The following is a 57671-nucleotide window of genomic DNA, read 5'->3' as shown; positions in this document are numbered from 1 at the left end:
AAAATTTTACATTGGTGACGTACGTGATTTAGCTAGTTTTAAAAACGCCATTTATGGAGTTGACTATATCTTTCATGCTGCTGCTCTTAAACAGGTACCTTCTTGCGAATTCTTCCCAATGGAAGCAGTTAAAACGAATGTTATAGGTACAGATAATGTTCTTACTGCTGCTATTGAAGGTGGAGTGAAAAAAGTAATATGTTTATCTACTGATAAAGCCGCTTATCCAATAAATGCAATGGGAATATCTAAAGCTATGATGGAAAAGGTTTTTGTGGCGAAGTCGAAAATTGTGGATCCAAACAGGACATTGATATGCGGTACTAGATATGGAAATGTCATGGCATCCAGAGGATCTGTAATACCGTTATTTGTTGAACAGATAAAAAAAGGTCAGCCTATAACTGTTACTGATCCTAATATGACTAGATTTTTAATGAGCCTTGAAGAAGCCGTAGAACTTGTAGTATTTGCTTTTCAAAATGCTGAAGCTGGAGATATCATGGTTCAAAAATCCCCAGCATCAACGGTTGGTGTATTAGCTCAAGCTATAAAAGAAGTGTTTGAAGTTGATAACCCAATAAAAGTAATTGGTACACGACATGGTGAGAAACTCTATGAAACATTGCTAACTAGAGAAGAGACTGTAGTAGCTCATGACATGGGGAATTTTTATAGAGTTCCTGCAGACAAAAGAGATTTAAACTATGATAAATATTTTATAGAAGGTGATAAAAAACTATCAGTGGAAGAGGAGTACAACTCACATAACACAAATAGGCTTAATGTAGAACAAGTAAAAAGGAAGTTATTGGAATTGGAGTATATTGTTAATGAATTAAAGGATTGGAGGTATTAAAAGAATGAAGATCCTTATAACTGGCTCAAAGGGGTTTATTGGTAGAAACTTAGTTGCTGAGCTTAAAAACCAAGGATATTACGATATATTTGAATATGAAAAGGAAACAGGGAAAGAGTTGTTGGAAAAGTATACGAGTGAATGCGATTTTGTATTTCATCTTGCTGGCGTTAATAGGATTGAAAATGATAATGAGTATATGGAAGGGAATTACGGATTTACTTCAGAGCTTTTAGAGAAACTCAAAAGTAATAATAATAAAAGCCCAGTGGTCATAACTTCCTCTATACAAGCGATTTTAGACAATCCATATGGTAAAAGTAAAAAGGCAGGAGAAGATCTGCTTTTTAATTATAGTAAAGAAACAGGGGTTCCTTCATATATCTATAGGCTCACTAACGTATTTGGAAAGTGGAGCAGACCTAACTATAATACTGTGGTTGCAACGTATTGCTACAATGTAGCTAGAAATTTAGAGATAATAATTAATGATCCAAATGCGGATCTGAATCTTTGTTATATTGATGATTTATTAGAAGAATTCATGAAAGCATTAAAAGGGCGACCTACAAGAACAGGTGAGTATTGCAAAGTACCAGTAACTCATCATATAAAGTTAGGTGAACTAGCAGAACAAATTAAAAAATTTAAAAGTTCTCGAAAGAATTTAAGCATTAGTAATATGAATAATAGTTTGACAAAAAAATTATACAGTACATATTTGAGTTTTTTACCTGAAGATGAGTTTTCATATGATCTTAAAATGAATGTGGATGATAGAGGATCATTCACTGAATTTATTAAAACGCCAGATAGAGGACAAGTATCAGTGAATATTTCAAAACCTGGTATTACTAAAGGTAATCACTGGCATCATACAAAAAATGAAAAGTTCTTAGTTGTAAGTGGTCATGGAATTATTAGTTTCAGAAAAATAGATGAAGATGAGGTAATAGAATACAGAGTGAGCGGAGAAAAATTGCAAGTTTTGGATATACCAACCGGATATACTCATTCCATTTCAAATATTGGAAAAACAGATCTCGTAACGATTATGTGGGCGAACGAATTTTTTGATCCTGAGAAACCGGATACTTACTATTTGGAGGTTTGACATGGTTAAACTTAAAGTTATGACAGTTGTTGGAACTCGACCGGAAATCATCAGGTTATCGGCTGTGATAAACAAATTGGATAATTCTGAGGCGATTGATCATATACTTGTTCACACTGGTCAAAATTACGATTATGAATTAAATGAAGTCTTTTTTAATGATTTTAATTTAAGAAAACCAGACTTCTTCCTAAATGCTGCTACTGAAAAAGTTATGGAAACAATAGGAAACATATTTATTAAAATTGATCCTGTTATGGAAGAAATTAAGCCTGACGCTCTTTTGGTACTTGGAGATACTAACAGTTGCCTTTGTGCCATAGTTGCCAAAAGAAAGCATATACCGATATTTCACATGGAAGCAGGAAATAGATGTTTTGATCAGAGCGTTCCAGAGGAAACTAATAGAAAAATTGTAGATCATACAGCGGATATAAATCTAACTTATAGTGATATAGCAAGGGAGTATTTACTAAAAGAAGGGCTACCTGCTGACAGAATTATCAAAACAGGAAGCCCAATGTTTGAGGTTATTAATTCAAGAAAGGACGATATTGAAAAATCTAATATACTATATAGATTAGATTTAGAGGAACAAAGATATTTTGTTATTTCGGCACATAGAGAGGAAAACATAAGTTCGCAAATTAATTTTATGAATTTAGTGAAAAGTTTAAATGCTGTGGCTGATGAATACAAAATCCCTTTAATAGTAAGCACTCATCCTAGAACCAGAAATATGATTAAAGCAAAAAAAGTAGAGTTTAATCCACTAATAAAACTTATGAAGCCTCTTGGTTTTAATGATTATGTTAAACTTCAAATTAAAGCAAAAGCAGTTCTCAGCGATAGTGGAACCATTAACGAAGAATCCTCAATCCTTGGTTTTAGAGCACTTAATTTACGGACAGCTCATGAAAGACCGGAAGCAATGGAAGAAGCATCAGTTATGATGGTTGGTTTACAGAGTGAGAGAATACTGCAAGGATTAGCTGTACTTGAAACTCAAGATAAAAATACCCTTAGACATGTAGATGACTATAGTGTGCATAATGTATCTGATAAGGTACTTAGAATTATATTATCCTATACTGATTATGTTAACAAAGTAGTTTGGGGAAAATGAAAAAGACATTATTAAATGCTAACAAATTTTAAAAAATAACTATTGATTGTATTTATAGCCTTGCATTCTACGAGAGGTAATTTATTTTTAATGAAAAATAATCTTACTATAAATTATCCTTCAATTCGAAAAATAAGAATGATACCTTTATACGTTATTACTTTATTCCTTCTTGTTATTTTCTTTATAGCAGGCCATTTCCTTCCCGTATTCCAGTCCCCCCAACAAGCCGACGTAATCATCGTCCTCAGCGGTGGAGCGGGAAGGGTTGAGAAGGGAGTAGAGTTATATAAGGAAGGTTATGCCCCTTATATTCTTCTCTCTAACGCGAAGGAATCAACCAGCGCCACAGGCGACATGCTCCAAACTGCCCTTGCTCTTGGCATCCCCAAGGATGCCATCCTGACCGAAAATGCTGCGCTAAGCACCTACCAGAACGCCGAGCTGACGCTTCCGATCATGAAGCAGCACGGCTTTACTTCTGCTATTGTGGTTTCTTCTGAATTTCATATGCGGCGGGTTAAGTTGCTGTTTGATCATGTCTATAAGAAATCAGGCATTGAGCTGACGTATATCGGTGCAGATTCAGGCTACAACGCTAAGTATTGGTGGAGTGACCGCTACAGCCGGGAAACAACGTTCAACGAGTATACTAAAATGATTGGCAACTTTTTCGGTTATAACGGCCCCGAAGCCAAAGATGCCCTGGATCAAATTAAGCGCTGGTTTCGCTGAAGCCAAGCTAATGTGAAACAATATCGTTTATTCTTCCTAATCTATTCAATTATTTTCCTCCAACTTACACAAACCGACATACAAAATAGGCATCCCGGTCTATAATTAGGGACAAATCTATTTTGTGATGTAGGAGAGAAGTCCCTTGCCAAACTATTATTTTAAGGAAGTGTGGACACCTTTGCGGTGGATACATATCTGGTTCTATCGGGATGATCAGGATCGGCTGTGGGTGAAGGTGGGAGCGAAGCGGCGGAGGCTGGTGGGTAAGCAGGGAATTGAAGCGGAAAGAGAGACGGAAACGGATGCCTAATGGTCGTGTCAGATTGTAGAGAAACCCAGGTCATTTAGAGGACTTGGGTTTCTCTACGTTTTTATATCATAACGGTGGTGCTCGGTGTCGTTGATTCTATTCCGGGAACTATTACCTTTTACATTGATGATGTATAATTATTCCTGAAAGTCTAGCAGGCTGTGCTCTTATACTTGGGAGTAGGGAAAGCGGCGGCGAGGAATGTTTAATATTTTTCTGGGGGCGATTGATAGTGCGGGGAAGAGGGTTTAAGATGCTGGCAGTGTGGCTGATGCTGCTGAGTTTGCTGTTTGGGGGAGTTGCTAACGCGGCTACAGTGGTGCAGCAGACCTCATCTTATGTATTTGTGGATGTTAAGACAACCTATTGGGCCAATGAAGCCATTCAGAGCATGGCGAATCAGGGGATTATTACTGGTAATCCAGACGGCTCTTTTAAGCCGGAAGCGGCGATTACGCGTGAACAGCTTGCTAAGCTGATTACACTTACTTTTGGACTGGATCTGGTATCGGACGGAACGCAGACCTTCTCGGATGTGAATCCATCCTCCTGGGCTTACAAATATGTGGAGACCGCCAAGGAATACCTTACGGGGTATTTTCCTGTGAAGGGGAAACCTTTTTTTGATCCGCAGGCGAATGCTACCCGTGAAGATGTTGCGGTAGCGCTGGTGCGCGCGATGGGGCTGGACACTGAAAATGTGGATGCCGACAGTGTGCTGGGCTATAAATTCAGTGATTATGAGGATGTTACACCACAGCTTGCTAATGAAGTGGCTGTAGCGGTGGACAAGAAGTTGATCCAGGGATTTCCGGATGGCACCTTCAGACCGAATAGCGCGATTAATCGTGCTTCTGTCGCTACGCTTTTGTACCGGGTGTTGAAATCGTCGTATACCACAGCTACACAGGATGTGAAGCTGGACGTACAGGTTCCGCAGCAGGTATCTGACAAAACGGTTAAGGTTACGGGTAAAGTGAACGCAGATGCGAAGGTCTATATCAATGATGAAGAAGTAGAGAATACGGATGGAACTTTTGCGGAGGCCTATGATCTGGATGGGGGAGAGAAGGTCTACGAATTTGTGTTCAAGGCCGTTCTGCCGAATGGACGCTCCAAGACAGTCAAAAAGCAGGTAACTTATCAGACTTCAGGACCCAAGCTGACGGTGCAGGCTCCGGAAACGGCGAATCAGCTTACGGTTAAGATCACCGGGAAGGTTACGGACAGTGGCGATAACAATCCGGAGGTTACGATCAATGACGAGTCGGCCTATATTTCTTACAATGGGGAGTTCAGCGAAGAACTGACCTTGAAGGAAGGCCTGAATAAAATTGTGGTAACTGCAGTCAATAAATATGATAAGAAGGCGGTAGTAGAAAAGCAGATTATGGTTAGCTTGGGCGGTCCTGTGCTGACGCTGGATCCGATTCCCGACACGAGCAGCAGCAAGACCGTAACGTTTAGCGGAAAAGCTACCGACAAAAACGACAGCTACCCGAAAATCTATATGAATGATGAGTTGGTGAGCAGCTTTGGTTCCTTCAATAAAACAGTAACCCTTAAGGAAGGCGATAATGTATTCACCTTCAAGGCAACGAACAGCCTGGGTAAAACCTCGGCCGTGATCACCAAAACGATTAACTTCAGTGTAGGCGGGCCTGTGCTGACGCTGGATCTGATCCCGGAAACGAGCAGCAGCAAGAGCGTGACCCTAAGCGGAACAGCTACCGATAAGAATGACAGCTATCCGAAAATCTATATGAATGATGAATTGGTAAGCAGCTATGGTTCCTTCAATAAAACGGTAACTCTTAAGGAAGGCGCCAATGTGTTCACCTTCAAGGCAACGAATAACCTGGGCAAAAGCTCGGCAGTGATCACCAAGACCATAACCTTCAATGTGGGCGGCCCGGTGCTGACGCTGGATCTGATCCCGGAGACGAGCAGCAGCAAGAGCGTGACCCTAAGCGGAACAGCTACCGATAAGAACGACAGCTATCCGAAGATCTATATGAACGACGAACTGGTGGGCAGCTATGGTTCTTTCAATAAAACGGTAACCCTTAAGGAAGGCGCCAATGTCTTTACCTTCAAGGCGACCAACAGTTTAGGCAAAAGCTCAGAGGTCATTACGAAGACGATTACCTTTACCGTGGGTGGACCGGAGCTGATGCTGGACTACATCCCGGAAACTACAACCAGTAAGCAGATCACGCTTAGCGGTAATGTCAAGGATGCAAACGACAGCTATCCGAAGATCTATCTGAACGATGAGCTCGTGGGCAGCTTTGGCAGCTTCAGTAAATCGGTCACACTGAAAGAAGGCAGCAATACCTTTGTATTCAAAGTCACCAACAGCTTCGGTAAGGTGACTACGATTGAAAAGACGGTAGTTTACACACCTGCACCTATATAAGTTAAACTAAAGAAAATATAAAAAGGGCAGAAGTGACGGAGGGGAAGTTTGGAATTGGAGGAGCGGTAGCGTCCGCCTTTGTCTGCGGATTTCTACCGCGAAGAGCGGTAACAATCAAGAAATCTGCAGATGGGCAGCGGCCGGAAGTCCAAACATTCCCCGCAGTTACGACCAGACCTAATATGAAAATCTATAGTTCAACTAATATAGCAAAGAGTAGCACCGCACACATCTGCACAAAATAGAACGCCGAAACGGCGGAACAGAGAAACTCTCTGCTCCGCCGTTTTTTTTGACCCCGCACCTGCCGTGCCCTAGGAATCTTACACTATTGAGGGATGGAAAGTAGGCAGCAAACCTCTATACTTTAAGAGAATTTTTAAATTTAATGAAAGGAAAGTGAAGAAAATGAAGGAATACGACAATTCACTAGATGCGATCAAAGGCATTAGCTGTATTTTGATGATTATTGCCCATATTCCTATTTATTTTAACGGTAATGAGCGTCTGTTTCAGATTATTGCCAGTCTGGCTCCTGTCCTTTTCTTTGCTGTCTCGGGAGTTACTACCACCTTTCAGGTGCAAAGGAAGAGCTTCAGATCGCTTGCAGGCTTTTATGTGCTCTTCGCCGTCATTGGATTCTCTTATAATCTCATGTGGAGACCGGATGTGCAGGCCTTTTCTGTAATGGACGTTCCCCAGATTATTGCACTCGGTGTTCTCAGTGTTTTTCTGCTTGAAAAATACGTTAAGCCTCCGTTCTACCTGTATCTCCTGCTGGCGCTAGTAGTTTTTGCAGTGCATTATTTCATTGGGAGTGAGCTGCCGGACTTTCCGCTGAAATCCATACTGTTTACAGAAACGATTGGGTTTACCTATTTCCCTTGGATGTTTGCTTTTGCAGCAGGGATATTCGCTTACAGATGCAAAAACATCATGAACCTCATTGTCGCTCTGGCGGCTGCGCTGTTCTTGTCCATTACTTTGTCGGGAGGGGTGCATGAAGAGGATTTCATTAAATACAATATGTCGATGAAATATCTGCTGCTGTCCTTGGTAATCTTATTTGGGACCTTTTATGTCTTCAGAAGGAAAACAAGCTATTCCCCATCGAACCTGATTTTATATCTCGGAAAGCACTCGTTTTTATTTCTGTTCACCCATTTGTTCTTTATATTGGCTTTTGACCGGCTTGGGTTCGGTAGTTTATATATTGTGCTCATGTGGTGTCTGGTCTTTGCTTGCACGTATGTATCAATGCGGATTCTGCTGTGGCTTAACCGATACATAGAACGCTACCTGGAACACCCGGTGCCCTGGGTTCTTATAGTCATTGCAACTGTAGCGATTCCTTTAGTGATCTCCAATCGGGACTTAGTCATTATCTCGGAAGCTGCAATCGGCATTATCTTTTCCCTGAATTACAAAAAACTGTCTAGGTTGATAACTTTAGGCCCATCCCCTCGCGACAAGCTGGCACATAAGGAGGGTATCCATGAAAAAGCTGAATTACAAGCTGATTAGTACGTATCGTACCCAGCTCATGGGACTAGCCATGCTGTGGGTTGTATTGTATCACTCGACGATTAATCTATCCTCTGTTCCAGTTCTGGGCACATTGAAAGCTTATGGATACGGGGGTGTAGATATCTTTCTGTTGCTGTCGGGTTTAGGCTTGTACTATGCGTACCGGAAAAATATTGATAGTCTCACTTTTTACAAGCGGCGGCTGCGGCGGATTCTTCCAACGTATCTTCCGGTGGTGCTTATCTTTTGTCTCCTGTACTGGGGAATAGGGAAAATGTCCTTTACGGATCTCATTTTGAATTTGACTACACTTAGCTTTTGGCTTGGTCTGGAGAGCAGGTTCGATTGGTATGTCCCGGCGCTGCTCATTCTATATTTGCTTACACCTGTGTTCATGAAATTTTTCGGAGCCAAAAATAAGTATATAACCGTTGCTGCTGCGGGCCTCATTGGATTACTGCTTAGCGTGGTTCTTTCGGGAACCCCGTTTTCCTATTTGCTGATTTTTACGATAAGAATACCTATATTTTTTGTTGGGGTGCTTGTTGGTTATTTTATCGAAAAGAAACCGGAGATTTCGCGGCTGAATTTGATCGTGTACTTTGGAATGCTGCTGATAGGTGCGCTGTCTCTAATAGCGGCCCAAAAATATTTAAGTGAATATATATGGAGCTATGGGCTTTGGTGGTATCCCTTTATTCTGATTACTCTGCCTTTATGTATCTTTGTTGCCGGCCTGTTGCAATGGATCGCAGCGCGTGGGTGGTCTAAATTTAAGTTCATTACTTTCTGTGGCACGCACAGCCTGGAGATCTATCTGATCCATGAGCGGATGCTTATTATAGCGGAGGATATCCGGCAGAGCTTGGAACTTCCTATGAATGATCCTGTGCTGAATCTCATTTGTGTCCTGCTTACCTTGGGGTTGACGGCGGCATTGAAACAAGCAGTTAATGGGATCAGGGACCGGATCAAGCCCGGCACACCATTGACTGGACAGGAGCAGGCCTGAACTAATGGAGACGGCTTGGCCATTCATGCCTGGACTGTTTCTTGCTCAATCCATTTGTCACGCTTTCGCCTTGTCCATGAGAGTGACGGCTCAATTATAATGGTGAAAGGAATAGGAGGATGAATAGAAGATGCAGAAAAAACTATGGGTAACTGCCGGAGTGGTTCTTATCGCTGTTGCAGGGACATATTTGTTTACGGGAAACACTGAAAAGAAAGAGACTGCTGCACTAGACACGCAAAGTATCAAACAAATGGTGTCTGATTTCAGCAGCCGCAGCAACACAGCGGAGTCTGCTTCCATTTCATCAACACAGCTCATTGTGGAGAATGCGGGGAATTCATCGACCTACGACCTGCCCGCAGACGAATTTTTTGTTTCCATTGCTCCATACCTTGATAAGACCCATCCTTGTGCGACCCATAACCTGGTTGGCTGCCAGGGAGAGATGGTAGGGCAAGAGTTCAGCGTAACTATCGAAGACTCGGAAGGCAATTCCGTATTGGACAAAAAGACTATGAAATCCCAGCCTAACGGGTTCATTGATCTATGGCTCCCGCGTGATAAAACATACCACGTGACTATTGAGCAGGACGGGAAAAAGGCGGAATCCGAGCTTTCCACGTTTGAGGACAATGATACTTGTGTTACGACGATGCAGTTGGGATGATAGGTTTAGGGGAAACACAGAAATAACAAAACCAGGCCGATAGGATGGAGACGGCCCGGTTTTGTTGCGTTTCGCTTATTATTCCCCTGTCTCCACAATCCACACTTCCGGCAGGTTGCGGAACTGCTCGGCATAGTCCAGGCCGTAGCCGACGACGAACTCGTCGGGTATTTCGATGCCGCAGTAGTCGATGGGGACATTGACGAGGCGGCGCGAAGGCTTGCTGAGGATGGTGCAGATGCGGACGCTGGCGGCCTCGCGCATGAGGAACAGCTCACGTAGATGCTGCAGGGTCAGGCCGGTGTCGATCAGATCCTCGACGAGCAGGACATGCTTGCCGCGGATGTCGGTGTCTATGTCTTTTTTGATCGTGATGACTCCTGAAGAGGTAGCGCTGGCCCCGTAGCTGGACACCGCCATATAATCAATCCCGATGGGAAGGGTGATTTCGCGCATCAGGTCGGCCATGAACACGGCTCCGCCTTTGAGGATGCCGATAAGCACCAATTCCTGCCCCTCATAGTCCTGCGATATAGTTGCGCTAAGCTCCTTGACTTTATCCTGCAGCTCGGCTCTGCTTACCAGAATTTCCTTGATTCCTTTCATCATGTCGACTCCTTATGGATCAGGATGATCTGTCCTTGTCCTTCAGCATAACATCATGGGCGCCGCCTTCAAAGATCGTTGTCGAGGAGACAACGGTGATTCTGGCCTGCTGCTGCAGTTGCGGGATCGAAAGTGCGCCACAGTTGCACATGGTTGATTTGATTTTGCTGATGCTGAGATCCAGGTTGTCTTTTAGCCGCCCGGCGTAAGGGATGAAGGAATCGACGCCTTCCTCGAATTCCAGCTTGCTCTCTTTGTCGGCATTGCCGAAGTCGTACCGCTGCCAGTTGCGGGCCCGGCTGGAGCCTTCGCCCCAATATTCTTTGACGAAATTCCCCCCTACCAGCAGCTTGCGGCCCGGGCTTTCGTCGAATCTGGCAAAATAGCGGCCCAGCATCACAAAGTCGGCTCCCATCGCCAGGGCGAGAACGATATGGTAGTCGTGCACAATGCCGCCGTCGGAGCAGATGGGGACGTAAATGCCGGTCTGCTCGTAATATTCCTGCCGTGCCGCCGCCACTTCAATGACGGAGGAGGCCTGGCCGCGTCCGATACCCTTTTGCTCACGGGTGATGCAGATGGAGCCGCCGCCGATGCCGACCTTGATGAAATCCGCCCCCGCATGAACCAGATAGAGGAAGCCCTCCTTGTCCACGACATTGCCCGCGCCAACCTTCACGCTCTCGCCAAAAGTCTCCTTAATATAGTGGATGGTCTCCGCCTGCCATTCCGAATAGCCGTCCGAGGAGTCGATGCAGAGCACATCTGCGCCAGCCTCAACAAGCGCCGGAACGCGCTCCTTATAATCTCTGGAGTTGATGCCCGCGCCGACGATCAATTGCTTGTTGCTGTCATGCAGCTCCAGCGGGTATTCTTGATGGCTGTCATAATCCTTGCGGAAGACCAGATGCACCAGATGGCCGCTGCTACTGACGATTGGCAGACAGTTGAGCTTGTGATCCCAGATCATATCATTGGCTTCGGTTAAGGTAATGCCTTCCTGGGCGTAGATCAGTGAGGAGAGGGGAGTCATGAACTCGGTAATCGCGCAATCCGGGGAAAGACGGTTCTCGCGGTAATCGCGGCTCGTAACGATGCCCATCAGCTTGCCTGTAGGCTCACCGTTGTCTGTAATGGCGATGGTGGAGTGCCCGCTGCGTTCCTTCAGGGCCAGCACATCCTGAAGCGTATCCTCCGGGCGCAGATTGGAGTCGCTGAGCACGAAGCCGGCCTTGAACTTCTTGACCCTGCGGACCATTTCAACCTGCTGCTCGACGGATTGCGAGCCATAGATGAAGGAGATCCCGCCGCTTTTGGCCAAGGCAATCGCCATATTGTGGTCGGATACGGCCTGCATCACGGCAGAGGTGACAGGAAGATTCATAGTAAGCGCAGGCGTCTCGCCCTTGCGGAATTTGGTGACAGGGGTTCTGAGATCTACATTCCCCGGGATGCATTCTTTGGTCGTCAGATTCGGAACCAGCAGGAATTCGCTGAACGTTCTGGACGGCTGATCATAATAGTAGGCCATTTGGTTATCACTCCCCTGTTGGTTTTGTATGTCCTATACTTTGGATAAGAATCGTACCGGCACGCCAATGTCTGTCTCCAACTGCTTGTAATGCTCGCCTTTGGCCAGGATAGCCTGCACGCCAACCAGCTCAATTCCCATGTCAGCCATTTGTTGCGCGATGCAGCGGATGGTGGCGCCTGAGCTGATTACATCGTCCAGAAGGAGCACCCGGTCTCCGGCAGTGAAGCTGTCAAAATAAATATAGTTCTCATTATACGCCGTTTCGCGCTTGATGCTAACTTCGAAGTTATCATAGAGCTCGGTGCTGAGGCGCAGAATGTTCATCGGCTTCATTAGCTTGTAGGCCGCCAGCATGCCCCACGTATGCCCGCCCGGTTCGGGTGAGACGATATAATCGAAGGCAGGGAACTGCGCGGTGATGTTCTCCGCAAGATTGTCTGTAATTTCACTGATCAGCTCGGGGCTGATATACGTGCCGCGTTCGCCGAAAGGATATAGCTTGAAATCATAGGCTGTATCCTTATTTTTATAAATTCTCACATTCTTGGCCTTGCTGATGGACTCGCTTAACCGGGCATAGGATGCGCTCATGGTCTTCACTCCTTAAAGTTATTATATATAAAAAACCCAGGCACAAGAGGCACGATGAAGACAAAGGGCATCACGCGGGAGCGCAAAAAAAGCTATGCGGGTTCGCGCTGTGAATATCCTTAAGCCTTGCGGTGCCTCTTGTAGCCTGGGGCAATTTACGGTTGCCTGTAGAAACGCTCAAACCAAATTAATGAGCTTATACAAGAGGTATGAGATTAGATGCTGTTTACATGTTAAAATGACATAGGGAACCTTCTATTTCATGCCGAAATGGATACAGTCCTGTGCAAAACACGTCACAGTCGTTGCTGTTTGAATTTCGTGTCAGGAATAGTGACTTCAATCATTTGTTATATGCTATCATTCGCAATAATGTGTGTCAATCCTTGATTTTTATGTTAGATTTAATGACAACAACTGCGGACTGGGGAGTGCAAAAGAGATGCCGGATATTTCGCAATGGAGAATGGATGCTTATTCGCTTAAGGGACATGGAGAGTGGAATGAGGATGCGCTGGTCATCAATGAGGCAGCGTCTGTGTATGGCGTTGTGGACGGAGCGACCTCGTTTTCGCCTTACCGGAATCAGGACGGGTGGACAGGGGGCTATATCGCCTCGCAGCTTGCAGCCACACATTTTATGAATATGGACCAGCAGCAGGCGCTTGAGCAGATTGCAGCCGAGGCGAACCGGGCATTGCGTGAGAAAATGGCGGCGGAGGGCATCGGCATCAGCGATTCCTCCAGTTTGTGGTCGGCGGCTTTTGTAGCGGTTCAGGTCCATGCATACAGTGTTGATTATGTACAGGCCGGGGATTGTATGCTGCTTGCCAAGTACAAGGATGGGACGGTCAGGGTGCTTACACATTCCCAGCTCGCACATATAGATCAGAAGACGCTTGGCGCAATGGCGGAGCTGCGTGCCGAAGGGGTGAGTGACCCGATTGAATTGCGTACAAGGCTCACTCCGCTGCTGCTGGACAACCGTACCAAAGCCAACACGCTCGCAGGCTACGGGGTGCTGAACGGCAGTCCTGATTTCCCGCTGTTCCTGGAGAAAGGGACGTTCAACCGGGCGAATCTGGAAAGCCTGTACATGGTGAGCGACGGCCTGTACACCGAAGGAACGGACTGGAATGAGCTGGTGGGCGGTCTGGACCGCCTAGGGGCGGAGGGCTACGCCCGGGCTTTATATAATAAGGAACAAGAGGATCAGCTGCTGGTGGCGGTGCCGCGGCTGAAGGTCTCTGACGACAAGACATGTGTCGTGCTTCATTTGGATAAGAATGAGTGAACGTGAGCATGGATAGTAATAAAATTCCGTAGAATAACCGATGCTAACCATGGTGCTATATAAGTTGAACTAAAGAAAATACAAAAAGGGCAGAGGTGACGGAGGGGAAGTTTGGATACTTACGGAGCGGTAGCGACCGCCTGAGAGCTTTCCGTAGGAAAGCTGGCCGGATGATTAGGCTGTCTGCGGATTTCCACCGCGAAGAGCGGTTTAAATCGAGAAATCTGCAGGTGGGCAGCGGCCGGAAGTCCAAACATTCCCCGTAGTTACGACCAGGCCCCAAATAAAAATCTATAGTTTAACTTATATATCTTGTTGGAGAAACGGACGCCGACTCATTCAGAGGACGACAGAGCCGTTTCTTCTTGTTTATAATAATTATTATCTGGATTTCATAAATAGTTCAAAGGTTTTGTAAAAAGCCGCAATTTGATGTGATATACTTAACACAGCGATTGAGGAACTTGTGAAAGTAACATGAATAATGAACGAATGAGCGGCAACAGTGCCTGCACCAATGAATAGAGATTAGGATGGTGAACACACGATGCATATTGTCGTCGTTGGCCTGAATTACCGTACAGCGCCTATAGAGGTCAGGGAACAGTTCGCTTTTGCGGAACAGGATCTGCCTGCAGCGCTCCATCTATTGATGGAGACCAAAAGCGTTCTGGAAGGGGTCATTGTCGCCACCTGCAACCGGACGGAAATTTATGTAGTTGTGGACCGTCTTCATATGTGCGGTTATTTCATCCGCAGCTATATGGAGCAATGGTTCGGTGTGAAAAGCGATGTATTTACACAGCATATGTATATATATGAAGATGAGCAGGCGATTGCCCACCTGTTCCGCGTGACCTGCGGCCTGGATTCGATGGTGATCGGCGAGACGCAGATTCTGGGACAGGTGCGCAATGCTTTTTTGACTGCCCAAGCTGAAGGCGTAACGGGAACCTGGTTCAACCGGCTGTTCAAGCAGGCAGTAACGCTAGGCAAACGTGCGCACAGCGAGACTTCGATTGGCGAGAGCGCAGTTTCGGTCAGCTATGCGGCTGTGGAGCTGGGGAAACGGATATTTGGCATGTTCACCGGTAAAAAAGTGCTGATCCTCGGCGCCGGCAAAATGAGCGAGCTGACGGTGAAGCATCTGTATAGCAGCGGAGCGGCAGAGGTTATTGTTGCCAACCGCACGCTGGAGCGGGCTGTCCAGCTCGCTGAGAAATTCTCGGGCAAGCCAAGCACGATTGAAGAAGCGCTGAAGCATCTGGATGAGGTTGATATTGTGATCAGCTCAACGGGAGCAGAGGGTTATGTGCTGACGGCGGATCAGGTGGCCGAAGGCATGAAGCGCCGTCCTTCGCGGCCGCTGTTCATGATTGACATCGCCGTTCCGCGCGACATTGATCCGGCGGCGGCAAATGTTCCAGATGTCTTCCTGTACGATATTGACGATCTGGAAGGCATTGTGGAGACCAATCTGGAAATGCGCCGTACTGAAGCGGCCAAGATTGAAATAATGATCGAAGAGGAACTGGAGGAGTTCCAGATGTGGCTGAAGACGCTTGGTGTCAGACCGGTGATCCGCGCCCTTCAGGATAAATCGAACGGAATTTATGAAGATACGATAGACAGCCTCTTCAATAAGCTGCCGGAGCTGGACGAGCACCAGCGCAAGGTGATCCGCCGGCTTACGAAGAGCATTGTGAATCAGATGATGCATGATCCGATCAATGTGATCAAAGAGCTGTCCGGCGGCAAGAAGGGCAATGAAGCGCTGGAGTACTTCACGCTAATATTTGCGCTTCAGGAGCAGCTTGGCGAACCGGACGGCGACAGCCCTGCGCAGCCGCAGCGGGAGGAAGCTGAACGCTCCTCCGCCAGCGAGTTCACGCTGCCAAAGACAGTGCTCGCTCCGGCAGGCCTGCTGGGCGGGTGAACAAGATGCAACTGCTGAACGGAATATATGACGCCGCTCTGCTGCTATATGCCCTGAGCCTGCTGTTTGTTTTCTCGGATTGCCTTCGGCGTAATCCGGGTGGAAAGCGGCTGGGCACAGGGCTTCTTGTTGTTGTGGGGATTTTGCAGGCCGCAGGTCTGGCGATCCGGTTCACCCAGGAGAAGGGCTTGCCGATTTTTACGACTTACGACTTCCTCTTCTGGTTTTCTTTCATTATTGTGCTGACCTCGCTTGCGGTGGCGTACACGCGCGGCGGAGAATTTACAATTCTGCTGCTGAGCATGGCGGGCTTCAGTGTTTTTCTGCTGAACCGGGTCTGGCTGACCGCTGTGGATCATACACTTCAGAGCTGGAGTGCGGTGCACGGCTGGCTGGCGCTGCATATTATTTTGGCCAATTTGAGCTTTGGCGCACTGACACTGGGGACGGTATTTGCCATAATGTATCTGTTCCTGCATACGCGGCTGAAGCATAAAAAATGGGATGACCGTATCCGCCGCCTGCCCAGCCTGGAGACGATGGACAAATATTCGCATACAGCCATCCTGGCAGGTGTCCCTCTGCTGCTGGCTTCACTTGTACTGGCCGGCATGTCAATTGTCGCCGAGGGCCGGACTCCGCTGTTCAAGGATTCGAAGGTGCTGACGACGCTTATTGGGCTTGCCGTGTACATCACTAACTCTTCCTCAAGCGCTCCGCCCGCCGCAGCGGGACTTCTATGGCCCGCTGGGCCATTGCCGGCTACGGATTTATTATCCTGAACTTCCTGCTGAATTCCTGGTCCGAGTTTCATGGCTGGGGCGGGTGAAGGGCGGGAGTGATGAATGAGGCGTGAAGGTGTGGAGACTTGAATAGTTATGAGAGTAGAATGTTTCTGGAAAAGAGCGGCTGACTGACTATAGGGGCAAGTTCGCAGGTGTATGAGATGGAGTGAGAAGTTGTTGGGCTGGCTGCCTGGTCGCTGGAATCGGGATGAAGTAAGGTATAAGAAAGAGTGATACTTGAAAGGGTTCACTTCGGGCTTTGCAGTAGTAAAATTGAGATTAGAATGACGACAGGTGCAAAGAGACTGAGATGACGGTGCTTTCGGTTAAGCGGGTGCAAAGAGACTGAGATGACGGTGTTTTCGGCTGGAGTGGGTGCAGGGAGCTTGGGATGACAGTGATTCCGGCTGGAGCGGGTGCAGAGAGCTTGGGATGACAGTGATTCCGGCTGGAGCAGGTGCAGAGAGCTTGAGTAGATGCGCTCGGGTTCTTGCGGTCCAGATCGGTGGAGGCGTTACTATAGCTGGAGTGGGAGTGGGGCTTCATGGTGAAGTATTTCCCCGTCATGCTGGATCTGAAAGACCAGCGTGTGGTGGTCATCGGCGGCGGCGCGGTGGCGGAGCGCAAGGTGGGCGTGCTTTTGGAGGCCGGAGCGGCAGTAGTTCTGGTCAGCCCTACGCTGACCGGGACGTTAGCCGCACTGGCTGAGGCGGGGCGGCTGAGCTGGATCAGCCGCCGCTATACCCCCGGAGACATGACGGGGGCGTTCCTGGTATACGCCGCCACTAATGAGGCGGCGGTTAATGAAGCGGTGGCCCGGGAAGCGCGAAGCCTGGGCCTTCCGGTGAATGTAGCCAGCCGGGCAGAGGCTGGCAGCTTCATTACCCCCGGCGTGCTCCGCCGGGGGCGGCTGACGGTCGCCGTGTCGACCTCCGGCGCAGGACCGTCAGCTGCTGCGAAGATTACTGAGCAGCTGGCCGAGGTGTTCGGCGAAGAATATGAGCCGTATTTGGATTTTTTGCATGATCTGCGGACCGAGATTAAGCGTAGGGAGCAGTCTCCAGAGGCGCGCGGACGGCTTCTGCGGAGGCTGGGAAATCTCGACGTGTTGAATGAGATGAGACAGGGCACCTTTATAGAGTGGAGCGCGGAGAAGATTGCCGACTGGATTGCCAGCAACCGGGAGGGTTAGCGTACTGCTCTGCTGGCAGCTTGGCGGGAAGACCGGAGGCAGGCTGGCAATCTGGGAAATAAGCGGAAAGTTGCTAACTTGGTGAGTCAGAGAAGAGCCGATGGTCAGAAGGAAAGCTGGTAATCGGAAGAAATCAAGATAAAGGCCGATAACTACGAGGACGGCTAATAATTGATGAGAGATCAAGAGTAGAGCCGGAGATCTGGAGAAAACGGTACTGGAGTAATGGGGACTGGTGCAGAATAACGGCAGAAATGCCGTTGTTGGAGCCAGAACTGGCCAGCGCGTACGGAATATCGGCAGAAATGCTGTTAATGGAGCCAGAACTGGCAAGCGGGTGCAGAATAACGGCAGAAATGCCGTTAATGGAGCCAGAAACGGCTACCAGGTGGGTAATAACGGCAGAAACGCCGTTGTTGAAGTCGAAACCGGCCAGCGCGTACGTAATAACGGTAGAAATGCCGTTAATGGAGCCAGAACTGGCCAGCGTGTGCGGAATAACGGCAGAAATGCCGTTAATTGTGCCGGAATCGGCCAGCGTGTGCGGAATAATGGCAGAAATGCCGTTAATTGTGCCGGAATCGGCCGGTGTATGCGGAATAATGGCAGAGGCAGGTTACCAGGAGGGGTGGAGTATGCGGAAGATTATTGTAGGCAGCAGACAAAGTGCCTTGGCGCTCACGCAGACGGGGCAGGTGATTGCGGATCTGGAGCGGCTGAGCGGGGAGCATGGCTTTGGATTTACCTTTGAGGTGCATAAAATCGTCACCAAAGGGGACCGCATTCTCGATGTTACTTTGTCCAAGGTAGGCGGCAAGGGGCTGTTTGTGAAGGAAATCGAGCAGGCGTTGCTCGCTAAAGAGATTGACATGGCTGTACATAGTATGAAGGATATGCCTTCTGAATTGCCCGAAGGTCTAATGAACGGCGCGGTGCCGCAGCGTGTTGATCCGCGCGACTGCCTGATCTCGAACGGCGGCCTGGCGCTGGCTGATTTGCCTCAAGGCGCACGCGTGGGCACAAGCAGCCTGCGCCGCTCCAGCCAGCTTGCCGCATTGCGGCCCGATCTGAAAATTGAGCCGGTGCGCGGCAATATCGACTCGCGGCTGCGGAAGCTGGAGAGCGGTGAATATGACGCAATCCTGCTGGCTGCGGCGGGTCTGACGCGGATGGGCTGGCAGGACCGGATAACGGCTTTTTTGCCGCCGGAGGTCTGTCTGCCCGCTGTGGGTCAAGGCGCACTCGGAATCGAGTGCCGGACGGAAGACGCCGGGCTGCGGGAGCTGCTGGCGTTGTACAATGATGAGCAGACGGCGCTGACGGTGGCGGCGGAGCGGACTTTTCTGGGGGCGCTGAATGGCGGCTGCCAGGTGCCTATTGGCGCTTATGCAGTGCTGGGAGCTGAAGTTGGAGCATCCGCTCCGCTGATCACCTTGACAGGAATGGTGGGAACGCCGGACGGATCATTGATTTTGAAGGAGACTTGCACTGGAGAAGATCCGGTACGGCTTGGTGAAGAGGTTGCGAGAAAGCTTATCGCCAGGGGAGCGGAACAGATTTTGGCGGACACAAGGGGATGATGGAAATGGCAGGGAAGGTCTATTTGGTTGGTGCGGGTCCTGGGGATGCGAAGCTGATTACGATCAAAGGCCGGGAGTGCATTCAGAAGGCGGATGTGCTGGTGTACGATCGGCTGGCTAGTCCAAGACTGCTTCAATGGATGAAGCCCGGCGGGCAAAAAATATACGTGGGCAAGCTGCCTGACCGCCACACGATGAAGCAGGAGGACATTAACCAGTTGCTTGTCGATTTGGCGCTGGAGGGCAAGACGGTGGTGCGGCTGAAGGGCGGAGACCCGACGATTTTTGGCCGTGTGGGTGAAGAGGCAGAGCTGCTTCGCAGGCATGGCATTTACTATGAGATTGTGCCGGGGATTACCTCGGCGATCAGTGTCCCGGCGTATGCCGGTATTCCGGTAACCCACCGGGACCTGGCCTCCTCCCTGTCCATTATTACGGGGCATGAGAGCCCGGATAAGCTGGATCATTCCATTCATTGGGATAAGGTGACGAATGCTACGGGAACGCTGGTTTTCCTCATGGGTGTTGCCAAAATCGGGTATATCAGCGCCCAGTTGATCAAGCACGGGCGGCCGCCGGAGACACCGGTGGCGCTGGTGCGCTGGGGCACGCGGGCGGATCAGCAGACGTTGACAGGCACGCTTGCCGACATTGAGGCGAAGGTGAAGGCGGCGGATTTTCAGCCGCCGGCGGTGATTGTCGTCGGCGAGGTGGTGCTGCAGCGCGAGCAGCTCATGTGGGTAGAGGCGCTGCCGCTGTTCGGCAAGCGTATTGTGGTTACACGCGCCCGCAGCCAGTCCAGTGAGCTGGTGGACCGGATTGAGGAGCTCGGCGGCGAGCCTTACGAGTTCCCTGTAATTGAGACGATCCTGCCCGAAGGCGAGGAGAAGAAAGCAAGCATTGCCGCCGCGCTGGCGGCGCTGGAAGAATACGATTACGTATTCTTCACTAGCTCGAACGGCGTGGAGTTTTTTTGGCGCCACCTGGCGGAGCTGAAGGTGGACGTTCGGGGGCTGCACCGCGCGGCTATCGGCGCGGTGGGTCCGGCCACAGCCGCTGCGCTGGCGCAGCACGGGCTGATGGCCGAGGAGCTGCCTGGACGCTTCCAGGCAGAGGGGCTGCTCGAAGCCTTCGGCTCAAGGCTTCAGCCGGGGCAGAAGGTGCTGCTTCCGCGCGGCGATCTGGCGCGGGAATGGCTGCCGGACAAGCTGCGTGAGCTTGGCCTGCAGGTGACCGAAGTGGACACCTACGAGACAGTGGTGACCGGGGAGGATGATCTTGAGCTGCTTAAGCTGCTGGAAGAGAAGCGGATTCATGCGATTACCTTCACCAGCTCTTCAACCGTGCGCAATTTCATCAGCATCCTGAAGCGGATGGGGCTGGAAGACCCGCTTCCGCTGCTTGCAGACATCAAGATAGCCTGCATTGGACCTGTAACGGAGAGAACCGCCGTAGAGGCCGGGCTTACGCCGGGATTGCTCCCTGAGGAAGCGACGATGGAAGCTTTGGTGCAGGAGCTCTGCCGCTGGAACGAGACAACTAGGCTAAGATAGATTAGGGATGAAATCTGCATGAAGTGGAAAAAGGAAACCTAAATAATGGATTTTACCGACTTATTGGTGAATAGATGGAAAAAGTAGACTTAATTCTCTCCATTTTCAACCATTCAGTGAGTTTGATAGGAAATAAGTGGATTTTTCCCCGTTGACCATCCTTGGGTGAGGTCACTCTGCGGAAGGGAGTGGAGAAATTCCACTTCAATTACCTGGCAAACAGGCAATCGCTTACGAAATCATGATTCCTGGCAATTTAGGATGCAGGGGTTTAGATATCTACATATACAGGAGGATGAAAAAATGGGTTTTCCAATCACACGTCACCGCCGTTTGCGCGGGACAGCCGGCATCCGCGGGATGGTGCGGGAGACGGTACTGAATACGCTGGATTTCATCCAGCCGATTTTTGTAACGCATGGAACGGGTATCAAAAATGAGATCGGCTCGATGCCGGGGGTGTACCATTTTTCACTGGATACGCTGAAGGAAGAGGTTGACGAGATTGCAGCGCTGGGCATTCCGGCTGTGCTGTTGTTCGGGATTCCCGAAACGAAGGATGCTGTAGGCTCTTCTGCGTTTGCGGAGGATGGCATCGTTCAAGAGGCTACGCGGCTGATTAAAGAGTGGTACCCAGAGCTGCTGGTGGTGGCGGATACCTGTCTGTGCGAATTCACGGACCACGGGCATTGCGGCATGGTTCATACCCATACGGTGAACGGTGTGGTTCACGGCGATGTGATCAACGATGCTTCGCTGGAGCTGCTGACCCGTACGGCGGTATCCCAGGCCCGGGCAGGTGCGGATATTATCGCCCCTTCCAATATGATGGATGGCTTCGTGCAGGCGATCCGTGCCGGACTCGACGAGAACGGGTTCGAGCATGTGCCGATTATGTCTTATTCAGTAAAATATGCTTCAGCCTTCTACGGTCCTTTCCGTGAAGCTGCCGATTCCGCACCGCAGTTCGGCAACCGCAAAACCTATCAAATGGACCCAGCCAATCTGCGCGAGGCGATCCGCGAAGCGGATTCCGATGTGCTGGAAGGCGCGGATATGCTGATGGTAAAACCTGCCCTGGCTTATCTGGATGTGATCCGCACCATCCGTGACCAATTCGATCTGCCGCTGGTCGCTTATAATGTGAGTGGAGAATACTCTATGGTCAAAGCGGCTGCACTGCAGGGCTGGATTGATGAGCAGGCCGTGGTGCTGGAAATGCTGACCGGGATGAAACGCGCCGGAGCGGATATTATTATTACTTACTTCGCCAAAGATGCGGCCCGCTGGCTGCGCGGCTAAGTACCCCGGCGATTAGCCAACAATATGAACAGGACAGGAGTGGAAATCATGGAGAATATGCCTTTAGCGCGGCGGGAAGAGGCTTCCCGCACAGCTTTTGAAGAAGCTAAGCAGTATATCCCCGGTGGGGTGAACAGCCCGGTCCGGGCGTTCAAATCTGTTGGATTGACACCGATTTATGTGGACCATGGCGCGGGCTCGCGCATTTACGATATCGACGGCAACAGCTTTATCGACTACGTCTGCTCATGGGGGCCGCTCATTATGGGCCATGCCCATCCTGAGGTGGTGAAGGCGCTGCAGGAGACGGCGGCCAAAGGGACAAGCTTCGGCGCACCGACACTTCTGGAGACAGAAATGGCAAAAACTGTAGTAGAGCGCGTACATTCGGTTGATATCGTGCGAATGGTCAATTCGGGAACCGAGGCTACCATGAGCGCCATCCGTCTCGCCCGGGGTTACACCGGACGCAGCAAAATCCTCAAGTTCGAAGGCTCCTATCACGGTCATGGGGACAGTCTCCTCATCAAAGCCGGATCGGGTGTGGCTACGCTCGGATTGCCGGACAGCCCTGGCGTGCCTGAAGGTGTAGCGGTGAACACGATTACTGTGCCATACAACGATCTTGAGGGAGTTAAGGTCGCCTTTGAACGTTATGGCCATGAGCTTGCCGCAGTGATTGTAGAGCCAATTGCCGGTAATATGGGCGTGGTGCCGCCGCTGCCAGGATTCTTGGAGGGACTTCGCAAGTTGACAACGGAATATGGTGCGCTGCTGATTTTTGACGAGGTGATGACCGGCTTCCGGGTGAACCGGGGCTGTGCACAGGGGCTATTCGGCATCGAGCCGGATCTGACCTGCTTCGGCAAGGTTATCGGCGGCGGTCTTCCAGTCGGTGCTTATGGCGGCAGACGGGAGATTATGGAGCAGATCGCTCCAACAGGCCCGATCTACCAGGCGGGTACGCTAAGCGGCAATCCGCTGGCGATGGCGGCGGGCTTGACTACGCTCAAGCTGCTGACACCGGAGGTGTATGACCGTCTGGAAACCCTCGGCGCGCGGCTGGAAGATGGGCTTAAGCGCAATGCGGCGGAGATTGGCATTCCACTGACAATTAACCGTGTTGGCTCGATGGTCTGCCCGTTCTTTACCGAAGGGCCGGTAACCAATTATGATACGGCAAAAGGAAGTAATCTGGATCTATTCCGCCGCTATTTCGGCAAAATGGTAGATCAGGGGATCAGCGTTCCGCCTTCGCAGTTTGAGGGAATGTTCGTCTCTGCCGCGCATAGCGAGCAGGATATTGATGATACCATTGAGGGCCATTACCGTGCCCTCAAGTCGCTGTGACGGCGGAGAAGGGGCATATCTCCGGCGGCTTTGCAGGCGGCGGGTCCTGGAACCGCCGGGGGGAATGGCTGGAGGCCATGCCCGGGCGGGCCGTTACCGCTGCCGCAGATGCGGATGCGGCGGTAGACCGGTGGCTGCTGGACACAGCTGGGATGCCTGCGAAGCTTCACGCGCGATTGCGCCGTGAGGGCGGCATCCAGTGGCGGGGAGACCGGCTGCGGCTCTTGTTGTTCCCCTACCGGGAAGCAGGTATTGAGCCGGTATGGCAGGAGGCCGGGGTGCTTTTCGAGGATGATTTTTGCCTCGTTGTCCATAAGCCTGCGGGGATGGCGGTACACCCGGATGGCAGCAGTGATGATGTCACGCTGGATCATGTCGTTGCCGCGCATTATGCCGCTTCCGGGGGAGGCGTCGCCGTCCGCCACATCCATCGGCTGGACAAAGACACGACAGGGCCGGTGCTGTATGCGAAGAATGAATACGCGCAGCTTGTTCTCGATGAGGCTATGCGCATCAAAGAGGTCTCACGGCTGTACGCCGCGATTGTGGAGGGCACCTTGCCTCCGGCGCTTAAGGTGATCGAGGCCCCGATCGGGCGGGACCGCCATCATGCGGCCCGCCGGCGGGTCTCACCGGGAGGCCAAGCAGCGGTGACGCGGATCATAGGCCGTGAGGTGCTGCAGGGCGGAACTACGGTCAAGGTGCAGCTTGAAACAGGACGCACGCACCAGATCCGCGTTCACCTCAGTCATATGGGTCATCCGCTATACGGGGATGAGCTGTACGGCGGTCCTCCTTGGGTCTCCGGCGTTACGGAAGTGAACGCCGGCCAGCGCCAGCGTCCGCAAGCCAAGGGCCGCCAGGCCCTGCACGGCGAGTCGCTTGTGTTCAATCATCCGTGGAGCCGGGAGAAGCTCGAGATAGCTGACCCTTGGCCGGAGGACATGCTCCGGCTGCGGGAGCTGCTCGGCGGCGGCCCGCAAGATTAAGATCCCCGCAACGGATTTGTTGCGAGGCAGTGCAATTTTAAAAGGAGACGTAAAGTTACGCCGTGGCGTATCCTTACGTCTCATTTTTACTTGAGCCTCTTTTCATAATCCCTGATGTAGTCGCGGCCTGCTTGAGTGAGCCTGCCTGCGCGGGCATAGCCGGCCTCGTGAATATGTCTCAGCACTGTATTGAAATCCCTTTGCTCCACACCAATATGCTGGAACTCAGGTGTCAGTTCTTGCTCGATCACCTTCAAGCTTTGATATACGGGGTCAACGCTAGTCAATGCCTTCAACCTCCTTCCTGCCGGGGACTCTGCTGTTATTGCGACAGTGTATTCCCGGTAGAGCCTGTTGGTGACACCCTAGCTGCACACTATGACTCCGGCAGCTCCAGCTCATTTTTCCAGGAGAGACGGTTCCGGCCAAGCTTCTTGGATTCCAGCAGCAATTGGTCGGCGTAGACGTAGCCTTTTTCCATGGAAGTTTTCTGGCCCGGAGCTGCCTTGTAATAGTACAGTCCAAAAGAAGCCGAATACACCACGGTAATGTTCTCCTCCTCAAATTCCGCAGTAACGCTGTGCTCGTGAATATCGTCCAGAATTTCCTGGATTTGCGTGCGGCACTGCTCAAAGGTCTTGTTTCTTAAAAATATCGTGAACTCTTCCCCTCCGCTGCGGAACAGAATATCCTCCTCTTGCATGTGCGCCTTCAAGGTTTCGGCAAAGTGGATAATCACCCGGTCTCCGACGGCGTGGTTGTAGTTATCGTTGATTTTTTTGAAGCGGTCAATGTCAGCGACAACAACACCGATGTTTTCCCCGCTCTGGCCCAGCTCCTTCATCATTTTGTCCAAGTGTGCCCGGTTGAAGGTTCCTGTCAAAAAATCCTGGTAGGCCATCTGCTCGAATTTATCCCGTTCAAATTTATGCTGGGCGCTTTGTGATTTGGAATAGAAGGAAAGGCTGACGATATAATTCAGCAGGAAAAGCGCGATCAGCATCTCCCATTTCTCCATTTGCAGCAGCCGCAGCAACAAAGCATTGGTCAGGGTCACTTTGCTGAAGTCCAGCAGATTTCTGTTCTTGAACATGATGTTGTAGGCTTCCCCGCGGGTTGTGATATCTCCTGACAGCGCAAAGGTAATCACAATAAAGCCTGAAGATAGAATTGTTGTTACACAGACCACCAGCAGAAAGAGCAGCCAGTAGCCTAGGCCCAGCGGAATCTTTTCGGCAAAGGGGTAGAGCAGCGTATAGAGGTAATAACTGGCCGAGCCGCCAAGCGCGAATGAGCCGATATTATAAAAGGTATCCAGGAATTCCCCCGGATCTGCGGTTTTTGTTTTCTTTTTGTAAAAAAATACGGTGAACCGGTAAAATAGCTCGAACAGGAATGTGCCAAGAGGGCCGGCGAATATGCCAAAAGAAGAAGTATAGCTGATTGCATAATCAATGTTGGTGCTGCCGCTGCGGGTCACTATGCGCAACTGATAATAAAAGCTGGAGAACGCCCAGTATAGAATCAAAGCCAGGATATATGTATGGTCCAGCACTACAGCGTGGTTCGCGCCGAAGGCTATGGCCAGGGAGGCAAAAAACAGAAAAAGGTCAAATACCCTTGCTCTAGACATAACGATGATCTTCCTTTCAGGAGTTATACCGATTATAACCGAAAAAGGTTTCACCCGGAGAAGAAAGTTGATCCTGTCCGCAAGTGCCCAGCCCAAAGTTGTCATGCCTTCCTGATTAAAGCATATACATGGAGTGGGGTAACATTTTGGGCTTATACTCTGGGCTTGTCTCAGGGTTAGATTATGCCAAGAAGGAGGACACTTTCCGTGTTTGACCAGTCCCACGGTTTGCGGTTTGATATTTATGAACGTATTCATCTGCCGGCAGAACTTCCGGGAATAGCTGAGCTGGAAGAGGTTGAACTGATCCCGGACATCCAGGTGATTCAGCGGGAGGACAGGGCTGAGCTGTACGGCCAACTGCTCCTCACCGGGCTCTACCGGGGAGAAGATGACCGGACACAGCGTCTGGAGCATGCGATTCCCGTTGAAATTACAGTTCCGCTGACACGGGTCAGCTCGCTTGACGACATAGGGGTGGAGATCGAAAATTTCGATATTGACCTGCTTACGATGCGCACTGTCAACATAACCGGCGTACTTTCGCTGCATGGAATCGGAACCGGTGACTCGCAGCCTGCCTGGCAGCAGGAGGAGTACACCGTAGCGTATTCCCCCGAGGAAGATGGGCGGGACCCGGAAGCCCCGGCTGGCGATCGTGAGCATGAGAATGATGCGCTCTATGAGAATTCGCTCTGGACCTATAACGAAGGAGCGACGGATATTTCCGCGCATGAGACTGGGGATGCCAATAGCAATGGCAATCCTTGGGGAACTGTGGAACCTGCCGTGAATCAGCCGCTTCCAGAGGTGGTGGTGTCTACACAGCCTGCGGACCTTGCCCCCGAGCAGCAAAAGGACAAGGAAGCGAAATTGCGTACCCACAATCTGAATTCGGGAACCAGTGCCTCAGATGATGCCGACACCGCGGGTGTATCAGGCATTGCGGACACTGTGGAGAGCGGCTCTGAGACGCCTGCTGCAGAGATTCATGCGGTCTATCAAGAAGAGCCTGCACTCTCTTCCGAAGCTTCGGACAATGCGGCATCCTTGCCTAACGAGCCTGCAGCAGAATCCGCTCAGGAGAACGAGAACGTGCCCCAAGTGTCACCTGAGGTTCAGCAGATGCCTGAGGAGAAAGAGAAAGAGAAAGAGAAAGAGAAAGAGAAGGCTGATCTGAAGATCGGCCTCGGCAGTAAAAAAGAGGAGAAACCTGCGGCGCAGGAGCATCTCTCCTTCTCCTCCCTGCTTGGCTCCAGCCGGGTCCGCAAGGAGCAGGAGGTCCAGCGCTCCGAGCAGCCGGTGTCTGCGTCGCCACCCCCGGAGGCCGGCAATGACACGGAATGGAAAAGCCGGTTCATCGGCGGTCTGGGCGGCGCGGATATGTTCCGCAAGGTCAGGCTCTGCATTGTCCAGCGCGAAGACACGCTGGATACCATCGCGGAGAAGTATCAGCTTAGCGCACGGGAGCTGGTGATGTACAATCGCCTCTCCGGGCAGAACGTGGAGGAAGGGCAGGTTCTGTACATTCCCTGACTGTAATTATTAGAAGATCCCGGCCGGAAGCGGTGCGGGATCTTTGTGCAAATATAAGAAAGTATAAGTTTCACGCCGTTTCTACTTGATGGTATAAGTTCCGCAGTTTGTGCGTATGCTGGTTGACTAGGAATAGTACTAAATGTATTATGGAAATAAGTAAAGTGAAAGACTGGGAACGGGAAGAGTAGGCGGTCAGCCCTTCAGAGAGCGGAATTTGTTGTTGCTGTGAACTTCCGCAGGATGCAGCCCCCGAAGTCGCCCCGGAGTCGCCCTTCTAAGCCTGATATGAAGATCAGGGTAGGAAGTGGCCGGATGCAGCCGTTATCTGCATGAGTGTCGCGCTGGGCTTTTAGAACCGTAAGGGGCTAAAGGCTGAGGGTTATTTTTGTATAGCGCGAAACAAAGGTGGTACCGCGAAAGAATGGCCTTTCGTCCTTTGAGACGAAGGGCCTTTTTGTGCATAATATGCTACTTAAATGGAGGGTTCCAACAATGGCTGATCACAACATCACAACGCCTGAGCTGCCGGAACTGCAGGATACAGCAGAGGCTGGCGCAACAAACGGCAAACAAAACGATATGCCGACTACATATGATCCGAAGTCGGCGGAGCAGAAATGGTACGCTTACTGGATGGAGCACGGCTTCTTCGAAGCAGGCAAACGTCCTGAAGCAGAACCCTACAGCATAGTAATTCCCCCGCCGAATGTTACGGGCATGCTGCATATCGGGCATGCGCTTGACTTCACGCTGCAGGATATTCTGATCCGCACCAAGCGGATGCAAGGCTACGATACCCTCTGGCTGCCGGGAACAGACCATGCTGGTATTGCAACCCAGACTAAGGTGGAGCAGAAGCTCCGCCAGCAGGGCATCTCCCGCCACGACCTCGGACGAGAGAAGTTCCTGGAGCAGGTATGGGCCTGGAAAGACCAATATGCGGAAACCATTCATGAGCAATGGGCGAAGATGGGCTTGTCCCTCGACTATTCACGCGAACGGTTCACCCTGGATGAAGGAATGTCGAGCGGTGTACGCAAGGTTTTTGTAGAGCTGTACCAAAAAGGCCTGATCTACCGCGGCAAACGCATTATCAACTGGGACCCGGCCGCACGTACAGCTCTGTCTGATATCGAGGTTGAATATAAAGAGGTTAACGGCCATCTGTATCATCTGCGTTACCCGCTAAAGGACGGCAGCGGCTTCCTTACGGTAGCCACGACGCGTCCCGAAACGATGCTGGGCGATACGGCTGTAGCGGTGCATCCGGAGGATGAGCGCTATAAGGACCTGGTTGGCAAAACCTTAATTCTTCCGATTATTGGTCGCGAAATTCCAATTATTGCCGATGAATATGTAGAGAAGGATTTCGGCAGCGGCGCGGTTAAGATTACGCCGGCCCATGATCCGAATGACTTTGAAGTAGGTCTTCGCCACAATCTTCCGCAAATTAATGTAATGGATGAGAGCGGGACGATGAACGAGGAAGCCGGCCCTTATCAAGGCCAGGACCGCAGTGAATGCCGCAAGGCCATCGTTAAGGATCTGCAGGAGCAGGGCGTGCTGGTTGCTATTGAAGACCATGTGCATCAGGTAGGGCACAGCGAGCGCTCGGGCGCAGTTGTTGAGCCTTATCTGTCCACCCAGTGGTTCGTCAAGATGCAGCCTCTGGCGGAAGCGGCCATTGCCGCTCAAAAGGATGGCACTGGCGTTAACTTTGTGCCGGAACGCTTTGAACGGACGTATTTGAACTGGATCGAAAATATCCGCGACTGGTGTATTTCCCGTCAGCTATGGTGGGGACACCGCATCCCGGCCTGGTACTCCGAATCTACGGGCGAAGTGTTTGTTGCGGGTAGTAAAGAGGAAGCCCGTCAAATTAGCGGCTTAGATGATTTGAAGCAGGACGAGGACGTTCTGGATACCTGGTTCAGCTCCAATCTGTGGCCGTTTGCGACAATGGGCTGGCCGGATGAGAGCAGCAGCGACTACCAGCGTTTTTATCCGAACAATGTCCTGGTTACCGGCTATGACATCATTTACTTCTGGGTAGCCCGGATGATCTTCAGTGCGCTTGAATTCACCGGCAAGAAGCCGTTCTCTGACGTCTTTATGCACGGCTTGGTACGCGATGCCGAAGGACGCAAGATGTCCAAATCTCTGGGCAACGGGATTGATCCGCTGGATGTTATCGAGCAGTACGGCGCGGATGCGATGCGCTTTATGGTTTCGACAGGCATCACGGCCGGTCAGGATTTGCGCTTCCGCATGGAGAAGGTAGAGCAGGCGCGCAATTTTGCCAACAAGATCTGGAATGCTTCACGCTTTGCGCTGATGAATCTGGAGGGTGTAAGCTTTGCAGATATTGACATTACAGGTGAGCTTTCGACAGCAGACCGCTGGATTCTTCACCGCCTGAACGAAACTTCTCGCGATATTACGCGTCTAATGGACGCGTACGAATATGGCGAAACCGGCCGTCTCCTGTACAATTTCATCTGGGATGATCTGTGCGACTGGTATATTGAATTCGCGAAGCTGTCGCTTTACGGTGCGGACGCTGCCGCCAAAGCCAAGACGCAATCGGTGCTCGCTTATGTGCTGGACCGTACGCTGCGCCTGATTCATCCGTTCATGCCGTTCATTACGGAGGAAATCTGGCAGCATCTGCCGCATGAGGGTGACACGATCACCTTGGCGGAATGGCCGAAATACGACTCCGCTCTGGAGAACGCCGGGGCTGTGGCGGAAATGAACCTGCTGATGGACGTAATCCGTGCAGTCCGCAATATCCGTGCCGAAGTAAACGTTCCGATGAGCAAGAAGGTAGAGCTGATCATCAAAGCCGCCGACGAAGAGACGCTCAGCATTATTTCCCGCAACGACAACTATATCGGGCGTTTCTGCAACACCTCTTCCTTTGAGGCGGACCTCAATCCGCAAACACCGGACAAGGTAATGTCCGCTGTGGTTACGGGAGCAGAGCTGCTTCTGCCGCTCGCAGGACTGATTGATATCGAGCAGGAAATTATCCGCCTGGAAAAAGAAGTACAGACGTTGAACAGCGAAGTAGAGCGCGTGGAGAAGAAGCTTGGCAATCAGGGCTTCGTCGCCAAAGCGCCGGCTAAAGTCATCGAAGAGGAACGGGCGAAGCAGGCGGATTATTCCGCCAAACGTGAGAAAGTGCTGGCCCGCATCGCAGAGCTGAAAGGATAAGGGACCATGGAAGAGTTGATCGGGAGCGGCGGAACCGCTCCCTTAAGTTCTTATACAGAAGCGGTGGATTGGATTAACGGCCTGATTCCTTTTGGCATCCGCCCGGGGCTTGAGCGGATCGAATGGCTTATGGAGCTGCTTGGCCATCCGCACCGCCGGCTGAAGTTCATTCATGTGGCGGGAACGAACGGCAAGGGTTCGACCTGTGCTTTTCTGACCCAGGTGTTGATTCAAAGCGGATATAGCGTCGGAACCTTTACGTCTCCCTACATCACTAAATTCACGAACCGTTTTCAGTATAACGGTACGGATATTTCCGAAGCAGAGCTGACGGAGCTGGCGAACAGGCTGCATCCGCTGGTTGAGAGAATCGCGGACAGTGAGCTTGGATCGCCCACTATGTTCGAGGTCTCCACAGCTCTGGCAATTCTCTATTATGCGGAAGTCTGCCATCCCGATGTAGTCGTATGGGAGACAGGTCTTGGGGGAAGGCTGGATGTAACGAATATCGTAACCCCGATTGTGTCTGTAATTACGAATGTCGGCCATGATCATACCGATGTCCTGGGAGATACGCTTGAGAAGATCGCCTTTGAGAAAGCCGGGATTATCAAGCCCGGTGTTCCTGCTGTAAGCTGCGTAAGCCAGCCGGAGGCAATAGCGGTTCTGAAGGCCAAAGCTGAGGCCGGCAAATCCACGCTCTATCTTGCCGGAGAGGATTTCGGCTATGAGAATGTCCGGATCGAGGACGGCTTGCAGACCTTTACCTTCAAAGGTCCTTTCCGTACGCTTGAGCTTGGAATCGCCATGAAGGGCGAGCACCAGCTCAGTAATAGTGCTGGAGCTATGATGGTGCTGGAGGTTCTGCGCCAATATATGGCGTTCATGCTGGAGGATGACGATGTGGCGGAAGGCTTCCGCCGCACTTTTTGGGCGGGAAGGCTGGAGGAAGTGAGCACTTCTCCGCGAATTGTACTGGACGGGGCACATAATCCTGAAGGTGCGGAGAGCCTGGCTAGAAGTCTGCCGCAGTTTTATAAGTACAATAAATTAAATTTGCTCATGGGAATGCTGGCTAATAAGCATCATGAGTCATACTTCAAGCATATACTGCCTATAGTGGATACGCTCATCCTGACCGAACCGGATTTCCGGAAAAAAATGGACGCGGAAGACCTGCAGGCCATCGCAGAACGTCTGCGCGAGAAATATGCCAAAGAAAATTTGGAAATCATTGTAGAACATAATTGGGGCCAAGCGCTACAGCTGCTGCAGTCGATCACAGCGGAGAAGGACCTTGCGGTTGTCTCTGGAACGCTGTATTTGATCTCTGATGTGCGCAGTACGCTTTTAGGGCAACCCGATTCTGAAAAAGGCTGGTGACGAACTGTTGGATACTACTGAACGTGTGCATTTTATAGGGATCGGCGGCTACGGTATGAGCGCGATAGCCCGGGTAATGCTGGAAATGGGATATACGGTTACGGGCTCTGACGTGGCGGCTCAGGAATTGACCGAGAAATTGATTGCCAAAGGCGCCAAGGTCTATATCGGACATACGGCGGAGCAGGTGAAAGGCGCGGACCTGGTCGTGTATTCCACGGCTTTGGCGAGTGATAATGTAGAATGGGTAGAAGCGGAACGGCTTAAGATTCCGGTTCTGCACCGCTCGCAAATGCTGGCCCGGCTGCTGAATGAGCGCAAGGGTGTGGCTATTGCCGGTGCGCATGGCAAAACTACCACCTCTTCTATGATCGCTCTTATCATGGAGGACTGCGGGGTAGACCCGACTTATATTATCGGCGGAGAAATTATGAATGTCGGCACGAATGCGAAAGCAGGACAAGGGGAGTATGTTGTAGCTGAAGCGGATGAAAGCGACGGCTCCTTCCTGCAGTACCATCCTTGGCTGGGCATCGTTACGAATATTGAAGCGGATCATCTGGAGAACTACGGCGGTGATTTTGGACGGCTGAAGGCAGCCTATGTGCAGTTCATGAACCAGATGCGTGAGGATGGCACTGCGATTGTCTGTGCGGATGATGAGACAGCCGCCTCCCTTCTGCCGGAAGTGACAACGAATGTCATCACCTATGGCATTCATTCAAAGGCTGCAGATTACACTGCGACTGATATTGTTCTTGGCGACCGCCAGGTGTCGTATACAATGAACTACGGCAGCGAGGTGCTGGGCCGGATTGAACTGTCTATTCCCGGAAAGTACAATCTCTATAATTCCATGGCAGCAGTGATCGCTTGTCTGAAAGCAGGAATTTCGTTCGATGCGATTGCCGCCTCCATTGTGAAGTTCCACGGCGCGAAGCGGCGGTTCCAGGTGCTTGGAGAAGTCAATGATATTCTGGTCATTGATGATTATGCGCATCATCCAACGGAGATTCAGGCAACGATCAGTGCAGCCAAGGCAACCGGCAAGCGGATTATCGCCGTTTTCCAGCCACAGCGCTACACACGTACCTTCTTCCTGCTGGATGCCTTCAGCCGTGCCTTTAGTGAGGCCGATGAAGTCATTATTACCGACATCTATTCGCCGGCTGGAGAGAAGCAGATAGAGGGCGTTAGTTCCGCTAAGCTGGTAGAATTGATCGTGCAGAACAGCAATGCCGGTGCAAGGCATCTGCCGACTAAGGAAGCTGTGCTGGCCGATTTGCAGGGCCGTCTTGCTCCGGGTGATCTCGTTCTCACAATGGGCGCAGGAGACATCTGGAAGGTCGGATATGCACTTGCCGATGGATTGAAGAAGCTCTAAAACTTGTATCACAATATAGGTAATTTACGGAAACGGCTGCTGCCCTTTTAGATAAGGGTGGTTATGCCGTTTCTTTTTTATGGAAAAATATTTTTGAAAAATCCACAAAACGACAAAAACAGGATGCACTTTGGGGTAATATATGCTAGACGCTTAGCGGCGCGGACAGAGATATAGAAACTATGAGAGTAGGAGACGAAGACATGAGGGAGAAAATGTTGTTTATTTCTGCAGAGAACCCATTTCCGCAAGACAGCGGCGGCAAGCTGAGAACGGGCAATATCCTGAATATTTTACTGGCTAAATATGATGTGGACCTGTTAACCTACCGCAATCAAAAGCCCGCAGCAGAGAAAAAAGGAGTGCCAGCCCTTTCCGTACATGAGGTTGAACGCACAATGAATTACCGCAAGGCCATGCTCCGTTCGTTATATAAATGGCGCAACAGCTCTTATATGAGTCATGCAGACGTAGATATGCGCAGCCGGATTAATGAGCTCAGCCGCCAGACTAATTATAGTCATGTATTTATATCACATAGCCTCCTTGGGAGCTGTATTGATATTGTCAGGCAAACGCTGCCCGGGGCCGTCATTGTTACCGATGCCCACAATTTCGAGAGCGGCCTGTCCGCACAGCTTGCAGAGAAAAAGCAGGGGCTTGCCAAGCTGTTTTATTCGCTTAACGCTTTATGGACACGGCGGGATGAATTGAAGCTGATGAATAAAACAAATCTGCTGCTGACCACCTCGGAGCAGGACGCTTTGGCCTTCAAGGCGCTATCGCCCGCAAATTCAAGCAAGGTTCAAGTCATTCCGAACTTTATTCGTCTGGAGGATTATCCTGCAAAGAAGAATATCCCCAAAGAAAAGTGGATTATTTTACCGGGCAACATGAACTATTTTCCAAATGTTAACGCAGCCACTTATTTCTACCGCGATATCTATCCGCTCGTGAAGGCGAAGGTGCCGGAGATCAAGTGGTATATCGTTGGCCGGGATGTGCACCCGGAGGTCGCGGCTCTGGCTGAAAAAGACTCCTCCATCGTAATCACCGGTTACGTTGACAGTGTGGCCGACTATGTGCGCAAAGCTCAGGTTGTCATTGCTCCCCTGCGGGAAGGAAGCGGGACACGTCTGAAAATTCTGGAGGCCTGGGCGCTTAAAACACCTGTAGTATCAAGCTCAAAGGGAGCGGAGGGCCTGCGCTATGAGCATTCCAGAAACATAGTGATTGCCGATGATCCGGTAGCCTTTGCAGACAGTGTGGTTCAGCTCCTACAGGATCATGAACGGGGAATAGTGCTGGCGGACCATGCATACGAAACGCTGCTTGCCTATTACGAAGCGGGTAGTGTCAGGGAAAAACTGCTCCGTTTCGTTTGAGTTTGTGTATTTTTCACAAAAAAATATTTTTTACCCTATAAATCGACATACATTTGGGCGAAAATGCGCTACTATTGATCTACATCTAAAGTTTCATAAAAAGCGGCGGGATGGTCCCCAGTCTGCTTTTTTTCTGCATATTTGTTTGCATAGATAGTTTTCATAGAAATAAGGAGCTAAAGCCATGAGAAAGAGAATGCTCTTCCTGTCAGCCCGGAATCAATGTGGCGAGAATCTTGGAGATGAACTCAGAACAGAAAATTTTCTTAATATCCTATTGGAGAAATTCGATATTGATCTCCTGGAGTATTGCCATTGCGAGCAGGAGCTGCTAACCGGTTCCGTACCTGCTCTTACCGTCCACCGGGTCAATCGGATCTCTACGCCCGGAGGGCCGCTGCTGCGTACGCTGAACAGGCTGCGTTCCGGCACTGATCCGGCAGACGCCGGTAAACATTTGCGGACCAGGATCAAGGAGCTGTGCGGCCTCCATACCTACAGCCATGTGTTTATATCACACAGACTGCTGGCGAACTGTATTGATATGGTTGCTTCTTTGCTTCCCGGAGCGGTCATTATTACGGATGCTCAACGGACCTTGAGGAGACCTGCGGGTAGGGAAGGGATAGGCAAGCGGGGGATTAAGCAACATTACCATAAGATAAATGCGGCACGGGTCCGCCGGGATGAGCTCAAGCTAGTGAATAAGACCGGCCTCTTGCTGACGGCTTCCGAGTGGGATGCTTTGTCCTTCAAGGCTTTATCCTTTGCCGACGCCGGAAAGGTGCATGTCATTCCGCCTTTTGTTAATCTGCAGGAATATCAGTATTCTGAGCCTGCCCGCAAAGAGAACGGGATTGTGCTCCATTGGAACATGCATACCGTTAAGGGGAAGAATGCCGGCCTATTATTTTACAGGAAGATATATCCTTTAATTCAGGCCGAAATACCGGATTGCAAGTGTTACATAATGGGGGCGGATGTGCACCCGGAGCTTCTGGAACTGGCCAAAGCGGATTCCTCTGTTGTGATCGCCCAAGAAGTCGGGCTTGCTGCGGATTATATACGCCGGTCGAAAGCGGTTATTGCCTCTTTGCGTGAGGGATACGGAGAACTGATGCAGATTCTTGAAGCCTGGGCGCTTCGGACTCCAGTGGTGACAAGTCCGAAGGGCGCGGAGCAATTAATCTGCGAAAATGGGCGGAATATATTGCTGGCAGACACTGCCGAGGGGATTGCCGATCATGTGGTGAAGCTGCTGCAGACACCCGAGCTTGGTTCCATCATCGCGGAGCGGGCTTACCGGACGCTGCTCAAGCACTATGAGCTGAAGAAAGTTAAGGCTAAAGTGCTAAGTCTGGTGTAATTATAGCAAAATAGCATATCTTCCTCTCGTCTATCATATATTTCTTTATAGAATAGACGACAGTGAGGTGTAGGCGCTTGAGTAACGGAAGAATGACATTCCGGTTTGATGTGGATAGGGAGAAGAGCAGACCTGAGCCGCTGGAGCGCAGGTCAACAGCAGGGCTGGGAACAGCCAAGGAGTACGCGGAAATAGAGCTGCGGCGGGAGGCCGAGTTGCGGCGGCGGTCAATTGATACTGATTCTGAGGCTGAGCAGGCAGGGCATTTAGTAGAACTTGGCGAGTATGATCTTATTGACCTCCGCAGGCAGGAACGGGGGGAAGGGTTCAGAGAGCTTGATGATACAAGGCAGTCGTTCTTTCGCTCTGGTCATGCGCCTGATTTATGGGAGCGGGAGCCGCGTTATCCACTTGTTCCTCAAGGTGACCCTGAGGATGAATACGGGGAGCGGTACCGGTCCGGTGAATGGAAAACAGAGGCTGAGTCTTTCGGCGATATTCCGCTGTCCGGGGGTGGCTACAGCGGCAGCTATCATACCCGCCGTCCCTCCTATTGGTGGAAGCTTGCCCTTGCCATAACGGGTGCATTAGGAACCGGTGTGCTGCTCGGATATGCCGCTTTATCTTTTATAGGCGGAGGAAGCCTGGCGGGGGGAGGCGGCAATACCAAAGTGGACTCGGCTGTTGTGCAGAACGGTACGACCGCGGCAGATGGACAGACCTTGGCAGGAAATACGGACTCCGGGCCTTCCGGTACCGCAAAAGACGGAGTAAGCCGGATTCCCGTACAAGTGGCGGCACAAAGCTATTATCTCCTGCAATACGGTGTCTTCAGCACACCGGCGGGTGCGGAGCAGGCAAGGCAGGATCTGCTGGATACCGGTCTTGCCGCGGCTCTCGACCCTGCGGACGGCAACCGGGTGTATGCCGGCATGTCGCCTGACCGCGAGCAGGCCAAGCTGCTCAGCAGCGGTCTGAAGAATCAAGGAATCGAGCTTTATGTAAGAGGGGTGACACTCCCGGCTGTAGAACAAGCTGCCTATGCGGGAAAGGCTGAACCGGTGAACAGCTATTTCGCTGCCAGCGGGAAGCTGCTGAATGAAATGAGCGGACTGTCGGCTTCGCTGTTAAGCGGACAGGGCCAGGCAGCTGACAGCTCGGCGGTCAGCGATCTTCACATGCAGTGGACCGAAGCGGTTAAGACGCTTGAGCCCGGATTGCCAGCAGAAGCCCGGAATCTTTGCGCAGAGCTTGAGAAATCCATGAGCCAGGGGATTTCCGCACTGAACGAGTATAAGAAGAACAAAGCCCAAGGCCATCTGTGGGAGGTGCAGGAAGCCATGATGAGCTTCCTCACCGGACAGAAGCGCCTGCTGTCCCTGCTTGCTGAATGAGTGTACAAATGAATATGTTATGGAGATCCTCCGCTTACGGTTTTCCGCCGGGCGGGGGATTTTTTTGCTGCCCGAGTGGTAATCATTTCCGTACCGGATTTTGCGTTTGTATTGAACTCCGTTTCACCGTATAATAATTAGGGTGTCAAAAAATGGCGAGGGAAGACTTAGATGAAGAAGAAAAATGTAGGTATACTGCTGTTATTTCTTATTCTGGGCTGGCTGGCCGGGGCGTGGATCGCCAAGCTGCTGGAGCCCGTGAGAGCTCTGTCTTTTCTTACAACCTCGACTGTACTTAAATGGTCGCCGCAAGCCGATTTGGACATCATATCCTATGACATCACTATTCATTTGAAATTGTGCTTGCTCAGCCTAGCCGGTATTATCATAGCCCTGTGGCTCTACCGGAGACTATAGCATTCGCTGCTGAATTCAGAAGGGACGTTTATACTGTGGAGCATGACAACTCACGTCTTATTATTCTTGCTTCGGGCTCGCCGCGCCGCCGGGAGCTGTTATCTCTTCTGGGCTTGCCCTTCGAGGTAATGGTTAGCGACGCTGATGAGAGCACGCCACCGGGCTTGACGCCGGAGGAAATTGTGCGCATTCTGGCTTTGCGTAAAGCAGAAGCCACCATGCATGCCGTGGGAGAGCAGAGTGCTCTTATCATTGGCAGCGACACGATTGTCGTGCTCGATGATAAGGTGCTTGGCAAGCCGGTAGACCGGCAAGACAGCAGAAACATGCTGCGGATGCTTCAGGGCAAGACCCATCAGGTATACACCGGAGTCGCTTGCATCGGGACGGAAGGCAGAACTGTAGTTGAGCACCGTGTAACCTCTGTAACCATGAGAGAGATGAGCGAAGAGGAAATTACCGCCTACATTGCTACCGGGGAGCCAGCCGACAAGGCCGGCTCTTATGGGATTCAAGGACTGGGCGCCACACTGGTGGAACGGATTGACGGCTGCTATTTTAACGTGGTCGGATTGCCGCTTTCGCTGCTGGGGAGCATGCTGTCCAGCTTTGGCATTTCTGTGCTGGGCCGTCAAGGAGCGCAATAGGAAAGAGGGATAGGGATGGAGACGCAATTACTTATGCTGCGGGACCTCCCCCATGAAGAACGACCACGAGAGCGCATGATGCACTATGGGGCGGAATCACTTAGCCAGGCGGAGCTGCTGGCCATTCTGCTGCGTACAGGTACGCGGTCGGAATCGGCTATTCATATTGCCCAGCGGATGCTGGGACAGGCAGGAGGTCTCCGCGGGCTGGCGGACCTGAGTATTGAAGAACTGACGAATATCAAAGGCATCGGTCTTGCCAAGGCCGTGCAACTGAAAGCTGGCATAGAGCTGGGGAGACGTATGGCAAACTCCCGGCTTACCGAACCGGTCATCATCCGCAGTCCGAAGGACGCGGCGGAGATTCTGACCGAGCAACTGCGTTATTTGCAGAAGGAGCATTTTGTCTGTCTCTTTCTGAATACGAAGAATCATGTTATTGCGCAGGAGACATTATCCATGGGCAGCCTCAACGCCTCCATTGTGCATCCCCGCGAGGTGTTTCGGGCAGCTATGAAATGCAGCAGCGCAGCTATTATATGCGCACACAATCATCCGAGCGGCGATCCTACGCCAAGCCCGGAGGACATTTCTCTCACCTCAAGATTGCTCCAGGCTGGTGAAATTGTCGGAATCGACGTGCTGGACCACCTGATCATTGGTGACGGCAGCTTTGTAAGTTTGAAGGAAAAAGGCTTTATGTAATATAATTGTCCAGATACACAAGGAAAAGGAGAATACAAGCATGTTAGGTGGTTTTACGAAAGATTTAGGAATTGATCTGGGGACAGCGAATACGCTAGTCTATGTACGCGGCAAGGGGATCGTTGTCAGAGAGCCTTCCGTTGTGGCCATTAATACAGATACCAAGTCGATAGAAGCCGTAGGCGAATCTGCCAAAAAAATGATCGGCCGTACGCCGGGAAATATCCGGGCCATTCGTCCAATGAAGGATGGAGTAATTGCCGATTTTGATACCACGGCTACAATGATTAAATATTTTATCCGCCAGGCGCAGAAACAGCGCTCTATGTTCCAGCGCCATCCGAATGTGATGGTCTGTGTTCCATCCGGTATTACCGCTGTTGAGCAGCGTGCAGTTGAAGATGCTACGAAGCAGGCGGGAGCGCGTGAGGCTTACATTATCGAGGAGCCTTTTGCCGCTGCCATCGGTGCGGATCTCCCGGTGTGGGAGCCAACAGGCAGTATGGTTGTGGATATCGGCGGAGGCACCACCGAAGTGGCCGTAATCTCCTTGGGCGGTATCGTAACCAGCCGTTCTGTAAGAGTGGCCGGAGATGAGGCGGATGAGTCCATCATTCAATATATCAAACGCCAGTACAACCTGATGATTGGAGAACGCACTTCAGAGCAGCTTAAGATGGATATAGGCTCTGCCCTTCCGCTTGAGAAGGCTGAGACGATGGAAATCCGGGGCCGTGATCTCGTGACCGGACTGCCGAAGACGCTGACCATTACATCTGACGAAATTTGCGAAGCATTATCGGATACCGTTAATTCGATTATGGAAGCTGTTAAGGTAACGCTGGAGAAATGTCCGCCGGAGCTGGCAGCCGACATTATGGACCGCGGTATTGTTCTTACGGGCGGGGGAGCGCTGCTGCGCAATCTGGATAAGCTGCTGGCCCGCGAGACAGGAATGCCGGTCATTGTAGCCGAGAATCCGCTGGATTGTGTGGTTATCGGAACAGGCAAAGCCCTTGAGAATATTCATCTCTTCAAGAGCCGCAGTGGCTCCAATCTTCGCTCCAAGCGATAAGCATCGGTTCTGCATGTGAACGTCAACCCCTGATATGGGAGAAATACGTTTGTTAGAGGGTGTTGAAACTGTTTAAGCTGTTTAATAATAAACGTCTATTCATATTATTGATTACACTGGTTATGTTTATCGTTGTCATGGGGTTCAGTCTGGGGGCAAGGAAATCCTTGTCCTGGCCGGAGAATTTTCTCAGAGATACGACCGGTTTCGTGCAGAATCTGTTCTACAAGCCCGCTGGATATGTAGCGGGCTTGTTCCAAGATATCGGGAATTTGCATGATCTTGCCGAGGAGAATGAGCAGCTCAGAATCCTGGCTGCCCAGTATGCGCGGGATAAAGCTCAGTATAATTTCATCAAGGCGCAGAATGAACTATACAAAAAAGATCTTAAATTTACTCAGGCCCAGAAGAATCTGTACAATTATGAGTACCATATTGCCAACGTTGTCAGCGTGACTACCGAGCCTAGCAATAACACACTTGTTATTGATCTCGGGTCAAAGGACGGAATTAAGCCTAATATGTCCGTGACCTCTGTAGAGGGATTGGTTGGTGTGATCAGCAAAGTAAGCAATTTCACTTCCACGGTGAAGCTAATGACCATGATGGATGTGAATGATCCGAACTCCCAGCCGCCGATTGCTGCAACGGTCTTCAACAAAGAAGGCAATACCTTCGGCATGATTGAATCCTACGACCAGCAGACCGGCATGCTGATGATGAACAAGATTCCTGCAGGCAATCCGGTTGCTGTGAATGATACCATCATCTCTTCCGGTATTGGCGGATTGTACCCTCGCGGGATGACGATTGGAACAGTCAAAAGCGTTAAGGTCGGAGAGTACGGATTAACTTCAACGGCAATCATCGAACCGGCAGCGGGTTTTCAGGATTGGAAGGAATTGTTCGTTGTCTTTACGGAGGAGCGTGCCGAATAGTGAAGATGCGCAGGTCCGTCTTAATTCTGCTGTTGTTTCTATTATTTATCATTGAGGGCACGATTATGCCCTGGCTGCTACCGGATGCCTGGGAGATGCGGATCATTCCCAATCTCGTTTTTGTCGTGATTCTATTTGTTACGGTATATCATCACCGTCATACGGCACTTATACTTGGCTTATCCTTCGGAATGCTGCATGATGTGGTATTTTATGGCCGGATTCTTGGCGCCCATTCCTTTGCGATGGGGCTGTCCGCTTATTTGATTGGCCTGGTGTTCCAGCTTCCGCGTGCGCCGCTGCCGCTGATGATGTCTGTTATCCTGCTGGGCAGCCTTCTTGAGGACAGCATGCTGTTTGCGATTTACAGCGTCTTCAATTTAGGCCAGGTTCCTTATAATTGGGCACTGCTGCATCATATGCTGCCTACGATGTTGTTTCATTTTGTCATTGCCCTGCTCCTCTATGTTCCTCTTCGGCGCCAACTAGAGCTGCTGAAGAAAGAGACCCGCAAGGAGGAGGCTGCTTGAGCCGGACTACATTTTCTTACATGGGAAAGAAGGAATTTGCCTGGCCCGGCACGAATGAATGAGAATGGGGGGACAGGCATATGACAGTACAATCCAAGCATGTAAGGATAAAGGGCATCAAAGATGGCCTGGTTTTCCTGCTCGACGACAAGTGCCCCTTTGAAGATCTCTTAAGCGAGCTACGCTATAAGCTGGAGCACAGTCATCAAAATATTTTGACCGGACCCATTATGCATGTGGATATCAAGCTGGGCAGCCGTGCTGTAACTGAGGAAGATAAGGAAGCCGTGCTGGACATTCTGAAAAGCCAGGGCAACCTGCTGATCCGGTCCATAGATGCTGTAGAGGAGCCTTCCGACAAGGACGAGGATGCTCTGTTTCTGATGAGTGGAATGCTTCGTTCCGGCCAGGTGCTGCACCATGAAGGGAATCTTCTGTTTCTGGGCGATGTGAACCCGGGCGGGACAATATCCTGTACCGGTGATATTTATATTCTCGGAGCACTCCGGGGAATGGCTCATGCCGGTGTAGACGGCAATCAGGAGGCGATCATCGCTGCTTCTTTGCTGTCACCGACACAACTGAGGATAGCCGATGTAATCAGCCGCCCTCCGGATGAATGGGGAACCCGGGAGAGCAGCATGGAATTTGCCTATTTAACGGACGGCGCTATGCAGATCGACAAAATTCATAATATAGTCAAATTACGTCAGGGTTTAAATGTGTTTAAAGGGGTGTAGCCTCCATGGGAGAAGCGATTGTCGTAACCTCGGGCAAAGGCGGAGTGGGTAAAACAACCACAACGGCCAATATTGGCACCGCGCTTGCATTGCAGGGCAAAAAAGTATGTCTGGTCGATACCGACATTGGACTGCGGAATCTGGATGTAGTCATGGGGCTGGAGAACCGCATCATTTATGATCTTGTCGATGTAGCAGAAGGCCGCTGCCGCCTTAACCAGGCGCTGGTCAAGGACAAGCGCTTTGATGATCTGTACATGCTGCCGGCGGCTCAGACGAAGGACAAGACCTCTGTTACACCGGAGCAGGTGAAGGATATTGTGCTTGAGCTCAAGAAGGAATATGAATATATCCTGATTGACTGTCCGGCGGGAATCGAGCATGGGTTCCGCAATGCCATTGCCGGTGCAGATAAGGCTATTGTCGTTACCACGCCGGAGCATGCTGCGGTGCGGGATGCAGACCGGATTATTGGCCTTTTGGAGCAGTCGCATGTTGAGTCGCCGAAGCTGGTGGTTAACCGGATACGGCCGGGGCTTATAAAATCAGGGGATATGCTCGATATTGAGGATATTCTGCAGGTGCTGAATATTGATCTGATCGGAATTGTTCCCGATGATGAGCTGGTGATCAAGGCGGCGAATAGCGGTGAGCCAACGGTTATGAATCCCGATTCGGCTGCGGCAATCGCCTACCGCAACATTGCCCGGCGTATTCTCGGGGATGCCGTACCGCTTATGCAGCTAGACCGCAAGCCGGGGGCATTCAAGAAATTTAAGAAGTTCTTTGGTATGGGCTGAACGTATATACTGCATGATTAGAAGATCAATCTATCGCATGATCCCGCCAGCAGTAAACTCTGCGGCGGGATTTTTTTGCGACAACCCAATTTGCCGCATTTCTGTAATCCACCTCGGCCGGGGCTTGTTCTAAAGCAGCTTGGATACTTCATAAAATGATAGTAAAACAAGCCCGCCGGAGGGATGAATATGGAACAGAAATCCAATATTAAAGGCCGCCGCAAGGATCGCATCCGCAGCCTGCTCGAGCTTGAGGATGTCCCGCAAGCATCGGCAGTGCCGCCGATGTTTGCCCTGCCTGATCAGACATCTACCTTCAAGGAGTGGGGAGCGGGAGCCAGGCATAATACTTCGGCTCCCTCTGAACCTGACCCCGAGGCCCTATGGAAGCAGCGGCGCGGAGGCTGGATGGATGAGGGAGGCGGGGACAAGCCGAGGTTTGTTTCCGGTTTTATGCGGAGATTCATTGCAAGCATCATTGTGTTTGGCGCCGTGTGGGGTATATTTGCCATTAGAGAGCCTTGGGCGCTGAAAGCGCAGGCCTTTATCACCGATGCGCTCAGCAGAGATATGGATTTTGCCGCCGCCCAGGTCTGGTATGAGGAGCATTTTAGCGGAGCACCGGCATTTATCCCGATGTTTGGCGATAAAGAGGAGCCGGCTGAGAAGGTAACGGCCAAATCGGAGCTTAGTGCCCCGATTGAGGGAAGCATCGTACTTCCTTTTGAGGCAGCACTAAAAGGTGTGGAGATCATGCCCAAAGAAAATTCAAGCGGCACGCTCACAGTGAAAAGTGTAGATACCGGACGCGTGTTGTCCGTTTCTAAAGAGGCGCAGGGCGGAATTCGGATAACTGTCCGCCATACAGGAGACATAACGGCGGAATACGGCCATTTGAGCGGGACAAGGCTGGCGGTTGATGACTGGGTGCAAAGCGGGGACAGCATCGGATGGCTGCAGGAAACGGAGAATGCTTCAGCTCCGCTGCTTTTTTTTGCGGTTATGAAAGACAAGACTTATATTGATCCCGCCGAAGTGGTATCGTTTGATTAGGATCCGGGGCATCGAGCTGTCACTGCACCCCCTGTTCGTATTGATTATGTTCTTTTCGGTCCTCACCGGGCAATTTCTGGAGCTGCTCACTTTATTCACGATTGTATTGATCCATGAAATGGGACATGTCTGCGCTGCCTTGCTCAGCGGGGTGACGGTGAAATCTGTACAATTGCTTCCTTTCGGGGGAGTGGCTGTTATGGAGGATCACGGCCGCCTTACTGCGGCCCGGGAGATCGGCATCGCGCTTGCCGGCCCGCTGCAGAACGGTGTGATGATCCTTATGGCGCTTGGGCTCCAGCATATCGGGTATGGCAGCAGTGCGTTTCTTGCTTATTTTATACAGGCCAATGCCATTATCGCACTTTTTAATCTTCTCCCGGTCCTGCCCCTCGATGGGGGCAAAATCTTTCAAGCGGCCCTCAGCCTGCTGCTGCCGTATTACTTCACGTTGCTATGGAGCGGCAGAGTAAGCATCGTGGCCAGTGCGTTTGCTCTGGTCTATGCGTTGCTGCCGCTGGGCAGCGGCGGCGGACTCCGGCTGAACCTGCTGATGATCGGCTTGTTCCTGCTGTATTCGAATCTTACAGACCAGCGTAATTTGCCATACCGTTTCGTGGCTTTTTTGATGAATAGAGAGTCCGCGTACGAGCGTTATCAGCAGTCGGGAAGTGCCGCGCATCCGATAGTAGCCTTTTCCGCGAAACCTTTGGATGATATATTGCGTCTATTTAAACGTAACCAATACCATTTTATCTATGTAATGAATGAGGAGAAGAATGTGGTGGCCGTTGTGCCGGAGCAGAAATTGATTTCCTCTTATTTTGGAATGTGAACCAGAGGTGAAGCCATGAAACAAATGATCGTTCACTGCACGCAGTCTATTACCCGAATGGCTCTTCTGGAGAATGGGAGTCTTGTGGAATATGCGGCTGAACGCGATCAGCAGCAAGGACTGGCCGGCAGCTATTATAAGGGCAGGGTTGTAAATGTGTTACCAGGCATGCAGGCTGCTTTTGTTGATATCGGACAGAAGAAGAACGCCTTTTTATATGTAGATGATGTTCTGCCTCCCCACTTGGAGAAGCAGCCGGAGGTTAAGCCCTCTATTGAGATGCTGCTTAAGCCCGGGCAGGAAATTGTCGTTCAGGTGAGAAAAGAGCCGCGCGGCGGCAAAGGGGCGCGCGTTACGACGCACTATACTCTTCCGGGACGCTGGGTGGTATACATGCCTTTTGCTGAGTATGTGGGTGTATCCAAAAAAATCAGCCGTGAATCCGAACGGGCCCGCCTGAAGGGAATCGGTGAACGGCTGCGGCGGCGGGAAGAGGGGCTTATCATGCGGACTGTATCGGAGGATGAGCCGGTGGAGGCCGTTGAGGGGGATTTAACTTTTTTACGCGCACAGTGGGAGATGATTAGCAGCCGGGCGCAAGAAGCTGTGGCTCCAGCCCATCTGCATAGCGACCTCAGCATTGTCCAGCGGTTCATCAGGGATGCGTTCAATCCGCAGAAGGATGAGCTGATGATTGATTCGGCCAAAGCGGTCCGCGAGGCGGAAGCTTTTCTGAATGATATGGCTCCCGGGAGGTACAAGCCTATTGGATTCTACCGTGGACAGGAGTCCATCTTCACCGCCTATGGCGTGCAGGAGCAGCTGCACAGAAGCTTTGCCCGCAAAATCACTATGGAGGGCGGAGCAACGCTGATATGGGATGAGACAGAGGCGCTTACCGTGATTGATGTCAATACGGCTCAATATACCGGCGGAGCTACACTCGAGGAGACTGTGACGCGTACGAATCTTCTGGCGGCGGAGGAGATCGGCCGGCTTATCCGGCTGCGGGATACAGGGGGCATCATTATCATCGACTTTATTGATATGGAGCAGGAAGAGCACCGGAGGATGGTTACTGAACGGCTGGAGGGTGTGATCAGCCGTGACCGTACTCAGACGCATATTCTCGGCTGGACCCATCTTGGTCTTCTGGAGATGACCCGCAAGAAGGCTAGGCATGATTCCGCAGGCTTTGCCCCGGTAATTTGTCAATGCTGCGGGGGAACCGGCAAGGTTGGCGCGTGGCTGGAATAGTGTGAATCCGCACAAAATCTGTTTTTTTATCGTGGTATGTTATTGACTGTCTATAATTAGTATGATAATATCGTTAAGTATGTGTCTGGTTATTCTAATCCTGCACATGCTGTAACCGCTCCGATCGGGTACATAAGCGCGGTTCCTACGGGAACTTGCCACCTAGACTAGGCGAGTCTGAGACATGAGGAGGTGCAAGTACAATGTATGCAATTATCGAAACTGGCGGTAAGCAATACAGAGTCCAAGAAGGCGATGTGTTGTTCATTGAGAAGCTGGAAGCTGAAGACGGCGCAAGCGTAACGTTTGACCGTGTCTTGGCTGTTTCTAACGAAGGTGGTCTGACTGCAGGAACTCCGCTGGTAAGCGGCGCGTCTGTAACAGCCAAAGTCGAGAAACATGGTAAGGGTCAGAAGGTTGTAGTTTACAAATACAAACCTAAGAAGAACTACCACAAGAAGCAAGGTCATCGTCAACCGTACACTAAAGTAACTATCGAGAAGATCCAGGCGTAAGAAGGTGCGTTAATGATTAACGTGCGGATTACACGGGTGTCTGATCAGGGTGCGATTGTCGGTTTTACTGTAAAAGGGCATGCGGAGTTCGCTAAGAAGGGCTGGGATATCGTGTGTGCCGGTGTTTCCACTGCTACATTTGGAACGGTGAACTCGATTGAGAAGCTGACTGGCGTTATTCTGGACACTTCAACCGATGATGGATTTCTAAGCGGAACCCTGGTTCCGGTGGACAATCCCGAAGTTTCCGCCAAGGTTCAGCTGCTGCTGGAGTCTATGGTCGTAATGCTCAGCGATATCGCAGAATCATACGGGAAGTATATTAAGATACAGCAAGTCATTATTTGAAGAAGGAGGTTGACCAACATGTTGAAATTGGATCTTCAGTTTTTCGCATCGAAAAAAGGTGTAGGTTCCACAAAAAACGGACGTGATTCCCACTCGAAACGTCTTGGCGTGAAGCGTGCTGACGGTCAAGCAGTAACCGGCGGCAACATTCTGGTTCGTCAACGCGGAACCAAAATTCACCCAGGCACGAACGTAGGCATCGGTAAGGATGATACCTTGTTCGCTTTGGTGGACGGTGTAGTGAAGTTCGAACGTTGGGGCCGCGATCGCAAGAAAGTGAGCGTGTACCCGGTTGATGTCGCTCCGGTAGCAGCGGCACTGGAAGCGTAAGCTTTCGGAACTAATCGCAAGTAGAAGCCTCCGGCATGAGTGCCGGGGGCTTTTTTGCAAAAGACAAGAAGTTATAAAATTCAAGCTTTGAATGCTGGTGACCTGCGAAGAAAGCCTGTGTTATACTGGAAAATGGTAAATATCAAGCAAAAAGAAACGGTTACATCGGCATGAATTTTGCGAACTGAGGGACGGGGAGAAAGAATGAAATCCTGGAAAAGTATCGTCTGGGCTGTCATGTTATCCGTATTGCTTCCTTTAGGTCTCGTGTATTGGCATACCTCCCTTTTCACATGTCTGCTGCTCGGCGTATGGGTGGCAGCGGTGCTTGCTTTCAGCTTTGTTTACAACCGGCGTCATTTTGAAGAGGAGCTGCGTTTACAGGAGAAAACTCTGCAGCAGGCGGCGAACCGGACACTGAATCATCATCGTCATGATTGGATGAACGATCTGCAAGTGCTTTACGGATATATCCAGCTGGGCAAGCCTGATAAATCCTTGGAGTGTGTGGGAAGAATAAAGGAGCGGATCGCGCTGGACAGCCGCATTTCAAAACTCGGCATTCCTTCGCTGGTGTTCTATTTACAATCTTTCCGCACCTACAGAAGCAGTCTGGAGCTGGAAGTGCAGGTGGAGGAAGGATTGCAGCTGGAGGACAAGCTTAGCCCGGAGACGGGCGATGAGCTGACTTCGGTGATTATGCAGACGGTAAGGGCTTATCAGTACAGCGGACTTGCTCCACAGGGCGATACGCGAAAGCTGCGCCTTGGTTTTTCACAGGATGGAGGAGACATTCTTATCTCTTTCGAAAGCGAGGATGATCATGGCAATCCTGAGCTGCTGCAGGGGCAAATTTATAATATAGTACAAGGAAAAATCATTAAAGCGGACCAGGCAAAACGAGGCGAAGCCTGCGTGAAGCTGCGGCTGCCGCTGGAGATGTAAGGAAGGTGAATATAATTGTTCGTAGATAAAGCCAAGATTTATGTAAAAGGCGGCGACGGCGGCGATGGTCTCGTGGCGTTCCGCCGGGAGAAATATGTGCCGGAAGGCGGACCGGCCGGCGGTGACGGCGGGCGTGGCGGCGATGTTATTTTTCGTGTGGACGAAGGCCTGCGCACACTGATGGATTTCCGTTACCAGCGCCACTTCAAAGCTGAACGCGGAGTAAAAGGGCGCAACAAAAGCCAGCATGGAGCGAACGCTGAGCATATGATCGTGCGCATCCCTCCGGGAACCGTACTGATTGACGATGATACCCAAGAAGTGATTGCCGACATGACCCGTCATGGACAGCAGGTGGTTGTTGCCCGCGGCGGACGGGGCGGACGGGGAAATACCCGTTTTGCCACACCGGCCAATCCAGCGCCAGAACTGGCGGAGAACGGTGAAGAAGGTCAGGAACGTTATATCGTCATGGAACTGAAGGTAATGGCCGATGTGGGGCTTGTGGGCTTCCCGAGCGTGGGGAAATCCACACTGCTGTCGGTGGTTTCTGCGGCTCAGCCCAAAATTGGAGCATACCATTTTACAACGATAACCCCGAACCTGGGTGTGGTCGATGTTGGGGATAGCCGTAGCTTTGTCATGGCTGACCTGCCGGGATTAATTGAAGGCGCCAGTGAAGGGGTTGGCCTTGGCCACGAATTCCTGCGTCACGTTGAACGTACCCGTATTATCATCCATGTGGTGGATATGTCCGGCTCCGAAGGGCGTGATCCCTTTGACGATTGGGTCAAAATCAATGATGAGCTGAGACAATACAATGCAAATCTGACCGACCGTCCGCAAATTGTGGCAGCGAATAAGATGGATATGCCTGAATCGGAGGAGAACCTGATTGCTTTCCGTGAACGTGTGGCGGAAGTCCGGCCGGATCTGGAGATCATGCCGATCTCTTCGCTTACCCGTCAAGGGGTGCAGGAGCTGCTCTACCGTGCAGCGGACATTCTTGACAGTATACCGGTTGCCCCTGTTGTTGAGGAGGTAGCGGAAACCTCGGAACGCAAGGTGTATAAGCTTGAAGCGGAAGAGGACAACTCCTTCACGATTACCCGCGACAATGATGCATTTGTGGTCAGCAGCCCTCGTATCGAGCGGATGCTGAAGCGGATGCAGCTTAGCACGCATGATGCCATTCTTAAGCTGGCCCGCACACTGCGCCATATGGGCGTTGATGCAGAGCTGCGTAAGCGCGGAGCGGTAGAAGGCACGATTGTACGTATAGGTGATTTTGAATTTGAATTTGTTGAGAACAGCAGCTACTATTAAGTCACTGGCTGCTTATGCCGCATATAATCGCCGATTGTGTTTCCCTGAGAGGGACATGCAATCGGCGATTTTTTCATGAAGAAACCTAATTCAAGCTGGCTGGGTACCTAAAAAGTTGTTGCATTTTACAGGCAAAATCCCGTATAATGTCCACTATAAAAACACAAAAGTCTTTGGGGTGAGGACGTTCGTGAAAGAGCGCTATTATTTGGTCCGCGAGGACATATTGCCTGACGCCGTGCTGAAGACCATGCAGGTCAAGCAGCTGCTTGAAGCGGGAGATGCCAAGACAGTGCATGAGGGTGTAGAACAGGTGGGGCTTAGCCGCAGCGCATTTTATAAATATAAGGATGGCATTCATTTGATTCATCAGCTGGAGCGCGAGCGGATTGTCACAATCTCCATTGATCTCGAGCATGAATCGGGCATGCTGTCCAAGGTTCTGGGCTGTGTTGCTGTACATGGCGCCAACGTGCTAACGATTAATCAGAGTATTCCGCTGCAGGGGCGGGCCAATGTGGTGATCTCTGTAGAGATATCGCATTTGAATCAGGAATTGGGTGATATGCTTGATAGCATGAAGGCGATCCCCGGAGTGAAGCGTGCTTTGATTATTGGGCAGGGCTAGACGCTTATACGGTATATTCAAGAAGTAATTCAGTGAAGCTGAGACGCACATAACTTTTAGGAGGATTCAAATGAAGCCGGTTAAAGTGGGGTTGCTGGGTCTGGGAACAGTGGGTACGGGAGTGGTCCGTATCTTGGTTGGGAATCAGGAGGATCTGAGCAGTCAGGTCGGCTCGCCGATTCTCATTGAACGTATTGCCGTGAAGAACACCGAGAAGCCCCGCGATATTGAAGTGGATGCTGCGATAATCACCGATGATCCCTGGGCGGTTATCCGTGATCCCGAAATTGATGTAATCGTCGAGGTGATGGGCGGAATCACGGGAACGAAAGAGTACATTCTTGAAGCACTTGAGCGAGGCAAGCATATTGTGACAGCCAATAAGGATTTAATGGCGCTACACGGCTCGGAGATTCTGGCCAAGGCCCAGGAGAAGCAGTGCGATGTGTTTTACGAGGCGAGCGTGGCTGGCGGGATTCCAATTATCCGCACGCTTATTGAAGGATTCTCCTCAGATAAAATTATGAAGATTATGGGGATCGTGAACGGAACCACCAATTACATACTGAGCAAAATGAGCCGGGAAGGTGCCTCCTATCATGATGTGCTGAAGGAAGCGCAGGAGCTGGGATATGCCGAATCTGATCCGACCTCTGACGTGGAAGGCTTAGACGCTGCACGCAAAATGGCCATTCTCGGTACCCTCGGCTTCCGTACGAATGTCGAACTGAGCGATGTCAGTGTAAAGGGCATTTCCGGAGTGAGCAAGGAGGATATCGCTTTTGCCAAAAGACTTGGATATGAGATGAAGCTGATCGGCATCGCCGAGAGCCAGGAAGACGAATTCAGCATCAGTGTACAGCCCACAATGATCCGCGCCAGCCATCCTATCGCTTCCGTGAACGGCGTCTACAACGCGGTGTATGTTTACGGTCAAGCCGTGGGAGAAACAATGTTCTATGGAGCCGGGGCAGGCGCAATGCCGACAGCTACCTCCATCGTAGCCGATCTGGTCGCCGTCATTAAGAACCTGAAGCTGGGCGTGAATGGACTGAAGCAGATCGTTCCTTACAAGCAGATGAAGCTGAGAAGTGACGAAGACATTTTTTATAAAAATTTTCTGCTGCTGCATGTAGATGACAAAGCGGGCGTACTGGCCAAAATTACGCAGGTGTTTGCTGAGTATGAGGTCAGCCTTGATTCCGTGGTGCAGCAAGCCAACCCGAATAATCCTGACGCTGAAATTATTATAGTAACGCACAATGCCAGCAAAGCGAGCATGAACAAAGTAATGCGGCATTTGGAGCAGCTCAAGGTCATTCACCGTATCAAGAGCCACTATCGTGTGGAAGGATGATCACCGGATTCTACCCCTGATTTTAGCTTCGCGCAATAATAATGAAGGAGATTCTACCAGCTATGAGTATGTACGGAAGGTCTAGAGTAAAAGTACCCGCCAGTACCGCCAATCTGGGTCCGGGATTTGATACGCTGGGCATGGCCCTGTCGCTGTATGCCTGGATCGAAATGGAAGAGGCTGCGGAACCGGTATTTCACCTTTACGGGGATGAGATGGCAGGTGTCCCCCGGGACAAAAGCAATCTGCTCTACCGGGTAGCCCAAATGGTATTTGCAGAAGCTGGTGTTACAATTCCTGAGCTCTCCATCACCATGTATTCCGAGATACCGCTCACAAGGGGCCTTGGCAGCAGTGCGTCGGCGATTGTTGGCGGAATGGCTGCGGCTAATGCTATGATAGGTTCACCGCTGGATAATGCCAAGCTGTTTGATATGGCGACCGCTCTGGAGAAGCATCCCGATAACGTCGGAGCATCGCTGTTCGGCGGCATGATTACAGCCGTTTGGGATGGTAAGCATGCCGATTACATACGGATTGAGCCGCCGCAGGAGCTTGAAGTGCTGGTCGTCATTCCCGAATTTGAGTTGTCGACCACCAAGGCGCGTGGTGTGCTTCCAGACAAGATTACGGTAAGCGATGCTGTCCATAACATTAGCCGAACTTCCCTTTTGACAGCGGCGCTGGCTGCGGGCAGGCTTGATCTGATCGGCCGGGCGATGCAGGACCGCTTGCATCAGCCATATCGCGCACCGCTTGTGCCCGGTATGGAGAAGCTGCTCGCTGAAGCACCGAAGCATGGGGCGCTTGGCATCGCGCTTAGCGGAGCAGGGCCTACACTACTCTGTATGGTTGACCGGCGGGAGCGCCGCAAGCAGGAGCTGGAGCGTTTCCTTGTGGAAACGATGCAGGAACACGGTATTCCGGCACGTACCTGCTGGCTGTCTCCTTGCAATGCGGGTGTTACTACAGAGCTGCTTGCAAGAAACGGGATGCAAAGCGAATCATTTTTGGATATGATAAAAGGAGAACAACAGTCATGAAATCAATAGCGGTTTTGCCGCAGGGCTCGGTATCGCACGAAGCGCTGTTGTATTTGTTTGGTGATGAGCCTCTAAAGCTTGAGCATCATAAGCTGATCTCCGATGTTTTTCTCGCTACGGCGGGCGGAGTGACTGATTACAGCGTAATTCCAATTGAGAATACGATTGAAGGCTCGGTCAGCCTGCATATTGATTGGCTCATCAATGAAGTGAATCTGCCGATGCAAGCGGAATGGATCTTTCCGTCCGTGCAGAATCTGATCGCCAACCCTCGGGAGTTTACGGATAACGGGGGGAATAAGGATTTCACCAAAGTGGTTAAAATTCTTTCCCATCCTGTCGCCATGGCGCAATGTCTGCAGTTTATCCGCAAGCATATCCCTTGGGCTGAACTGGAGTCGGTCGGAAGCACTTCCGAGGCAGTGGAGATTGTCTCGAATAATCCTGGCAAAGGCTGGGCTGCGATCGGCACGGCCCTTGGTGCGGCAACCCACGGGCTTGAGGTTGTAGAGCGGCGGGTAACGGACCATAATAACAATTACACGCGTTTTGTGCTGGTAGGCCAGCAGAAGCTTGAGCTCCCCCGGGCGAGCAGCGGGGACAAAACAAGTATCCTTGTGACCTTGCCGGAGGATTTTCCGGGAGCCCTGCATCAGGTCCTGTCAGCATTTGCTTGGCGGCGGCTGAATTTATCACGTATTGAGTCACGGCCAACGAAGAAGAAGTTAGGTACTTATTATTTCTATATTGATGTGCTGGAACCGATAGAATCGGTCCTGCTGCCTGCGGCGATTGAGGAAATTGAGGCCTTGGGCTGCCAGGTGCGGATTCTGGGCTCGTATCCCACATACACCTATGAAGAAGAGAAAGCGGAGGTGCAGTAAGTTCATGGCTGAGCAATGGATCTATCTGGATGGACAACACGTAACAAAGGAAAATGCAAAGGTATCCGTTTTTGATCACGGATTTCTATATGGTGACGGCATTTTCGAAGGTATCCGTATTTACAACGGAAATATTTTTAAATGCAAGGAGCATCTGGACCGGCTATATGATTCAGCCAAATCCATTATGCTGGATATTCCGCTGACTTATGATGAGATGCTGGAGGCCATGGCTGAAACCATTCGTCTTAACGAAATGCGCAACGGCTACATCCGACTGATTGTGTCCCGCGGCGTCGGCAACTTGGGGCTTGATCCCCGCCGTTGTCCCAAAGCCAGCGTAATCATCATCGTGGAGCAACTGGCCATCTATCCGGAGCAGGCATATCTGAATGGTCTTCGTGCGGTTTCGGTATCGCAGCGCCGCAATATTCCGGATGCACTGAATCCGAAGATCAAATCCCTGAACTATCTTAATAACATCCTCGTCAAAATCCAGTCCAATCTGGCGGAAGCGGACGAAGCGATTATGATGAATGCCCAAGGGTATGTAACCGAGGGCTCAGGCGACAACATTTTTATCGTCAAAAGAGGAATCGTCTATACCCCGCCTTGCTATCTAGGGGCGCTTGAAGGTATTACTCGACTAGCCATCATTGAGTTGTGTGCGAAGCTAGGGCTGACGCTCAAGGAAGAGCCGTTCACCATGCATGATGTGTATATTGCGGATGAGGTTTTCTTCACCGGAACAGCAGCCGAGGTTATCGCAGCCCGCGAAATCGACGGCCGGGTTATCGGCGCAGGCCAAGCGGGTCCAATTACACTGCAACTGCTTGAGGAATTCCGCAATGTCGTAGACAAAGACGGCTACAAGGTCTGGGAATAAACCGAAGAGTACGAATATCAGGAACAATCCTTTCATGCCAGCCATGGAAGGATTTTTTTTGTTGTGATAGATGTCAATCGCCTATGGGCTGCATAAGATGTAGTAACGAAGGAGGCGGCTGTACCGCTTATAACGAAGCTGGGGGTAAAGCCATTCAATTTGGACCGCTCTCAGGGCCAGAAGGCCCACAAAACATTTAGGAGGTTAATGCTGCGTGAAAATACACATTGTCAAACAAGGCGATTCGCTGTATGCATTATCGCAAAAGTATGGGGTGCCGCTGCAAACAATTATCGAGGCAAACCCGCAAATCAGCAATCCTGACGTGCTTGTCATTGGTGACAAAGTCAAAATCCCTGCAGGCGCAACTCCGGTCCCTGATAACAATGAGGTCTTCTACAAACATACCGTCAAACAAGGCGATACCTTGTGGAAGCTGTCCAAAGCTTGGGGAATCACACTGAAGGACATGATTGATGCCAATCCGCAGTTGAAGAATCCGAATGTTCTCATGGTTGGTGAAATCGTCAATATTCCTAAGAAAGGAAATAATTCTGCCGCTAATCCCCAGTCCATAGCCTCCACAGCCATCAACAAACCAAATCTTGGTGCAAAAGAATATACGGGACCTAAAGAGCAGCCCAACGCGGTTGCACCTAATGTGAACAAGGCTCCTGAAGTAGCTCCTATAGTGAACAAGGCTCCCGAGGTAGCTCCTATAGTGAACAAGGCTCCCGAGGTAGCTCCTATAGTGAACAAGGCTCCCGAGGTAGCTCCGATTGTGAACAAAGCTCCCGAAGTAGCACCGATTGTGAACAAGGCTCCTGAAGTAGTTCCAATTGTGAACAAGGCTCCCGAGGTAGCACCGATTGTGAACAAAGCTCCCGAAGTAGCTCCGATTGTGAACAAGGCTCCTGAAGTAGCTCCTATTCATGAAGTGATTCATGAAAAACAAAGCCTGTTTGTCCAAATCTCTGTTCCTGCACAGGAAGCAAAGACCTTTGAGATGCCGAAAGAAAAGTCCAAATCGGAGGTTCAGCCCACTTCCTGGTATGAAAATAAAGTATCGCCATGCGAGAAATCAGCCGGCTATCCAGGTCTATATGAGAATCCATATTTTATGGATTGTCCGCCAGCATATCCGTATTATGAGCCGATGGGTGTCATGGGCATGAATTCGGCTCCGAATTATATTCAACCAGCTGCCTATATGCCGGATTGTGTGACCCCGTATTCCTATCCGGAAAATATTTATCCATCCGCTGATTATCCGGAAGCATGGCATCCAAATATGGCGCCGGAATACAGTAACATCAGTCCAGTCAGCGAAAATCCATCATATGCTATGCCTCAATACGGCGGACAGTCAATGAATCTTCCATGGCCTTCTTGCGGCTGTGGCGGTGGAATGCCTGTTCAACCAATCCAGCCGTATTCGTATGAGCAGCCTATGTATAATAACTATCCAGCCTATATGCAGCCTCAGCCGGGAATGATCTCACCTTATGAAATAGGGATGGAGCCGAAGTCCAATATAGCACCGATAGGAACGCTTTCCGGGCCGATGGTTTCCAATATTCCCTCCTATCCGATGTACCCAGGAATGGAAAACTATGCCCATAACCGCGTGCCTGAAATTCAAGAACCTGAGTTTATCCAACAGGATGTACCACAGGCTGTTGAGGCGGAAAGATCCGAACCGGCAGCAAAAAGCAAAGGTGGAGAAACAAAAGCCTCCTCTGCTAAAGTGAAAACATCAGCTCAAGCTACCATCAGCTCCAATAATACTTCTGCCAAGCAGCGTTCCAAACAAAGCTCGCGTAAAAGCACAGTAAAGAAAAGCAAAAATCCATGGATTTCGCGTTAATAGTTACATGAACTGAACTGGCTCTTCTTATGCGTGCTATGCTGCGTTTTCACGCGCATGGCACGCTTTTTAGTCTTTAATAGTCATGGATTTATATAATGAAACAGAGAGGCTTGGATATTGTGAGGTATTTGGAAAATATTAGCGGTTGTCTTTAGTGAATGCAGCATGGTATATTATAAATCCAGTCACGAACGGGAAGTTGAGTTTGAAGTACTGGATCATGGTAAATTGATTAGTAGTGCTCACATATTTGAAAAAAAGTGTTGCATTCGATTGATAAACATGATATATTATAAAAGTTGCTGGTGACGAGGTGATCGACGCCAACAACGAGCTTGATCTTTGAAAACTGAACAACGAGTGAGTATCGGAAATCACGCAAGTGACTTCCAAAATGAGAATTTTAATTCTCGTCAGATGTTTCAAAATGAGCGAATCGCTCTTTCTAAATACCAATTTGGAGAGTTTGATCCTGGCTCAGGACGAACGCTGGCGGCGTGCCTAATACATGCAAGTCGAGCGGGGCTTATCCTTCGGGGTAAGCTTAGCGGCGGACGGGTGAGTAACACGTAGGCAACCTACCCTGTAGACTGGGATAACTACCGGAAACGGTAGCTAATACCGGATAATTCCTTTCTTCTCCTGAAGGAAGGATGAAAGGCGGAGCAATCTGCTACTAGAGGATGGGCCTGCGGCGCATTAGCTAGTTGGTGGGGTAACGGCCCACCAAGGCGACGATGCGTAGCCGACCTGAG

51 protein-coding genes, 1 rRNA gene, 1 pseudogene, 1 riboswitch and 2 other annotated features (1 of these 56 running past the window's edge) are annotated in these 57671 nt (G+C 50.7%); of the genes and pseudogenes, 48 read left to right on the top strand and 5 right to left on the bottom strand.

Going from position 1 to position 57671, the window contains the following annotated elements; translation table 11 throughout:
• The 9 genes from ACX1DY_RS25000 to ACX1DY_RS24960 all read left to right on the top strand — a co-directional run.
• A protein-coding gene (locus ACX1DY_RS25000; RefSeq protein WP_458966907.1) for a polysaccharide biosynthesis protein crosses the window boundary here: on the top strand, positions 1 to 859 show its 3' portion. It extends 161 nt beyond the left edge of the window; only the last 859 of its 1020 coding nucleotides appear in the window; its start codon lies off the left edge, out of view; its stop codon occupies positions 857 to 859.
• A gap of 4 nt (positions 860 to 863) precedes the next feature.
• Entirely contained in the window at positions 864 to 1973 is a 1110-nt protein-coding gene (locus ACX1DY_RS24995; protein WP_458966906.1) for a capsular polysaccharide biosynthesis protein CapF, read from the top strand.
• 1 nt (position 1974) lies between these two features.
• Positions 1975 to 3099, top strand: a complete 1125-nt coding sequence (gene wecB / locus ACX1DY_RS24990) for a non-hydrolyzing UDP-N-acetylglucosamine 2-epimerase (protein ID WP_458966905.1) — start codon at positions 1975 to 1977, stop codon at positions 3097 to 3099.
• Positions 3100 to 3189: 90 nt separating this feature from the next.
• The gene (locus tag ACX1DY_RS24985; RefSeq protein WP_458966904.1) at positions 3190 to 3834 is read left to right on the top strand and encodes a YdcF family protein; all 645 of its coding nucleotides are present in this window, start codon (positions 3190 to 3192) and stop codon (positions 3832 to 3834) included.
• A gap of 145 nt (positions 3835 to 3979) precedes the next feature.
• Positions 3980 to 4147 (top strand): hypothetical protein, encoded by a 168-nt coding sequence (locus tag ACX1DY_RS24980; protein ID WP_458966903.1) that lies wholly within the window; start codon positions 3980 to 3982, stop codon positions 4145 to 4147.
• Positions 4148 to 4400: 253 nt separating this feature from the next.
• Positions 4401 to 6566, top strand: a complete 2166-nt coding sequence (locus ACX1DY_RS24975) for an S-layer homology domain-containing protein (protein WP_458966902.1) — start codon at positions 4401 to 4403, stop codon at positions 6564 to 6566.
• A 408-nt stretch (positions 6567 to 6974) separates the two neighbouring features.
• Positions 6975 to 8090 (top strand): hypothetical protein, encoded by a 1116-nt coding sequence (locus ACX1DY_RS24970; protein ID WP_458966901.1) that lies wholly within the window; start codon positions 6975 to 6977, stop codon positions 8088 to 8090.
• Entirely contained in the window at positions 8062 to 9105 is a 1044-nt protein-coding gene (locus tag ACX1DY_RS24965; protein ID WP_458966900.1) for an acyltransferase family protein, read from the top strand. Before ACX1DY_RS24970 ends, ACX1DY_RS24965 begins: the two co-directional genes overlap by 29 nt.
• A gap of 130 nt (positions 9106 to 9235) precedes the next feature.
• Complete coding sequence (locus tag ACX1DY_RS24960; RefSeq protein WP_458966899.1) at positions 9236 to 9775, top strand: CueP family metal-binding protein; 540 nt, start codon at positions 9236 to 9238, stop codon at positions 9773 to 9775.
• 78 nt (positions 9776 to 9853) lie between these two features.
• On the opposite strand, the gene hpt is transcribed toward ACX1DY_RS24960, so the two are convergent.
• From hpt to ACX1DY_RS24945, 3 genes are read right to left on the bottom strand one after another with little or no spacing between them, the layout of a single operon-like run.
• Positions 9854 to 10384: a hypoxanthine phosphoribosyltransferase gene (gene hpt, locus ACX1DY_RS24955; protein WP_458966898.1), complete on the bottom strand. Its 531-nt coding sequence runs from the start codon at positions 10382 to 10384 to the stop codon at positions 9854 to 9856.
• 16 nt (positions 10385 to 10400) lie between these two features.
• Positions 10401 to 11912: an IMP dehydrogenase gene (locus ACX1DY_RS24950; protein ID WP_458966897.1), complete on the bottom strand. Its 1512-nt coding sequence runs from the start codon at positions 11910 to 11912 to the stop codon at positions 10401 to 10403.
• 33 nt (positions 11913 to 11945) lie between these two features.
• Entirely contained in the window at positions 11946 to 12506 is a 561-nt protein-coding gene (locus tag ACX1DY_RS24945; RefSeq protein WP_458966896.1) for a phosphoribosyltransferase, read from the bottom strand.
• 121 nt (positions 12507 to 12627) lie between these two features.
• Positions 12628 to 12730: riboswitch (purine riboswitch) on the bottom strand.
• Between the two features lie 218 nt (positions 12731 to 12948).
• Here ACX1DY_RS24945 and ACX1DY_RS24940 point away from each other — a divergent pair.
• The 9 genes and pseudogenes from ACX1DY_RS24940 (at position 12949) to ACX1DY_RS24900 (ending at position 24487) form a co-directional block, all read left to right on the top strand.
• Positions 12949 to 13800: a protein phosphatase 2C domain-containing protein gene (locus ACX1DY_RS24940; RefSeq protein WP_458966895.1), complete on the top strand. Its 852-nt coding sequence runs from the start codon at positions 12949 to 12951 to the stop codon at positions 13798 to 13800.
• A 547-nt stretch (positions 13801 to 14347) separates the two neighbouring features.
• Entirely contained in the window at positions 14348 to 15736 is a 1389-nt protein-coding gene (hemA, locus tag ACX1DY_RS24935) for a glutamyl-tRNA reductase (protein WP_458966894.1), read from the top strand.
• Positions 15737 to 15741: 5 nt separating this feature from the next.
• A pseudogene (gene ccsA, locus ACX1DY_RS24930) lies at positions 15742 to 16565 on the top strand (cytochrome c biogenesis protein CcsA).
• 500 nt (positions 16566 to 17065) lie between these two features.
• A complete protein-coding gene (locus tag ACX1DY_RS24925) occupies positions 17066 to 17713 on the top strand; it encodes a precorrin-2 dehydrogenase/sirohydrochlorin ferrochelatase family protein (RefSeq protein ID WP_458966893.1) in 648 nt (215 codons plus the stop codon).
• Positions 17714 to 18348: 635 nt separating this feature from the next.
• Positions 18349 to 19293: a hydroxymethylbilane synthase gene (gene hemC / locus ACX1DY_RS24920; protein WP_458966969.1), complete on the top strand. Its 945-nt coding sequence runs from the start codon at positions 18349 to 18351 to the stop codon at positions 19291 to 19293.
• A 5-nt stretch (positions 19294 to 19298) separates the two neighbouring features.
• The gene (cobA, locus tag ACX1DY_RS24915; RefSeq protein WP_458966892.1) at positions 19299 to 20846 is read left to right on the top strand and encodes a uroporphyrinogen-III C-methyltransferase; all 1548 of its coding nucleotides are present in this window, start codon (positions 19299 to 19301) and stop codon (positions 20844 to 20846) included.
• A 303-nt stretch (positions 20847 to 21149) separates the two neighbouring features.
• Positions 21150 to 22148, top strand: a complete 999-nt coding sequence (hemB, locus tag ACX1DY_RS24910) for a porphobilinogen synthase (RefSeq protein WP_458966891.1) — start codon at positions 21150 to 21152, stop codon at positions 22146 to 22148.
• Positions 22149 to 22196: 48 nt separating this feature from the next.
• Complete coding sequence (hemL, locus tag ACX1DY_RS24905) at positions 22197 to 23498, top strand: glutamate-1-semialdehyde 2,1-aminomutase (RefSeq protein WP_458966890.1); 1302 nt, start codon at positions 22197 to 22199, stop codon at positions 23496 to 23498.
• Positions 23499 to 23575: 77 nt separating this feature from the next.
• Positions 23576 to 24487, top strand: a complete 912-nt coding sequence (locus tag ACX1DY_RS24900) for an RluA family pseudouridine synthase (protein ID WP_458966968.1) — start codon at positions 23576 to 23578, stop codon at positions 24485 to 24487.
• Positions 24488 to 24573: 86 nt separating this feature from the next.
• Here ACX1DY_RS24900 and ACX1DY_RS24895 read toward each other — a convergent pair whose 3' ends face one another.
• Together ACX1DY_RS24895 and ACX1DY_RS24890 are read right to left on the bottom strand one after the other, a co-directional pair.
• The gene (locus tag ACX1DY_RS24895) at positions 24574 to 24774 is read right to left on the bottom strand and encodes a hypothetical protein (RefSeq protein WP_458966889.1); all 201 of its coding nucleotides are present in this window, start codon (positions 24772 to 24774) and stop codon (positions 24574 to 24576) included.
• A gap of 89 nt (positions 24775 to 24863) precedes the next feature.
• Entirely contained in the window at positions 24864 to 26120 is a 1257-nt protein-coding gene (locus tag ACX1DY_RS24890; protein ID WP_458966888.1) for a GGDEF domain-containing protein, read from the bottom strand.
• A 207-nt stretch (positions 26121 to 26327) separates the two neighbouring features.
• Here ACX1DY_RS24890 and ACX1DY_RS24885 point away from each other — a divergent pair, with 207 nt between their 5' ends.
• The 30 genes from ACX1DY_RS24885 to ACX1DY_RS24740 all read left to right on the top strand — a co-directional run.
• Entirely contained in the window at positions 26328 to 27656 is a 1329-nt protein-coding gene (locus ACX1DY_RS24885) for a LysM peptidoglycan-binding domain-containing protein (RefSeq protein WP_458966887.1), read from the top strand.
• Positions 27657 to 27821: 165 nt separating this feature from the next.
• Positions 27822 to 28099: a binding site (T-box leader), on the top strand.
• 139 nt (positions 28100 to 28238) lie between these two features.
• On the top strand, positions 28239 to 30875 hold the full coding sequence (locus ACX1DY_RS24880) for a valine--tRNA ligase (protein ID WP_458966967.1): 2637 nt from the start codon (positions 28239 to 28241) through the stop codon (positions 30873 to 30875).
• Positions 30876 to 30881: 6 nt separating this feature from the next.
• Positions 30882 to 32258, top strand: a complete 1377-nt coding sequence (locus ACX1DY_RS24875; RefSeq protein WP_458966886.1) for a bifunctional folylpolyglutamate synthase/dihydrofolate synthase — start codon at positions 30882 to 30884, stop codon at positions 32256 to 32258.
• A gap of 7 nt (positions 32259 to 32265) precedes the next feature.
• On the top strand, positions 32266 to 33642 hold the full coding sequence (gene murC / locus ACX1DY_RS24870; protein WP_458966885.1) for a UDP-N-acetylmuramate--L-alanine ligase: 1377 nt from the start codon (positions 32266 to 32268) through the stop codon (positions 33640 to 33642).
• Positions 33643 to 33845: 203 nt separating this feature from the next.
• A complete protein-coding gene (locus ACX1DY_RS24865) occupies positions 33846 to 35027 on the top strand; it encodes a glycosyltransferase family 4 protein (protein ID WP_458966884.1) in 1182 nt (393 codons plus the stop codon).
• A gap of 184 nt (positions 35028 to 35211) precedes the next feature.
• Positions 35212 to 36393, top strand: a complete 1182-nt coding sequence (locus ACX1DY_RS24860; RefSeq protein ID WP_458966883.1) for a glycosyltransferase family 4 protein — start codon at positions 35212 to 35214, stop codon at positions 36391 to 36393.
• 77 nt (positions 36394 to 36470) lie between these two features.
• The gene (locus tag ACX1DY_RS24855; protein WP_458966882.1) at positions 36471 to 37787 is read left to right on the top strand and encodes an SPOR domain-containing protein; all 1317 of its coding nucleotides are present in this window, start codon (positions 36471 to 36473) and stop codon (positions 37785 to 37787) included.
• A gap of 171 nt (positions 37788 to 37958) precedes the next feature.
• A complete protein-coding gene (locus ACX1DY_RS24850) occupies positions 37959 to 38204 on the top strand; it encodes a DUF4321 domain-containing protein (RefSeq protein ID WP_458966881.1) in 246 nt (81 codons plus the stop codon).
• A gap of 35 nt (positions 38205 to 38239) precedes the next feature.
• Entirely contained in the window at positions 38240 to 38851 is a 612-nt protein-coding gene (locus tag ACX1DY_RS24845) for a Maf family protein (protein WP_458966880.1), read from the top strand.
• Between the two features lie 15 nt (positions 38852 to 38866).
• A complete protein-coding gene (gene radC / locus ACX1DY_RS24840) occupies positions 38867 to 39556 on the top strand; it encodes a RadC family protein (protein ID WP_458966879.1) in 690 nt (229 codons plus the stop codon).
• Positions 39557 to 39596: 40 nt separating this feature from the next.
• Positions 39597 to 40631 (top strand): rod shape-determining protein, encoded by a 1035-nt coding sequence (locus ACX1DY_RS24835; protein ID WP_458966878.1) that lies wholly within the window; start codon positions 39597 to 39599, stop codon positions 40629 to 40631.
• 59 nt (positions 40632 to 40690) lie between these two features.
• Entirely contained in the window at positions 40691 to 41569 is an 879-nt protein-coding gene (gene mreC, locus ACX1DY_RS24830) for a rod shape-determining protein MreC (RefSeq protein WP_458966877.1), read from the top strand.
• Positions 41569 to 42099 carry a rod shape-determining protein MreD gene (gene mreD / locus ACX1DY_RS24825; protein ID WP_458966876.1) on the top strand — a complete coding sequence of 177 codons (531 nt, stop codon included), beginning with the start codon at positions 41569 to 41571 and terminating at the stop codon, positions 42097 to 42099. Before mreC ends, mreD begins: the two co-directional genes overlap by 1 nt.
• A gap of 80 nt (positions 42100 to 42179) precedes the next feature.
• A complete protein-coding gene (gene minC, locus ACX1DY_RS24820; protein ID WP_458966875.1) occupies positions 42180 to 42839 on the top strand; it encodes a septum site-determining protein MinC in 660 nt (219 codons plus the stop codon).
• A gap of 5 nt (positions 42840 to 42844) precedes the next feature.
• Entirely contained in the window at positions 42845 to 43639 is a 795-nt protein-coding gene (minD, locus tag ACX1DY_RS24815; protein WP_458966874.1) for a septum site-determining protein MinD, read from the top strand.
• Positions 43640 to 43828: 189 nt separating this feature from the next.
• A complete protein-coding gene (locus ACX1DY_RS24810) occupies positions 43829 to 44692 on the top strand; it encodes a peptidoglycan DD-metalloendopeptidase family protein (protein ID WP_458966873.1) in 864 nt (287 codons plus the stop codon).
• Entirely contained in the window at positions 44685 to 45527 is an 843-nt protein-coding gene (locus ACX1DY_RS24805; RefSeq protein WP_458966872.1) for a M50 family metallopeptidase, read from the top strand. The genes ACX1DY_RS24810 and ACX1DY_RS24805 overlap by 8 nt, the downstream gene beginning before the upstream one ends.
• Positions 45528 to 45542: 15 nt before the next feature.
• On the top strand, positions 45543 to 46784 hold the full coding sequence (locus ACX1DY_RS24800) for an Rne/Rng family ribonuclease (RefSeq protein WP_458966871.1): 1242 nt from the start codon (positions 45543 to 45545) through the stop codon (positions 46782 to 46784).
• 103 nt (positions 46785 to 46887) lie between these two features.
• Positions 46888 to 46973: a sequence feature (ribosomal protein L21 leader region), on the top strand.
• 14 nt (positions 46974 to 46987) lie between these two features.
• The gene (rplU, locus tag ACX1DY_RS24795; protein ID WP_019908991.1) at positions 46988 to 47299 is read left to right on the top strand and encodes a 50S ribosomal protein L21; all 312 of its coding nucleotides are present in this window, start codon (positions 46988 to 46990) and stop codon (positions 47297 to 47299) included.
• 12 nt (positions 47300 to 47311) lie between these two features.
• Positions 47312 to 47647, top strand: coding sequence for a ribosomal-processing cysteine protease Prp (locus ACX1DY_RS24790; RefSeq protein WP_019908992.1), 336 nt, complete (start codon positions 47312 to 47314; stop codon positions 47645 to 47647).
• Positions 47648 to 47665: 18 nt separating this feature from the next.
• Complete coding sequence (gene rpmA, locus ACX1DY_RS24785; RefSeq protein ID WP_019908993.1) at positions 47666 to 47977, top strand: 50S ribosomal protein L27; 312 nt, start codon at positions 47666 to 47668, stop codon at positions 47975 to 47977.
• A gap of 204 nt (positions 47978 to 48181) precedes the next feature.
• On the top strand, positions 48182 to 48922 hold the full coding sequence (locus ACX1DY_RS24780) for a Spo0B domain-containing protein (RefSeq protein WP_458966870.1): 741 nt from the start codon (positions 48182 to 48184) through the stop codon (positions 48920 to 48922).
• Positions 48923 to 48937: 15 nt separating this feature from the next.
• On the top strand, positions 48938 to 50248 hold the full coding sequence (obgE, locus tag ACX1DY_RS24775; RefSeq protein WP_458966869.1) for a GTPase ObgE: 1311 nt from the start codon (positions 48938 to 48940) through the stop codon (positions 50246 to 50248).
• Between the two features lie 190 nt (positions 50249 to 50438).
• Complete coding sequence (locus ACX1DY_RS24770) at positions 50439 to 50876, top strand: ACT domain-containing protein (RefSeq protein ID WP_458966868.1); 438 nt, start codon at positions 50439 to 50441, stop codon at positions 50874 to 50876.
• A gap of 70 nt (positions 50877 to 50946) precedes the next feature.
• Entirely contained in the window at positions 50947 to 52233 is a 1287-nt protein-coding gene (locus ACX1DY_RS24765; RefSeq protein WP_458966867.1) for a homoserine dehydrogenase, read from the top strand.
• Positions 52234 to 52295: 62 nt separating this feature from the next.
• Positions 52296 to 53276, top strand: a complete 981-nt coding sequence (thrB, locus tag ACX1DY_RS24760) for a homoserine kinase (protein WP_458966866.1) — start codon at positions 52296 to 52298, stop codon at positions 53274 to 53276.
• Positions 53273 to 54160: a prephenate dehydratase gene (gene pheA / locus ACX1DY_RS24755; protein ID WP_458966865.1), complete on the top strand. Its 888-nt coding sequence runs from the start codon at positions 53273 to 53275 to the stop codon at positions 54158 to 54160. Before thrB ends, pheA begins: the two co-directional genes overlap by 4 nt.
• Positions 54161 to 54164: 4 nt before the next feature.
• Complete coding sequence (gene ilvE / locus ACX1DY_RS24750) at positions 54165 to 55046, top strand: branched-chain-amino-acid transaminase (RefSeq protein ID WP_458966864.1); 882 nt, start codon at positions 54165 to 54167, stop codon at positions 55044 to 55046.
• 214 nt (positions 55047 to 55260) lie between these two features.
• Complete coding sequence (locus tag ACX1DY_RS24745) at positions 55261 to 56913, top strand: LysM peptidoglycan-binding domain-containing protein (RefSeq protein WP_458966863.1); 1653 nt, start codon at positions 55261 to 55263, stop codon at positions 56911 to 56913.
• Positions 56914 to 57370: 457 nt separating this feature from the next.
• Positions 57371 to 57671, top strand: a 16S ribosomal RNA gene (locus tag ACX1DY_RS24740); the annotation flags it as partial.

Source organism: Paenibacillus sp. BAC0078 (genome assembly GCF_054483875.1).
The sequence above is the reverse complement of the archived record's forward strand: the minus strand, read 5'-3'. Positions and strand labels throughout refer to the sequence as shown.

What these genes read in the sequence shown, in the direction of transcription:
- ACX1DY_RS24995 (WP_458966906.1), top strand. Translation starts at nt 864, where the DNA reads ATGAAGATCCTTATAACTGGCTCAAAGGGGTTTATTGGTAGAAACTTA.
- wecB (WP_458966905.1), top strand. Translation starts at nt 1,975, where the DNA reads ATGGTTAAACTTAAAGTTATGACAGTTGTTGGAACTCGACCGGAAATC.
- ACX1DY_RS24985 (WP_458966904.1), top strand. Translation starts at nt 3,190, where the DNA reads ATGAAAAATAATCTTACTATAAATTATCCTTCAATTCGAAAAATAAGA.
- ACX1DY_RS24975 (WP_458966902.1), top strand. Translation starts at nt 4,401, where the DNA reads ATGCTGGCAGTGTGGCTGATGCTGCTGAGTTTGCTGTTTGGGGGAGTT.
- ACX1DY_RS24970 (WP_458966901.1), top strand. Translation starts at nt 6,975, where the DNA reads ATGAAGGAATACGACAATTCACTAGATGCGATCAAAGGCATTAGCTGT.
- ACX1DY_RS24965 (WP_458966900.1), top strand. Translation starts at nt 8,062, where the DNA reads ATGAAAAAGCTGAATTACAAGCTGATTAGTACGTATCGTACCCAGCTC.
- ACX1DY_RS24960 (WP_458966899.1), top strand. Translation starts at nt 9,236, where the DNA reads ATGCAGAAAAAACTATGGGTAACTGCCGGAGTGGTTCTTATCGCTGTT.
- hpt (WP_458966898.1), bottom strand. Translation starts at nt 10,384, where the DNA reads ATGATGAAAGGAATCAAGGAAATTCTGGTAAGCAGAGCCGAGCTGCAG.
- ACX1DY_RS24950 (WP_458966897.1), bottom strand. Translation starts at nt 11,912, where the DNA reads ATGGCCTACTATTATGATCAGCCGTCCAGAACGTTCAGCGAATTCCTG.
- ACX1DY_RS24945 (WP_458966896.1), bottom strand. Translation starts at nt 12,506, where the DNA reads ATGAGCGCATCCTATGCCCGGTTAAGCGAGTCCATCAGCAAGGCCAAG.
- ACX1DY_RS24940 (WP_458966895.1), top strand. Translation starts at nt 12,949, where the DNA reads ATGCCGGATATTTCGCAATGGAGAATGGATGCTTATTCGCTTAAGGGA.
- hemA (WP_458966894.1), top strand. Translation starts at nt 14,348, where the DNA reads ATGCATATTGTCGTCGTTGGCCTGAATTACCGTACAGCGCCTATAGAG.
- ACX1DY_RS24925 (WP_458966893.1), top strand. Translation starts at nt 17,066, where the DNA reads ATGGTGAAGTATTTCCCCGTCATGCTGGATCTGAAAGACCAGCGTGTG.
- hemC (WP_458966969.1), top strand. Translation starts at nt 18,349, where the DNA reads ATGCGGAAGATTATTGTAGGCAGCAGACAAAGTGCCTTGGCGCTCACG.
- cobA (WP_458966892.1), top strand. Translation starts at nt 19,299, where the DNA reads ATGGCAGGGAAGGTCTATTTGGTTGGTGCGGGTCCTGGGGATGCGAAG.
- hemB (WP_458966891.1), top strand. Translation starts at nt 21,150, where the DNA reads ATGGGTTTTCCAATCACACGTCACCGCCGTTTGCGCGGGACAGCCGGC.
- hemL (WP_458966890.1), top strand. Translation starts at nt 22,197, where the DNA reads ATGGAGAATATGCCTTTAGCGCGGCGGGAAGAGGCTTCCCGCACAGCT.
- ACX1DY_RS24900 (WP_458966968.1), top strand. Translation starts at nt 23,576, where the DNA reads ATGCCCGGGCGGGCCGTTACCGCTGCCGCAGATGCGGATGCGGCGGTA.
- ACX1DY_RS24890 (WP_458966888.1), bottom strand. Translation starts at nt 26,120, where the DNA reads ATGTCTAGAGCAAGGGTATTTGACCTTTTTCTGTTTTTTGCCTCCCTG.
- ACX1DY_RS24880 (WP_458966967.1), top strand. Translation starts at nt 28,239, where the DNA reads ATGCCGACTACATATGATCCGAAGTCGGCGGAGCAGAAATGGTACGCT.
- ACX1DY_RS24875 (WP_458966886.1), top strand. Translation starts at nt 30,882, where the DNA reads ATGGAAGAGTTGATCGGGAGCGGCGGAACCGCTCCCTTAAGTTCTTAT.
- ACX1DY_RS24865 (WP_458966884.1), top strand. Translation starts at nt 33,846, where the DNA reads ATGAGGGAGAAAATGTTGTTTATTTCTGCAGAGAACCCATTTCCGCAA.
- ACX1DY_RS24860 (WP_458966883.1), top strand. Translation starts at nt 35,212, where the DNA reads ATGAGAAAGAGAATGCTCTTCCTGTCAGCCCGGAATCAATGTGGCGAG.
- ACX1DY_RS24850 (WP_458966881.1), top strand. Translation starts at nt 37,959, where the DNA reads ATGAAGAAGAAAAATGTAGGTATACTGCTGTTATTTCTTATTCTGGGC.
- radC (WP_458966879.1), top strand. Translation starts at nt 38,867, where the DNA reads ATGGAGACGCAATTACTTATGCTGCGGGACCTCCCCCATGAAGAACGA.
- ACX1DY_RS24835 (WP_458966878.1), top strand. Translation starts at nt 39,597, where the DNA reads ATGTTAGGTGGTTTTACGAAAGATTTAGGAATTGATCTGGGGACAGCG.
- minC (WP_458966875.1), top strand. Translation starts at nt 42,180, where the DNA reads ATGACAGTACAATCCAAGCATGTAAGGATAAAGGGCATCAAAGATGGC.
- minD (WP_458966874.1), top strand. Translation starts at nt 42,845, where the DNA reads ATGGGAGAAGCGATTGTCGTAACCTCGGGCAAAGGCGGAGTGGGTAAA.
- ACX1DY_RS24810 (WP_458966873.1), top strand. Translation starts at nt 43,829, where the DNA reads ATGGAACAGAAATCCAATATTAAAGGCCGCCGCAAGGATCGCATCCGC.
- ACX1DY_RS24800 (WP_458966871.1), top strand. Translation starts at nt 45,543, where the DNA reads ATGAAACAAATGATCGTTCACTGCACGCAGTCTATTACCCGAATGGCT.
- rplU (WP_019908991.1), top strand. Translation starts at nt 46,988, where the DNA reads ATGTATGCAATTATCGAAACTGGCGGTAAGCAATACAGAGTCCAAGAA.
- ACX1DY_RS24790 (WP_019908992.1), top strand. Translation starts at nt 47,312, where the DNA reads ATGATTAACGTGCGGATTACACGGGTGTCTGATCAGGGTGCGATTGTC.
- rpmA (WP_019908993.1), top strand. Translation starts at nt 47,666, where the DNA reads ATGTTGAAATTGGATCTTCAGTTTTTCGCATCGAAAAAAGGTGTAGGT.
- ACX1DY_RS24780 (WP_458966870.1), top strand. Translation starts at nt 48,182, where the DNA reads ATGAAATCCTGGAAAAGTATCGTCTGGGCTGTCATGTTATCCGTATTG.
- ACX1DY_RS24765 (WP_458966867.1), top strand. Translation starts at nt 50,947, where the DNA reads ATGAAGCCGGTTAAAGTGGGGTTGCTGGGTCTGGGAACAGTGGGTACG.
- thrB (WP_458966866.1), top strand. Translation starts at nt 52,296, where the DNA reads ATGAGTATGTACGGAAGGTCTAGAGTAAAAGTACCCGCCAGTACCGCC.
- pheA (WP_458966865.1), top strand. Translation starts at nt 53,273, where the DNA reads ATGAAATCAATAGCGGTTTTGCCGCAGGGCTCGGTATCGCACGAAGCG.
- ilvE (WP_458966864.1), top strand. Translation starts at nt 54,165, where the DNA reads ATGGCTGAGCAATGGATCTATCTGGATGGACAACACGTAACAAAGGAA.